Here is a 57,671-nt window from a genome sequence, read left to right on the forward strand (position 1 = left end):
GAACGGCTGGTGAATTATTACTATGGGAGGCATCGTTTCGACCAAATCAAGATCGAGATGTCACGCATTATGTGTTTAAGCTCCTCAAAGACGGACAACAATACTGGCTCGATGCACGAGGCGTACAAAAGCGTATTCCACCCAAAGAGTTCCACTTTAAGTTGAATGTAGAGCATCAACCACCAAGCTGGGTCCAAGAGCAAGTTTTCTATCAAATCTTTCCTGACCGTTTTTCTGCTAGTAAAAGTGAGTCTGATATTCGCCACGCTTATGCTCAGTATGATTCTGCATCGATCGTCAAGCCGTGGGGAGACGCGGTAGGCTCTCACCAAAATACCGGGGCGCGTGAATTCTTTGGCGGCGACCTCAAAGGTGTGGAGCAAAAGTTGGACTATCTTGAACAGCTCGGCGTTACTGCGCTTTATTTTAATCCGATCTTTTCTTCACCAAGTAATCATAAATACGACACCACTGATTACTTCACTGTTGACCCTATGTTCGGCACCAATGATCAGTTTGCTGAACTGTGTGAGAAAATCCGTGGTAAGAATATGAAGATTGTCTTAGACGCGGTGTTTAACCACACGTCAGTGCATCATCCTTGGTTTGATATCGAACAAAAAGGAGAAGGAGCGTATGGCAATCCGCAGTCAAAGTTCCGTGATTACTACTTTTTCGAAGGCGAAACCAATCACTACATGGGTTGGAAAGGCATTGGTAACTTACCGGTTCTGAACTTTGAAAATGAACAGGTGCGCGACTACATCTACCAAAGTGAAGAGTCTGTCATCAAGTATTGGCTGAAGCCACCGTACTTGGTTGATGGCTGGCGGTTTGATGTAATCCATATGCTTGGCGAAGGGGAAGGCGCGAAAAACAATGCTCATTATGTGGCAGCGTTTCGTCATGCAACTAAGTCAGTAAACCCGAATGCTTATGTGTTAGGTGAGCACTTTTTTGAAGCAACGCAGTGGTTGCAAGGTGATCAAGAGGATGGGGCGATGAACTACTACGGTTTTGCTCATCCAGTCCGAGCTTTTATCGCACGACAAGACATTATGTACGATCCAATCAACATTGATGGTTTGGAGTTTAAAGTATGGTTGGACGAAGCCAGAGCAAAAATCCCATTTTCGAATCAGCTATCGCAGCTGAATCAACTCGATAGTCACGATACTGCTCGGTTTATCACACTGGTTGATGGTGATAAGCGTAAAATGAACATCGCGCTAGCAATGCTTATGACTTACGTTGGCACGCCTTGTATTTACTACGGGAGTGAAGTCGGTCTAGAAGGAGGTCTAGACCCGGATAATCGTCGTTGTTTTCCTTGGAATGAAATCGAAAGTTCACAATGGCTATCGCTTTACCAACAATGGATCAAGATACGTAAACAATGTAAGCCTTTACAGTCGGGCTGTATTCAATGGCTGCATTGCACTAACAACCAGTTGGCGTACGCACGTGTACTGGGTCGTGAAGCAGTCGTTGTTATGATTAATCTCAGTGGTAATGAATGTTCAATCGATTTACCTATGTGGCAACTGGGCTTGGAGGTTAGCCAAGTTATATCGTTGTTAGATGACACAGAACAGGTTGATTATAAAGGTCATATCTCTGTCAATATGTCGGCACAGAGCTGCAAATTATGGCGACTAAAGTGACACCACACTCTATATTGATTAAACTCCTTTAATATATAAACGGTCTCAAACAGCGCGCACACATTTGTTTGGTCTCTTGTTATCTGGTGCTGCATTGCATGCGTCACCAGATAACGAGTATCAATTTAATAGCAGTCATAAGAGACTATTGACCTTTCATATGCATGGTACTCAATGGTAAACCAAAGGCGATTTAGCCTCTCATTTGTCATCTTTTTTCCTCTGGCGTTATTTGTAGTGGTTTTACTCGTGACAACGAAAAATTACTATGATGCGGTTAACCGCTATATCGATTCTGAGTATTCGCGTATCGAGCGTGCAATGTCTCGCGGTATCAAAGTGCTCACGGCTTTAGATTACAGCTTCACCAACTATACCAATTACGCTAACCCACTGTTTGAAGAACATAATTCTTTAGTCAAAGAAGGGCTTTGTTATCTTTGGCCTATAGATGTGTTATTACTCGAAAGTGTTTACAGTGAAGGGTTACCTGCGGTTGACCTTGATTATATGATCGTAGGGGACGAAAGCTTATGCCAGCAAGGTTCAACGATTAACCAGTTAGCTGAACAAAAGGCGGGTTTTGCGCCGTCCTTGTCATTTCTGCACGATATTGAATCGCACATTGTTGGAATCCATTACATTGACAAGCGCGGTTACGTTATCTCCTCACCCGATACCTACGCAAAAAATTTCACGAGAGAGCTTTTGTCAACGCTAAAAGCCCGACCTTTTTGGCAAAAAACCGCGCAAGATAAAGTGAACATTACCTTGGCTGGACCAGGGCCTGTGTTGGACTCGATGGAAGGTCAAGTCATTAGTATGACGGTACCCGTCTATGAGAAAGGAGAACATCAAGGTGTTTTATCTATTGATTTTGACATCAATACGCTTATGGCTTCGTCGCTAGGTCTTGTAGGTCAGTTTCATTTGGTTTCCAATTTACAATCCATTCCTTCAAACAGTACACGAATCAAACCAGTCGAATTAGAGCGATTGAGTGCGAATCACAGCATGTACTACGAGTACAACCTTTGGGATGAAGCTAAGAACCTAGCGGTTTTTGAAAAATACAGCCTTATTGTCGCACTATTTATTTACGTGTTGAGTACCGTCGTCTTGTTCTATGTGAATATGCATAGCGAGCGACGCTACTTTAAAGAACTGGCAGCAAGAGACCCAATGACCAGCTTATTGAATCGTCGAGGTATGCAAACCGTGTGGCGTAATAAGATGACAAAAAAACAGGTTGCTTTAGCAGTGTTCGATATTGATAACTTCAAGAAGATCAACGACACCTATGGTCATGATGTCGGTGATTCTGCAATTCAGCTTGTTGCAAAATGTATACGTGAAAATATTCGCCATACCGATGTTGCCTCAAGGTTTGGTGGCGAAGAGTTCGTTTTAGCGATTTATGACGAAGATTCAGAGGGCATTAAACTCATTTTAGACAGAGTAAAAAAGGCCATAGATGAGCGCTCGACACGCGTAACGAAAGAAGGCTTTACGATCTCTGGCGGTGTGGTGTTTAGTAAAGAGAGCCGAGTAGAAAACTTTGATGAATTGTTTAAAGCGGCGGATGAAAAGTTATATCAAGCCAAAAGTACCGGCAAAAATAAGATCTGTTACTAGGATTTAGGTACAAAAAAGGACGAGATATTCGTCCTTTTTTGTGTTCGGGAGTTATGCAACCTGAGAGTTTAAGTCATCGCGGTAGCGTTGAATATGCTCAACAATTGGTGCGGCTTTGTTGAACGTTCTGATTTCTTTAAATAGGTCTTTTGCTTCAGGATAAGCCTGACGTAAGTAAGAGAACCATTGTTTTACGCGGTTTGGGTAATACAAGCCTTTATCGCCTTTCATCTCAAACTTGGAGTAATAGATGAGCAACTCAACCACCTCGGGCCATGACATTGGCTGGTGGTTATGTTTTACCATATTGCCTAAGTTAGGGATATTGAAAGCGCCTCGGCACACCATCAAAGAGTTAACGCCAGTCGTTTCAATGCAACGTTGACCGTCTTCATAATTCCAAATTTCGCCATTCGCAATCAGTGGGATATCAAAACGTTCGCGAATTTGGTTGATGTAATCCCATTTTATCTCAGAAGCTTTATAACCACCTTGTTTAGTACGTGCGTGTACGGTCAGTTCATTTGCGCCAGCAGACTGAATGGCATCGACAATTTCAAAGCAATCTTCAGGGTTCTCCCAGCCAAGACGAATTTTTGCAGTTACGGGAATGGCTTCTGGAACGGCTTCTCGACAAGCTTTAACCACACGGTGAATGAGCTCTGGATGTTGGAGTAGCGCTGCTCCACCTTTACTTTTGTTGACCATTTTGGCTGGGCAACCAAAGTTTATATCAATACCTCTGGCGCCAAGATTTGCCGCTTTAATTGCGTTCTCAGCCATCCAGTTTGGTTCTTGTCCCAACAATTGCACATGTACTGGCACACCAGATGCAGTCTGAGAACCTTGCAACAGCTCCGGGCATAAACGGTGAAATACATGATCGGGTAATAGCTGGTCGATTACGCGAACAAACTCCGTAACACACAGGTCATAGTCGTTTATCTCGGTCAGGATTTGGCGCATCAAATGATCTAAAACGCCTTCCATTGGGCCTAGTACAACTCGCATAGCTTGCCTAATACAGTTTGGTGGTAAAAAGGAGGGCGATTGTAGCGATGTAAGTTAAGTTTGTCATTAAAAGAGTCGAAGCGCCCAATGCAGTCAAACACACAACGTTAGGTTACGTGCTTTTGAGCTCTGAGGTATAATGCCGCCAAATTTATGGGAAACCAGATGTCATGCAATACACATTGATTGAAAAAGGTGAAGTTCACGTCGATGAATCTTGCCTATTTATCGAAGGCGCAGTGTTAGCTGCGAATCTGACGACAAAACCACTCGCTCCTGAAAAGTGGTTAGAGCCGCTATTAGGTGAGGGATTCAAAGCGATTCAACCAGCTGTGGAAGAGCAAATTCACAAGCAGCATAACCGAATTCAACGAAACGAATATTCCGTGCTAGAGCTAACAGGCAAAGATCCCGAACAACTTGCTGATTTTGCCGAAGGCTTTATGTCTGTTTGGCCAATGATTGAAGAACAGTGGCAGGACGTTGAGCTCAATGATGGATTACAGCGTATGCTGCAAGCATTACTGACCACTTTGATGCTGGCTATCGATGAGCCAGCAACGCAGCAACAGATGCGCGACGCAGGTATTGAAACGCCACCGGCCCTGACAGATTTAGTCGACCAGCTTGATTTAATGGTCGGTGAAGTCGCGCTGGGCGCGGATGAGTTGATGGTAGGCAATAAAGCTCAAAGCCTAAACCCATTCAAAGGTATCGGGCGCAATGATCCCTGTCCTTGTGAGAGCGGAAAAAAATTCAAGCAGTGCTGTGGTCAATCACGCGGCTAAAGCGAATCGCCGCGCTATCCACTTAACAAAAAGCCGACCAGATGGTCGGCTTTTTGTTAATTTTTACGCGTCAGTAGGATTAACGAATTGGATTAACGCGTTTTGCAGGGAAGAATTGTGCAATTACAATTAATGCCAAAGCGATTAAATTGCCTGCAAAAATTACGACTAACCATTGTGGCATTGATAAATCAAGGAACTGCCACACAACCTTAGAGCAATCACCATATGCTTCAAACATCCAAGGAACCCACTGATTGAGCGGAGCCCAGCTAGGGAATGTGACGAATAAATCGCAAGTCGCGAATGGTGATGGATTAAACTGGTAGTCAACGTGCTGCATCGCAAGTAACAAACCCTTGTAAGCACTTAATCCCCAGCCTATCAAACCTAGCCAGCGGAAAATTGGGTTCTTGGGTGCCAATATACCAACCATTGCAGCGACGCCCACTCCCATCATCGCGACTCTTTCATAAATACACATGACACATGGTGCAAGCATCATGACGTGCTGAAAATAGAGGGCACATGCTTCAAAGAAAACGACGAATAGCAGAAGCAGTAGCCACGATAAACGTCCCTTTGAAAACTGGTTAAGTGAATTTAAAATAGTCACGTTTTTGTTCCTGTCTGAAATAGAAAAAGCTCTGAATACTCAGAGCTTTTTATCGTGGATAAGTTTCCTAATCAACTCAAATTTTAGTGACCACCGGATACTACGGGAGTCAGATCACCACTATGAGGTAAAATCCAACCAGCTTCGTAGAAAGAAGCGGTTGCAGGCTCTAGGAAGAACATGATTCCCATCAGACCGACAATCGCAAGAACGACGGTGTAAGGCAGCGCCATGATAACCATTCGACCGTAAGACAGGCGAATTAATGGAGCGAGAGCCGATGTGAGTAAGAATAGGAATGCCGCTTGACCGTTTGGCGTTGCAACAGAAGGCAGGTTAGTACCAGTATTGATTGCCACCGCCAGTAAGTCGAACTGATCACGAGTAATGAGGCCTTCAATGAGTGCAGTTTTTACTTCATTGATGTAAACCGTACCAACGAACACGTTATCCGACACCATAGATAATAAGCCATTCGCCACATAGAACAGAGCTAGCTGAGTACCTTTATCTTCAACGGCAAGCACCGCATCAATGACTGGTTTAAACAGCTCTTGGTCAATGATTACAGCAACGATCGAGAAAAATACTGCAAGCAGTGCAGTGAAGGGCAGGGCCTCTTCAAACGCTTTCCCCATGGAGTGCTCTTCAATGACACCAGTAAATGCGGTCGCTAAAATGATCACAGAAAGGCCAATTAAGCCGACAGCCGCTAAGTGCAAAGCGAGTGCAACGATCAACCAAACCGCAATAAGACCTTGAACCCATAGTTTTGCGACATCTTGATTTGTTCGCGTTTTACGCTCTTCACGGTCAAAATCGACGAGGATCTGACGAACGTTGTTAGGAAGCTTCGCGCCGTAGCCAAACACTTTAAGCTTTTCAACTAAAGCACAAGTGATGAGACCACAGAAAAATACAGGGAGTGTCACTGGAGACATACGGATTAGGAATTCACCAAACAACCAACCCGCTTGGTCTGCAATAATTAAGTTTTGAGGTTCACCAACCATCGTGGTTACGCCACCTAAGGCAGTACCTACACCAGCATGCATCAACAAAGAGCGCAAAAAGGCACGATAGTTTTCTAGGTCATCACGCGTTAGTTCAGTGATCGTGTCATCTTGTGTATGGTCATGGTCACCGATAGGGTTACCAGACGCCACTTTGTGATAGATAGAGTAAAAGCCGATCGCCACGCTGATAACAACGGCGATAACCGTCAAGGCATCCAAAAACGCAGACAAAAATGCCGCAGCAAAGCAGAACGCGAGTGATAGTAGGGTTTTAGAGCGAATGCCAAGTAAAATTTTGGTAAAAATGAACAGCAATAGCTGCTTCATGAAGTAGATGCCCGCAACCATAAATACCAGAAGTAGCAGTACTTCGATATTTGCTACTAATTCGTGCTTAACTTGCGCAGGGCTAGTCATGCCGATAGCAATGGCTTCAATAGCAAGTAAACCGCCAGGTTGTAATGGGTAGCATTTTAATGCCATTGCTAGCGTGAAAATAAATTCAGCGACCAACAACCATCCAGCTACAAATGGGTTTATTAGGAAGAATACAATCGGGTTAATTATTAAGAAGGCTATAATGGCAACTTTGTACCAATCAGGCGCTTTACCAAGGAAGTTCTTGATAAAAGCGTTTCCGAGCGATATCGGCATGATAATTCTCTTTATAACAAAATTATGAATAGACACTACAATAGTGCTTAAGTATCTGTTTGTTAGACTTATTAACTAGTCTTTAAAAACAATAACTTAGTAAAACAACAATCCTTTGTTTATTGTAGTCTTGCCAAGTTACTTCCCCTGAACTCAAGCACCGCTCACTTTCGACCGCAAACTCTACACTCAGGCATTTATTAGTCAATAACAAAACGTGATGCTACCGACTAAAATGACTTTTTAAATGTAATAACGCGATCAAAACGGCGTTACTATACCATGAAAGTCTTAAAAAAATCCTCTTGGATTTTAAATGACGGTCAGTGACGAGAAAAGGCAAATTAAGAAAGAATATTAACTGTGATATACAAAGTAATTTTTCATATTTTGAATATGAAAATGTGACACGGTTGTCTTTATTTCTCCGAGATTTGTGAGCTGTTTAATTAAATGAAAATTCATATTTTACTGCTTTCGCTCGCATGTTAGAGCCTCTTAAATTGACACAACATATAGAGTATTAACTCTATGTTATGGAGTCGTTTTCACTATTGATCGTAAATTTTCTCAAACCGCTAAGTAGTGGTATGATGAGTAGTATCGACCCTCAGAAATCAATATTGGATAAAAAGTAGAATGGTCATAAAGGCGAAAAGCCCTGCGGGATTCGCAGAAAAATATATTATCGAGAGCATTTGGAACGGCCGTTTTCCTCCAGGCTCAATTTTACCTGCTGAGCGCGAGCTGTCCGAACTGATTGGTGTTACTCGAACGACTTTAAGAGAGGTTCTTCAACGACTAGCCCGTGATGGATGGCTGACTATCCAGCACGGCAAACCTACGAAAGTTAACCAATTTATGGAGACCTCTGGTCTGCATATTTTGGATACTTTAATGACGCTAGACGTTGATAATGCGACAAACATTGTAGAAGATCTGCTTGCGGCACGTACTAACATCAGTCCTATCTTTATGCGCTATGCATTTAAAGCGAACAAAGAGAGCTCTGAGCGTACAATTAAGAACGTAATCGAATCTTGTGAAGCTTTAATGAATGCGGCTTCCTGGGACGAATTCATCGCTTCCTCGCCGTATGCCGAAAAAGTTCTGCAGAATGTGAAAGAAGATAACGAGAAAGATGAAGCGAAGCGTCAAGAAATCTTGATTGCTAAAACGTTCAACTTTTACGATTATATGCTTTTCCAGCGCCTAGCATTCCATTCAGGAAATCAAATTTACGGTTTGATCTTTAATGGTTTGAAGAAGCTCTACGATCGTGTCGGTAGCTACTACTTCTCAAATCCAGCTTCTCGTGAGCTAGCTCTGAAGTTTTACCATCAATTGCTCGAAACTTGTGAAAGTGGCCAGCGTGAGCAACTACCAGTAGTGATTCGTCATTATGGTATGGAAAGTGCGTTGATCTGGAACGAAATGAAAAAGCAATTACCAACGAACTTCACGGAAGACGACAGCTAAGCGCTGACAAGTTGAATAAACGAAAACCGCAGTGCCTTAGGCCTGCGGTTTTTTTGTTTTTATTTATAAGTCGGCGACGGACCTAGCACCAATAATAAGGTATGGAACGTTTATCCTGCTAGCGAGAGTCTGGGTAACGGTAGATATAATGACTCTACGACATCTGAAAGGACATGGTCGTAAGTATTGAAGATGGTCAATGACAAGTCCGATGTGACGCCATAAAGCTCTGCTTCTGTTAAGTCGACATGACTCCCTGTCACGTATTCATTTAGCGTCTGTATTGAGCGCGTGGAAGCAGGAGAGGTAATGCTAAGTGGAGCGATAACCGCTAGTTGGTTTAGCTTACGCATCATGACCGATGCATAGTTTTTGAAACGCTCATTTCCGCCTTGTTCTCCTAAATCTTGAATGCTGATTCGTAACTGAGTCAGGGTCTCCAAGCTATCCATAATGTTTTGCCAGTTCATGTGATACTCATTATGCAAGTCATCTCTTTGCTCAACCGCTAGCCATGCGATGGTTACTTCATCCATCAAGAACAAGCAATGACGAATCAACTTACCATGCTCCATCTGGTTTCTTGCAACACTAAGGTCATCCCATTGTTCAAGTAGTTTCCCTACTTTAATCTGTAATACGCGATACATGGGTTTGTTTTCAAACCGTGATGTTTCGACTAAAAGATGCAGCTTGTTAGTCAGAGCATCATGAAGAGCGTCCAATTTTTGTTGATCGTTTTGTTGGAATTGAAGCGAGTAGTGAGTAGCAGCTCGGTGGTGTCTCAGAAGGTGAACAACATCTCGCAACAATGTTAACAGCTGATATTTGCGCGCATGTTGCTGCTCTCGTTTAGAAGATAAGTGATATATTCCGGCTAAAATAGCGATGGACAATAGTGTGGAAATCAAAACAAACATAACCAACTCCTTGTTAGTGTTTGGACCTAACAAGGAAGATTGCAGTTTTGATGCCAAACAAAAACTCAATTTAAACAATTGGTTATATTGAATGTTCTTTTTGAATGGTCGTTGTTGGTGCATGGATTCACCAAATTTGTGAATATGGTTGATTATTCGGTGTCGATGCTTGGTGTACGCGTTATTCTTTGTGAGTTACATATTGATTACTTTTTGTAGTCTGATTCAAGTCACAATGTTTAGAAATTAAAATACTCGAACACTTCATATGATATAAGTTGTCTATTTTGTTGATTGTTCGAGGTAATTAATTTGTCTAATAAATTCGACCTATGCTTCAGTACTCACTCAAAGATAACGCTCCCTATCGATACAAATGATGAGGATAGGTACCTTCAGTTTCGTAAGGACAACCCACATATATTTGGTAGTTTTATTCCCGCAGGTACTCCTTTCATACTGAACGAAGGCTCTGTGAACAATATAGCTAAGTTGCGTAGCGAGAGACCTGATATAGCTTGTGCTCTTGATACTGTAAAAAGTTGGTCACAAGAAACCAAAAGAAATGTAGCCAATCTAACACGTGAGTTTGGCGATGAAAACTAACAAGCGGTAGCCCTCCTCTATGAAAAAGAGATTAAGCCTTTTTTAGATGCTACTAATCATACTATGGGGAGGGGGGAATCGATGAGTATACTGCAGTAGGTGCTGCCGCTACTGCTGTTAATGAAAAGCAAGTCAGATTGAGTAATTTCGGGAAAGCTTCGCTCAAATATCAAAACGCCTTACTAGATGTACGTACAGCCTCACGAAGTGGTGCGCAGAAAAAGGAGCTTGTGAAGCTTGGATATAGAGTTAAAGAAGCTCACAGTTCTTTGAATGCCAAATTTACAAAAGAGCTTGCCCATTATGCAGGACGAGTTAAAAGTAGCCGTGGAAACATTTGGAGCAACCCGAATAGGGCTGTCAATATCGCGCGAAGTGGCAGGGATATAACTAAGTTACATTTAACATCTATAGCTAACATCCGCTCAATTCGATTTCTTGAACAAAGCTCTAGTATTGTGGGTAAAAAGATCATCATGATTGATGCTGGTGTTCGCTTTAACAATGTTCGAAATGCCAAGAATAACGGAGAAAATTGGCAAAAAAGAGCAGCAATGGAAGTTGCAGGGTTTGGTGCGAGCAACGCTGCTGGCGTTTGGACTACATCCAAAGTGATTGTATCTGGAATGGGAGTCGCTTTGGCTGCTGGCCCATTTGGAGTAGTAGTATTAATAGGTGTTGGTTTAGGGGCTGGTTATGCGGCTGCAAAAATGGGTGATTGGTTTGGGCAAGGTTTAGCAGAAAAAACCTATGAAACTAGCTCTAAAGTAAATTGGTTTTAAAGGAGTAGTTGTGTTTTGTTTCGATCTTATAGTGATGATTGTTGGTTGGACATGGTTACTGAGCACATTGGTTTTTATTCGTGTATCAGCAAAGCGGATTGAGACAAAAATATTGCAGGATGGTCATGATCCAATTGGCTGGGACAGAAATGGGTGGGGTTTTAGATTTCCCATGTACGCCTCAGTGTTGATGCGAGGTAAACCTGCGAAAGTATCGCTGGTAGAAGACAAACTTATTCTAAAGTACGCGACGGTCTTTGACCGAGTGCTTGCGTATATTGTCACAATAAGCTTCGTGATGGCACTTGCTTTGGGAGCAGTAATGGGGTTGGGGCCTGAAGAGTACTGAGTGAAAACCAGTTAAGCGCAGGGCTCTGTAGAACGGTGAATACAAGCCTAGTTGAAAAGCCAAATCCTAGTAAAGGGAACAAAGTGTTTTATTTTAATATTGTAAACATTATTGTTGGATGCACTTGGCTAGTGAGTACCTTGTTTTTTATTCGTATATCGGTAAAGCGGATTGAGAAAAAGATGTCGAAGGATGGTCATGGCCCTGTCGGTTGGGATAGAGATACCTGGGGGGTTAGATTCCCAATGTATACTACAGTTTTAATGCGAGGCAAGCCTGCGAAAGTATCACTTGTAGATGATCAGTTAATACTAAAATACGCAACGACATTTGATCGAGTTCTCGCTTTTGTAGTCACGATCAGCTTTGTACTTTTCCTTGCATGTGGCGCGATTATTACTTGGGGTCCAGTAGAATTCTCTTTGTAGTACAATCAAGCTTAATCGATAAGCTTAACTGCGAGAAAAGGCTTAACTGATTTAGTTAAGCCTTTTCAATAAAGATACTTACATTACGCGCATACCAGGTTGAGCGCCTTCGTGTGGCTCAAGGATCCACAGGTCACTACCACCAGGGCCTGCCGCTAGGATCATACCTTCAGACATACCAAACTTCATCTTACGAGGTTTTAGGTTTGCAACCATTACCGTTAGTTTGCCTTCTAGCTCTTCAGGTTTGTAAGCTGACTTGATGCCAGAGAATACCTGACGAGTTTCACCACCGATGTCCAATTGGAACTTAAGCAGTTTGTTGGCTTTTGGTACTTCTTCACAAGAGATGATACGAGCGATACGCATATCTACTGCAGCAAAAGCATCGAACTCAATCTCTTCAGCGATTGGTTCTTTGTCTAGCTCGGTTTGGCTAGCCTTGTTCTTTTCCGCTTCAGCTTTCTCTTTCGCCGCCATTTCTGCCGCCGCATCTTCTTTAGACGCTTCGATCATCGCTTCAACATTCTTCGGATCGATACGGTTGAACAGTGCTTTGAACTTAGTGATCTCGTGGCCTGTTAGTGGAGCAGCGATGTTTTCCCAAGTTAGCTCTTGGTTTAGGAACGCTTCAGTACGCGCAGCTAGCGATGGCATTACTGGTTTCAGGTAAGTCATCAGTACGCGGAACAGGTTGATACCGACAGAACAGATGTCTTGTAGTTCCTGATCTTTGCCTTCTTCTTTTGCTACAACCCACGGTGCTTTTTCATCAACGTATTGGTTAGCTTTGTCTGCCAATGCCGTGATTTCACGGATTGCACGACCAAACTCACGCGTTTCGTAAAGCTCAGCGATACGGTCAGCAGCAGCAACAAATTCGTTGTAAAGTTCAGGCTCTGCAAAGTTGTCAGACAGTTTGCCTTCAAAACGTTTCGCGATGAAACCTGCGTTACGAGATGCCAGGTTAACGATCTTGTTAACAACGTCAGCGTTTACGCGCTGAGTGAAGTCTTCAAGGTTAAGATCTAGATCATCGATACGGCTGTTTAGCTTCGCAGCGTAGTAGTAACGTAGACACTCAGGGTCTAGGTGCTCTAGGTAAGTGCTTGCTTTTACGAACGTACCTTTAGACTTCGACATTTTCGCGCCGTTTACGGTTACGTAACCGTGTACGAATACGTTGTTAGGCTTGCGGAAGCCAGAACCTTCTAGCATTGCTGGCCAAAATAGGCTGTGGAAGTAAACGATGTCTTTACCGATGAAGTGGTACAGCTCTGCTGAGCTGTCTTTTTTCCAATACTCGTCGAAATCTAGGTCGTCGCGCTTGTCACATAGATTTTTGAAAGAGCCCATGTAGCCGATAGGCGCGTCTAGCCACACGTAGAAGAATTTGTTTTTCTCACCAGGGATCTCGAAGCCAAAGTATGGTGCGTCACGTGAGATATCCCATTGCTGCAAACCAGATTCGAACCATTCTTGCATTTTGTTCGCTGTTTCAGCTTGTAGCGAGCCAGAGCGAGTCCACTCTTTTAGCATGCTTTCAAACTGAGGCAGGTCGAAGAAGAAGTGCTCTGAATCTTTCATTACTGGCGTCGCACCAGAAACCGCAGATTTAGGATTGATCAGTTCTGTTGGGCTGTAAGTCTCACCACAGTTGTCACAGTTGTCACCGTACTGGTCTTCAGACTTACATTTTGGACATGTACCTTTTACGAAACGGTCCGGTAAGAACATCTCTTTTTCTGGATCGAACAGCTGAGAGATAGTGCGGCTAGAGATAAAGCCATTTTTCTTCAACTCAAGATAAATGTGTGACGCTAGCTCACGGTTCTCATCTGAGTGCGTGCTGTGGTAGTTATCAAAGCTGATATCAAATCCAGCGAAGTCTTTTTGGTGCTCTTCGCTAACTGCGGCAATCATTTCTTCAGGAGTAATACCCATCTGTTGCGCTTTAAGCATGATTGGCGTGCCGTGAGCATCGTCAGCACAGATGAAGTTTACAGTGTTGCCGCGTAGGCGTTGGTAACGAACCCAAATGTCCGCTTGGATATGCTCAAGCATATGACCAAGGTGGATCGAACCGTTAGCGTACGGAAGGGCACAAGTTACCAGCATTTTCCTTGACGGAAAGTTTTTTGGATCGTTTGCCATACTTAATATTCGCTTTTCTTGATAGGTATAAATAAATTTTGATGGATAATACTACCCCATGAACTGACTAACTCCAAGGTGTCAAACTGCGGAATGCCTTAGTTTTTTTGGGGTTCTGGTTGAGCCTGGACGGTGGTAGCATGACATCTAAAAGGAGGGCTTATGCATCAGTTCACTTCAAAACAAGATTTTTGTCACTGGTTTAACCAATTCCAACATCCACAGTTGGTGGAAAACTGGGCAGATATTCATGGCGCAATTTCGATTACGACACAGGGTTCTATTGATATAACGTTGCCATTCGCAAGTAATGAGCTTCAAACCGTACTGCATGACTGGATCAAACAGCAGCAAGCCTCGGGTAAAGTGGCTGAATTCCCATTTAATATTCGCCTTGGAGTTAAAGCTTTAGAAACTCAAGTGGCTCACTCGGTTAAGGGTGTTAAGAACATCGTTGCCGTCAGTTCTGCGAAAGGTGGCGTTGGTAAATCTACTACCGCAGTTAACTTAGCGTTGGCGATTGCTCAATCTGGGGCGAAAGTGGGATTGTTGGATGCAGATATCTATGGTCCGTCTGTACCTATGATGTTGGGGCAAGAAGATGCTAAACCAGAAGTTCGTGATGGCAAGTGGATGGAACCCATTTTTGCTCACGGCATCTATACTCATTCTATCGGTTATTTGGTGGATAAATCAGAAGCGGCGATATGGCGCGGTCCAATGGCTTCAAAAGCATTGTCGCAGTTATTAACTGAAACAGATTGGCCAGATTTGGATTATTTGGTGATTGATATGCCGCCCGGTACGGGGGATATTCAATTGACTCTGTCACAACAAATTCCGGTAACAGGTAGCGTGCTAGTCACAACACCGCAAGATTTAGCCCTTGCCGATGCAAGGAAGGGAGCGGCAATGTTTAACAAAGTCCATGTCCCGGTTATTGGTGTTGTGGAAAACATGAGTTATCACATTTGTAGTCAATGTGGCGCGAAAGAGCATATTTTTGGTATGGGCGGAGCTGAAAAAATGTCGCAAGAATTTGGCTTAGCATTGTTAGGACAAATTCCGCTTCATATCTCTATGCGAGAAGATATTGACGCTGGCGTGCCAACGGTAGCAAGACGCCCAGAAAGTGAGCATGCAGGGTATTATAAGCAACTTGCCGATCGCGTATGTAGCACGATGTTTTGGCAAGGCAAAGCAAAACCAGATGCGATTAGCTTTACAATGGTGAACTAAGTTTACTATGCCTGTTGGTTGATAATTGCACATTTTAACGTTTGCTCGGAGGTTAATCCTCTGAGCAGGCAGAAACTTATGACTAAACCCTAATTCCAACTAGTAACTATGGGGTGAACTCCCTATAATCAGGCAGTTTATCTTTTTATGTGACTAGAAATCATCATCGGGTGCAAACTAATGTCTGATAATAATCAATGCGTCATCGTAGGTATTGCTGGCGCTTCTGCTTCTGGAAAAAGTCTGATCGCGAGCACTATTTATAATGAGCTTCGCGCGAAAGTAGGCGATCATCAAATCGGTGTCATCACGGAAGATTGCTACTACAACGACCAAAGCCACCTAAGCATGGAAGAGCGAGTAAAGACGAACTACGATCACCCGAGTGCGTTGGACCACGACCTACTGTGTGAGCACCTAGAAAAATTGGTACGTGGTGAAGCAGTAGAAGTGCCTGAGTACAGCTACACTGAGCACACAAGAACAATTAACACCACCACAATGACACCTAAAAAGGTGATCATTCTAGAAGGTATCCTTCTTCTTACAGACCCTCGTCTTCGTGATTTGATGCATGCGACAGTATTTATGGACACACCGTTAGATATTTGCTTGCTTCGCCGTGTTAAGCGTGATGTGGAAGAACGAGGCCGAACTATGGAATCTGTTCTTAAGCAATACCAACAAACAGTACGTCCGATGTTCATGCAGTTTATCGAACCTTCTAAGCAATATGCGGACATTATTGTTCCTCGCGGTGGTAAAAACCGTATCGCAATTGATGTATTAAAAGCTCACATTGCAAGACTTTTGAAAGCTTAAGCCTATAGACGGCTATATCGCTTTATTTTTAGGAGAAGAAGTGGCACCTTAAGTGCCACTTCTTTTTTTGTTTTTAAATTAGTCAGTTGCAGGTTAAAACCAGACACTTTTCACGCTTTTGTGGAACTGTCAGCGGTAAATGGAGTCTGCGCTTATAATTGTAAAAACACTCGAGCAAGGAAAAACAAATGAAGAAACTGCTCTTAATTCTAGCAATACCGATTGTGGTCATTTTGGTCGCAATTTTAGCGTTAACCATCTTCGTCAATCCGAATCAGTTTAAACCCCTTATTGTTGAGCAAGCGCAAAAGCAAACGGGATTAGAGTTGGTGATTGAAGGGGATATCAGTTGGCAATTTTTCCCATCGATTGGCTTTGAGTTGGGACATACAGAATTGCGAAACCCGCAAGGCTTTAGTAAACCCAATTTATTCAAAGTTGATACCGTTGGTGTAGACATCTCTGTTATGCCACTTTTTAGTCAACAGCTTGAAATTGGAAACGTCACGCTTGATGGTGCTGAGTTCTACATTGAAACCAAGAAAGATGGCAGCAAGAATATTGATGCATTGACGAAAGCCCAAACACAACAAGCAGAACAAGAGAGCAATACTGCGCCTACGCAAAATGGTGAAACGCAAACTTCTGGTTCTGATTGGAGTATTAATCTTGCTGGCGTTACGGTTTCTAACGGTTCATTAGAAATGCAGGATAAGCAAGCCGGTAGTTACACCAAACTTTATGATATTTCATTAAACCTTTCCGAATTCGCTTTTGGCAACTGGACAACGGCTGATTTTGGCGTGAAGGGCGAAATGAACGACCAAAAGTTCACCGCGAAAGGTCAGGCAGACTTTAAGCTAGAAAAAGGTTTGGCAAACTACGCGCTAAAGAACATCAACTTTGATGCGACATACTCTGACCCTGCCAATAAAATTGAATCGGCAACGATCGGTTTAGACACGTTTGAATTCGATAAAGTAAATAACCTGACTTATGCCATTAAGGGTGACGCTGGTGGTATGAAGTTAGATATGCAGGGTGCTGGTCAACTTAGCGTGGACAAGGCTATCAGCAAAGTACAGTTGGATAAGTTAACTCTTAAATCGACTTTTGAGGGTGATGCTTTACCTCAGTCCCCAATGAAAGTCGACATGGTGTCTGATCTGTCTTTCGACCTAACGAAAAACCATCTGAGTTTTGTTCTAGAGAAGTTAACAGCGAATGCTATCGCCCTAGATGGTAAGGCAGATGTGACACTCGGTGATATTCCTAAAGTACGCTTTGCTCTCCATAGCCCCAATATCGATCTTGATGAGTTCTTAGGGTTAGATAAGCAAGCTGCCGAAGGTAATAAGCCTGCTTCTGGTGGCGAGAGTGCTCCTGCCGGACCTGAGGTTGAGCCTGATTTGTCTGCGTTGAAAGCGTTAGATGTAAAGGGTGACATTACTATCGACAAATTCAAAGCGGCAAATGCGAAGATGGAAGCGGTAAAAACGAGCTTCACTGTAAATCGTGGCGTGTTTGAGCTTACATCTTTTAGTTCGAAGTTGTACCAAGGCTCAATCTCAGCGACAGCGAAGTTAGATGCACGCCAATCACCAGCGACTTACAGTGTTAAAAAGTCAATCAAAGGCGTGAAAGTTCAACCGCTACTTATAGACGTTGCTGAAAACGACAAACTTGAAGGGACAGGTAACATTGATGTGAATGTTACAGGTAAGAGTCTCACGCCTACCGGTATCAAGAAGAATCTATCTGGTACGGTTGTTATCAATTTTGCTGACGGTGCGGTGAATGGCATCAACGTTGCTCAGTTGATTCGTGAAAACTATGCGAAATTTAAAGGGCAAAAAGTTGAAGGCACCAATGAAGCTAAGAAAACAGACTTCAGTGCGATGACGGCGACATTGAAACTCAACAAAGGTGTTGTATCAACGGATAATATGCAAGCTCAGTCTCCATTGTTACGTGTTCGTGGTAAAGGTACCGCAAACTACATCAATGAAACAGTCGACTTTACTATCAGCACGTCAGTTGTAGGTAGCCTAGAAGGCCAGGGCGGTAAAGATATAGATGAGCTGAAAGACATCACGATTCCAATCAATGTGTCTGGTAAGTGGGCAGAACCTAAATTCAAGCTCGTATTCGATGATGTTCTGAAGCAGAAAGCTCAGAAAGAAATCGATCGTGGCGTAGAGAAGCTAACGGACAAAATCAAAGACGAGAAAACCAAAGATGCGGTCGATGGTTTATTGAAGAATCTTTTCAACTAACCGTGCGTGAAAATCAAAAGGGTTGGCATTTTGCCAACCCTTTTTAAATTACTCTGCGAGTGTTACCAATCGACGCCTTTGAGGGCTTTTACGCCAGATTCAAATGCGTGCTTTACATTTTTCACTTCAGAAACGGTATCGGCCATTTCAATCAGGGTTCGATGTGCGCCACGCCCAGTAATAATAACCGACTGCATTTTAGGTCGGTTGCTCAGTGCTTCGACCACTTCGTCTAAGTCGATGTAGCCGTAGCTCACCATATAAGTTAGCTCGTCAAACAAGATGACATCGATAGAGTCGTCTTGCAGCATGCGTTTACATTCTTGCCATACGCCTTGCGCTGCTTCGGTATCAGCGGCTTTGTTTTGAGTTTCCCATGTAAAGCCGGTCGCCATTACTTGGAATTCAACGCCGAGTTTCTCAAGTAGGTTGCGCTCACCGTTGTCCCAAGTACCTTTAATAAACTGCGCGACAGCACAATTCAAACCATGACCCACTGCGCGTGCGATCGTACCGAATCCTGATGTCGATTTACCTTTACCATTTCCGGTAATGATCAGTAGCAGACCTTTTTCCTCTTGAGCAGCAGCGATTTTTGCGTCTACCTGTTCTTTGACTTTTTGTTGGCGAGCTTTATGGCGTGCTTCTTTATTTTCTTCGATAGACATAATACTTCCTTAATTCCTTTTCGTGCTGTGCCCAAGCTAATTTGGGTTCATTGATTTATCTCGCTATGATAGACCAACATATCGTGAAGAAAAACCACCGATAATTCAGGGAATAAAATGAAGAAAATACTTGTTGTTTGTATGGGAAACATTTGTCGGTCACCAACTGGAGAGGCAGTGTTAAGAGCGAAAGCTCAAAAGCTAGGCGTTGAAGTAGAGGTTGATTCGGCAGGTACAATTGGCTACCACGCAGGAAACCGACCGGATTCAAGAGCGATGGCAGCAGGAAAGCAGCGAGGTTATTCTTTTAAAGGAATGCAAGCGCGCCAAGTCACCATTGATGACTTTGAAAAGTTTGACCTTATATTAGCCGCAGATAAAGCAAATTTGGCCGATTTATTGGATATTTGTCCGTTGAAGTATCGACACAAAGTATCGTTATTTTTAAGTCATTCTGAGTCAGTTTACGACGAAGTCCCGGACCCATATTATGGTGGGGAAGATGGCTTTGAACTGGTGCTTGATTTAATCGAAGAGGCATCAGACGCAATTTTGAAGAAGCTATAATCACCGTACTTGAAGACAATAGAAAAAGGGATGAGCTCAGCTCATCCCTTTTTATTCGTGTTAACCCGCTAGTATGTCGGTTGCGACTTTGTAGCTTGGGTCTTCCTTCACGTTAATTTCAACCAAGCTGCCAGCTTTGTCCAAAAGTTTACGACAATCTGGGCTTAGGTGACGAAGGTGCAGCGTTTTACCTTGAGCATTGTAACGCTCAGCCAGTGTTTCAATGGCTTCAATTGCAGAGTGATCTGTCACGCGAGAGTCTGCAAAATCGACAATCACATCTTTTGGATCTTCAGGCGCGTTAAACAACTCCAGGAAGTTAGCCGCAGAGCCAAAGAAAATAGGGCCGTGAATCTTGTACTCTTTTGAACCTTCCTCGTTTAAGCACGTGTCGGCATAGATGTGCTTAGCGTGTTGCCATGCAAACATTAATGCAGAAACGATAACACCAACCGCTACGGCAACAGCAAGGTCAGTAAGAACAGTAACAACGGTCACAAGAACAATAACGAAGAAGTCTTGCTTCGGTACGCGGCGTGCTAGCTTAAATGTTGCCCATTCGAATGTACCAATGACAACCATGAACATCACACCAACCAGAGCAGCGAGTGGGATCATTTCAATTAGCGAAGAAGCGAATAAGATAAACATCAATAGAGCGATAGCCGCAACGATACCAGATAGACGGCCGCGACCACCTGAGTTTACGTTGATCATCGACTGACCAATCATCGCACAACCACCCATTGCGCCAAACACAGAACACGTCATGTTTGCCATACCTTGACCGATACATTCGCGGTTAGATTGACCACGAGTATTCGTCATCTCATCTAAAACTGTCAGTGTTAGTAGAGATTCAATTAGACCAATGGCCGCGAGAATGATCGCGTATGGAAGAATGATTTGTAGTGTCTCTAGTGTAAATGGTACCGCAGGAATAGAGAAGGTTGGTAGTGAACCTGCGAGTGTTGCAGCTTCATCACCAGACATTGTACGCAGGAAGTCAACAACAGTTCGAGTTTCCAGATCCAAGCCAACCACTAAAGCCGTCACCGTTACGATCGCAACAAGTGAAGAGGGTACAGCTGTTGTGATTTTTGGTAGAAAGTGAATGATTGCCATAGTCAGCGCAACCAAACCAAGCATTAGCAGCATCTGGTCTTGTGGTAGCCAAGTAAGCATGCCGTTGATGTCTGGCGCTTTAAACTGACCCAACTGAGCTAGGAAGATAACAATAGCCAGACCGTTCACAAAACCGATCATCACAGGGTGAGGTACGATACGGATGAACTTACCCAATTTAAACATACCAGCGGCAATTTGAAGAATACCAGCGAGCATGATGGCTGCGAATAGGTACTGGACACCGTGAGTCGCGACAAGCGAAACCATTACGACTGCCATGGCACCTGTTGCACCAGAGATCATGCCAGGACGACCACCGAAAATGGAAGTAATAAGACCAACGATGAATGCAGCGTAAAGACCGACCATCGGATCTACGCCTGCGACGAACGCAAATGCGACAGCTTCAGGAACCAATGCTAGCGCAACGGTTAAGCCTGATAGCACATCATTTTTTACGGAGTGCTTAGAAAATTGGGGAAATTCGAACATGTTTGTTTTTAAGTTCTCTTTGCAATGAGTTAAACCCGACACATATTCGTATTTGCACAAGCCACTGAGTGGTTGATTTTTAATCAAACATTGCAGTGTAAACCGTAGTATTAAAAGAGCAGCATCAGAATGGTGTCGAAAACTTGAGTCGGCGCATGCTACCGAAAAGTGTGATTAAGTTCAAGAATGATACTAATAATGGCGTACAAATGTGATCACGAATTGGTATTTATATGAACAATTTATTGGGCAAATATGAAGATAAAAAAGGCTACCAGATGGTAGCCTTTAATTTATTTATGCCGTTAAGCAGTTGAACGTAATGATTTAGCCTAGTTAAAGTTAGGCTTTGTCATCTCTGCCGATGCACGGTTTTTAGCCACTTGGCTACCAGCACCTTTAGCTTGGTAACGTTCGGTTTTGAACGGTGCTGCTGCAACCGTGATTTCGCGTAGCTCTTGAGGGCCAGGTGCTTTCGTCATCGGTGCGCTAGCGTTTAGCTTAGCCGCAACTTTAATGGCTTCGACTTTAGGCTCTGGTTTATCTACTGGCGCTTCGGCTGCAATCTCTTTTGCTGCTTCAACGATAGGCTCTACCGATGCTGTTTCTACTACTGCCGATTCAGCTTTTTCTGCGATTACTGTTTCAACAACAGGTGCTTCTACTACTGGAGCTTCCACTTTCGCTTCAACGGTTTCTTGAACCTTGTGTTCAACAACTGGCGCATCTGTTACGACAGGTTGCTCGCGACGAATAATCACTTTACCCATTGCCATTTCTGGACACGCAAAGCCACCTTGGATTGTAGGTACTGCTGCTACAGCTTCTTCCTTAACTCGCTCTTCCTTCTTAGGTGCTGGTTTCGGAATGTAACGTGGCATTACTTTACCCATAGCCATTTCAGGAGAAGCGACACCTCCCTTACGTAGGCGGAACGGGTTAGGGCGGCGATCACGGCCACGGCGACGACGCTGGCCGCTTGCACGCAGGTGACGTGGCGAACGACGGTTACGACGTTGCTTAGACTCTGCTTGCTTGTTGTCTTGTTGTGCTTCTACCGCTGCTTCTGTTGGCTTCTCAACTTTGGTTTCAACCGTTTCTTGAGTCTTAACCGCTGTTTCTTCGGCTTTCTTCTCAATAGCTTCTTGGTCCTTAACGCGTACAGACTTGTTCAATTTGCGACGTTGGCGGCGCTCTTTCACTTTTTCTGCTTTCGCATTTTGCTGCTTCGGTTTGCTCTCTTCTGGTTTTGTTTCAGTACGAGCTTCCGCTGCTAGCTGCAGACCTTTTTCCGCTACTTTTGCGTTTGCTTTCTGCTCTTGGGCTTTATCTGCCTGTTGAGCTTTAGGTTTACGCTTTTGGTTACGGTTTTGCGGTTTATTTGTTTGTTGTTGAGCTTCGTTTTGCTCATTAGCCTGCTCATCACGAGGCTTACGACGACGTCGGTTATCGCGATTGTCGCGGTTATCACGATTATCGCGCTGGTTGTTATTGCGACGACGATCGTTACGATCACGTTTGTTACGTCGATTATCGCGATTTGGTTTTTTCTCTTCCTGAGGTTTCTGTTCTTCTTTTGTTTCTTCAGAACCACCGAATAGGAAGCTACCAAGTGCTTTAAACAGACGGCTGAACAATCCAGGTTTCTCTTCTTGTTCAACGTTTTGTTCTTTCTTCTTCGCCTCAGGAGCTGGTTTAGCTGCTGGTGCAGGTGCGGTTTGAGACGGAGCCGCAAAGCCTTTAAGAACTGGCTCTTCAATTCGTTTTGGTTTTACGTCAACTTCCGCTGGCTCTTTACCTTCCGCTTCTTTCATTGCTTCCAGTTTTTTAGGAAGTAGGTAAGAAATCAGATCGAACTCTTCACCTTCACGAACACGGATAACTTCGAAGTGCGGCGTTTCCATGTCAGAGTTTGGAACAACCGTAATCTTCACTTCTTGAATGCGTTCGATATGGTTAACTGAACGACGTTTTTCGTTCAACAAGTAAGAAGCGATTGGCACAGGTACAACTGCGAGAACTTGCGCTGTATTGTCTTTCAGTGCTTCCTCTTCGATTAAACGAAGTACAGAAAGTGCTAGAGATTCGTTGTCGCGAACGACTCCAGTACCGCTACAGCGAGGACAGATGTGGTGGCTTGCTTCTGCTAGAGAAGGGCTTAAACGTTGACGTGACATCTCCAACAAACCAAAGCGAGAAATACGACCGATTTGTACACGAGCGCGATCAAGACGAACGGCTTCACGTAGACGGTTTTCTACTTCTCGTTGGTGGCGAACAGGTGTCATATCGATAAAGTCGATAACCACTAAGCCACCCAAGTCACGTAGACGTAACTGGCGAGCAATTTCGTCGGCTGCTTCTAGGTTCGTGTTTAGGGCTGTTTCTTCAATATCACCGCCCTTGGTTGCACGAGCAGAGTTGATATCGATAGACGTTAGTGCCTCAGTCGGGTCAATAACAATAGAACCGCCAGATGGCAGACGCACTTCACGTTGGAAAGCCGATTCAATTTGGCTTTCGATTTGGTAGTGGCTGAATAGTGGAACTTCGCCTTCATATTTCTTAACGCGGTTAAGGAAATCAGGGCGCACCAATTGAATGTGCTCTTTTGCACGTTCGTAGATGGTGTTGCTATCAATTAAGATTTCGCCAATATCACGACGCAAATAGTCACGGATTGCACGAACGATAACGTTACTTTCTTGGTGGATTAAGAATGGAGCAGGGTTAGAGTCCGCTGCACCTTTGATTGCACCCCAGTGGTTAAGTAGTACATTCAAATCCCACTCAAGTTCTTCAGCACTCTTGCCAACGCCAGCAGTACGTACGATTAGGCCCATGCCCTGAGGCAGTTCCAAAGTACTTAATGCGGCTTTTAGTTGAGTACGCTCGTCACCTTCGATTCGACGAGAAATACCGCCAGCACGAGGGTTGTTAGGCATCAGAACAAGGTAACTACCAGCAAGAGAAATGAAAGTAGTAAGAGCTGCGCCCTTGCTTCCACGTTCTTCTTTTTCCACTTGAACGATAACTTCTTGGCCTTCCGTTAGCACTTCTTTGATGCTTGGACGACCTTGGTAGGTGTAACCTTCAGGGAAATATTCGCGGGCAATTTCTTTGAGAGGGAGGAAACCGTGACGCTCGGCGCCGTAATCAACAAATGCGGCTTCTAAGCTTGGTTCGATACGTGTGATACGTCCTTTGTAGATATTCGCTTTTTTAGATTCATGACCTGGACTCTCGATATCAAGATCGAAAAGTCGCTGGCCATCAACCAGAGCGACACGCAACTCTTCTTTTTGAGTTGCGTTAATTAACATTCTTTTCATTGAAAATTCTCGTTGTCTTTTCTTTTATATCTTTCTTGTCGACTTGCCACTGTTTTTTCGCTCTTTCACGGTGCCTGATCCCATGGCTTGTATTTTGCAGCCTCCCGGCTGGAAGGGGATGCTCTCGGGCACTTCAGTCATCACAAGCCTCTTGTGGTTTCTGTTGGAAACGTAGACTTGTGACCCGCTATTTGGGCGGTAGGTACTCAACGTGAATATGCGAGGAGTAGGGTGGCAAGAGTGTTGAATTCGATGTGTCTCACGCCAATGCTGCACTCGACCTTCAACGATCTACTCACATTGCTTGAGGATAAATGATTGGTAATGAATAAAATGTAACCAAACCTTCCTTAGCAGCTGTGAACTATAGCAGTGCGCGTGGCTATCAGCAATCTGCTTTCACGCAAACGATAGAAAATTTGCCGCTAAACTCAAAATTTCTAATTTATAACTGGCTGTTTCATAAGCAATTGAGATGTGCAAACTGTTCAGGACAGAAAACAAATTGAGAACTTGATTGAGAGTTTTAATAATTTAAACAAAAGCTTGGCGAAATTTAGACCAGTATGTGCCATCGAGTGTTTCTTTTACGACAAGAATAATGTGAAGTCGCACGAAATTGAGTTTACAATACCGCCCATGAACGAAATAAGAACAAAAGTCCAGTTCGTCGATATCGACGAAGATATGGCAGGTCAGCGCATTGATAATTTTTTGCGCAACCAATTAAAAGACATTCCTAAAAGCATGATTTACCGAATTGTGCGTAAGGGCGAAGTGCGCGTAAATAAAAAGCGTATAAAAGCAGAGTACAAGTTAAAAGCAGGCGATCTCGTTCGTATTCCACCGGTGACCGTCGAGAAAAAAGATGACGATGTCGCACCAAGTACGAAACTTAACAAAGTCGCTGAGTTGGAAAATATGATTATCTTCGAAGATGATCATATGTTGATTCTAAACAAACCATCTGGCACCGCTGTGCATGGTGGCAGTGGTTTAAAGTTTGGTGCGATTGAAGCGCTTAGGGCTCTGCGTCCTCAAGCTCGCTTTCTTGAACTTGTGCATCGTATTGACCGTGATACTTCAGGGATTTTGCTGGTTGCTAAGAAGCGTTCTGCACTTCGTCACTTGCAAGCCCAGTTTCGTGAAAAGACAGTAAAGAAGTTTTACTTAGCTCTTGTCATGGGGCAATGGAAAAGCAGTTGTAAGGTTGTGAACGCGCCACTGCTCAAAAACGAAGTGAACAGTATTGTTCGTGTTAACCCTAATGGTAAGCCGTCAGAAACGCGTTTTAAGATTTTGGAAAAGTTCGAACAAGCTACATTGATTCAGGCGAGTCCGATTACTGGTCGAACTCACCAAATACGAGTTCATACGCAATACACTGGTCACCCAATCGCTTGGGATGATCGCTACGGTGATCGTCGCTTTGACGCTTACACAGGTCAAGTTGGTTTAGATCGTTTGTTCCTACACGCGGCAAACATCAAGTTCCAACACCCATCAAATGATGAGTGGATGGAAATCAACGCACCGATGGAACCGAAACTAGAAAAAGTGTTGGCGGGTTTAAGAAACGCGTAACCATGTTTTCCTCGCGGATGCAAAAGGGAGCCTGTGGCTCCCTTTTATCGTATTTGGGTTAAAGGACATCGAGTCCTTGAACATGCAACATATCAATCAAATCAATCAATGGTAGTCCGACAAGTGTGTTCGGGTCTTTACCAACTAATTTCGTAAACAAACAAATTCCCATGCCTTCGCTTTTAAAGCTGCCTGCGCAGTAAAAAGGTTCTTCCCTGTCGACGTAGCGTTCGATTTGTTCAAGCGTTAAATCTCTAAAGTGCACCTCGAAAGAATCAAAGCCGACTTCTGTATGGTTTGTCACGGTGTTATGTACCGCAAGACCAGTATAGAAAGTGATGACTTTTCCACTTTGAGCCAAAAGTTGATTTATCGCGTTATCTCTATTTAAAGGCTTGCCAACGATTTCACCATTAATGACACAAACTTGGTCACTGCCGATAACTAAACTTGCTTTATCCGTCTGGCAAGATATTGCTTTCTCTTGGGCCAGTCTCTGCACAAGTTCAGTTGGCGTTTCTTGGTCAAAAGGTGTTTCATCGCAATCAGGTGATAAACAAACGAATGGTAGTGAGAGCTTTTCAAGCAGTTGTTTACGAAAAGGGGAGGTTGAGGCTAAAACCAGTTGGTAATTTTTCATTTTGAATTACAATTCGTGGGAGCATTTCCAATAGGATAATAGATCAAAAATGATTCTGGCTAATGCTCTGTATGTTAAGCGTAAAAAAGTACAACTTTTTTGCCTTTTTCTTTGACTAATTTTGATTTGGAAGATAATATTCGCGCCCTATGCAAAAGGTAAAAATACCGCGAACGGTTGACCCAGCTAAAGCTGCACAGAAACGATTGGATTACGATGGCATCATCCAAGCTAGTCTTTTCAAGCGCTTAGTGGAAACAACTGAAGGCGTAAAACGCGACGCAGAAGTCTCATTGTCATTTGGGATGGATGAACAGCGACTCGTTGTTATCTCTGGTAAAGCTAACATCGAAGTCGATTTAGAGTGTCAGCGTTGTAATGAGGTATTCGCACATGAGTGCGAAGTTGAATTCCTTTCTACTCCTTACTACGGTGAGAAAACAGAACAGGAAGCACCAGAAATTTATGATTTGGTAGATCTAAATGAATATGGTGAATTAGACCTCATACAACTTGTTGAAGACGAGTTCATCTTAGCATTACCTCAAATTGCGATGCACGATGAAGCGGATTGTAGCGTTGATTCAAATAACATGGTTTTTGGTGAGATTCCTGAAGAAATTGAGGAAGAAAAACCGAATCCATTCGACGTTTTGAAAAGTCTGAAAAAGTAATAGGTGTGGTAGCCGATTCTTCTTCAGGTTTTTAACCCAATAGTATAGGAGTAGGGTCAATGGCCGTACAGAAAAACCGTAAAACTCGTTCTAAGCGCGGTATGCGTCGTTCACACGATGCGCTAACTACAGCTGCTCTATCTGTAGACGCGACTTCTGGTGAAACTCACCTACGCCACAACGTAACTGCTGAAGGTTACTACCGTGGTCAAAAGGTTATCAACAAGTAAGGTTGAACCTTTGCAAAGTATTACCGTTGCACTTGATGCAATGGGCGGGGATTTCGGTCCACGCGTAACAGTGCCTGCCGCCGTGCAGGCACTGTCTCATTTCCCAGAGCTAAAAGTGATTCTTATTGGTGATCAATCTCTGATCACGTCTCAATTATCTCAACTCGGTACCTCGACCAGTTCCCGCTTGACTATTCTTCACAGCGAGAAAGTTATCTCGAACTCAGAAAAACCTTCATTGGCGTTACGTAATAGCCAAAATAGTTCTATGCGTATGGCTATCGATTTGGTTTCTGAGCAGAAAGCGGATGCTTGTGTTAGTGGTGGCAACACCGGTGCATTAATGGCACTATCGCGTTTCATTCTTAAGTTACTTCCTGGCATTGAACGTCCTGCTTTAGTTTCCGCTTTACCGACGATTACCGGAAAGCGTACTTGGATGCTGGATCTGGGGGCGAATGTATCGTGCGATGCTGATAGCTTGTTCCAATTTGCTGTAATGGGCAGTGCATTAGCTGAAGAACACTTGGGTCGTCCTCCTCGCGTTGCTGTACTCAATATTGGCGCAGAAGAGATTAAAGGTAACGATTTAGTCAAACGTTGCGCAGAAATGCTTTCTCAGACCGATGCGATTAACTTTGTCGGTTATATTGAAGGTAATCAAATTTTGCATGATGTTGCGGACGTCATTGTTTGTGATGGATTTGTCGGCAACGTATGCTTAAAAGCCAGTGAGGGAACAGCTCAACTTTTTATCGAAAAAATTAAAACCAGCATAATGGCATCAACGATAAAGGGTTGGATAGCTAGAAAGTTGTTTTCTAGGCTGTTTAATGAACTAAAAACACTGAACCCCGACCAGTATAACGGCGCAAGTTTGCTAGGATTGCGCGGCATTGTCATAAAAAGCCATGGAAGTGCGGATGTATCTGCGATTGTCAATGCACTTGGCGAGGCAGTACACGAGGTCAAACGACAAGTACCAAGCCGTATTAGCGATCGTTTGGAAGCGGTTTTACTCGAGAGGCATTATTAGTCTTCATGTATAGCAAAATTTTAGGTACTGGCAGCTACCTGCCATCTCAGGTGCGTACAAACGCAGATCTAGAGAAAATGGTAGATACAAGTGATGAGTGGATCGTTGCTCGCACGGGTATTAAAGAGCGTCGAATTGCTGCAGAAAACGAAACTGTAGCAGACATGGCATTCTACGCAGCTGAAAACGCTATCGATATGGCGGGTATTGATAAAAACGATATCGACCTGATTATCGTAGCCACAACGAGCAGTAGCCATACTTTCCCTTCATCTGCGTGTCAGGTGCAGGCAAAGCTTGGCATTAAAGGTTGTCCAGCTTTTGACTTAGCCGCTGCTTGTTCTGGTTTTGTGTACGCATTATCTGTTGCAGACCAACATATCAAATCTGGTATGTGCAAAAACGTACTTGTGATTGGTTCAGATGCTTTGTCTAAAACGTGTGATCCGACAGACCGTTCAACCATTATCCTATTTGGTGATGGTGCCGGAGCCGTTGTCGTAGGCGCTAGCCAAGAGCCTGGCATTATCTCTACCCACATATACTCGGATGGTCAATTCGGAGAGCTTCTAAGCCTACCTGTACCTGTGCGGGGGCAAGATGCGGATAAATGGCTTCATATGGCTGGGAACGAAGTATTCAAAGTCGCTGTAACTCAGCTATCGAAACTAGTAAAAGATACGCTTGAAGCCAACAACATGCATAAGTCTGAACTAGACTGGCTAGTGCCGCACCAAGCGAACTACCGCATTATTTCAGCGACAGCGAAGAAACTTTCGATGTCACTAGACCAAGTCGTGATTACACTTGATAAACACGGCAACACATCAGCTGCGACGGTGCCAACAGCACTAGATGAAGCGGTACGTGATGGTCGTATTAAACGCGGTCAAACTCTGCTTCTTGAAGCGTTTGGCGGCGGATTCACTTGGGGCTCGGCCCTTGTGAAGTTCTAAGTTTCACAAGAATTCAAAATTTAAGGTGCACTTGGTGCATCTTATTTCTTTTTACTTTGCTTAAAGGAAAACAACATGAGCAAGTTTGCTATCGTATTTCCAGGTCAAGGTTCTCAAGCTGTAGGTATGCTTGCAGAACTAGGCGAACAATATGACGTAGTAAAACAAACATTTGCAGAAGCATCTGACGCACTAGGTTACGATCTATGGGCGCTTGTTCAAAATGGACCTGCAGAAGATTTAAACGAGACTTTCCGTACTCAACCAGCTTTGCTAGCTTCATCTGTTGCAATCTGGCGTGTATGGCAGGAACTTGGCTTAGAGCAACCAGCAAACCTAGCCGGTCACAGCCTAGGTGAGTACTCAGCACTTGTATGTGCGGGTGTTATCGACTTTAAAGAAGCCATCAAGCTGGTTGAATTACGTGGTCAACTTATGCAAGAAGCAGTACCAGCTGGTACTGGCGCAATGTACGCGATTATCGGTTTGGCTGATGATGCGATTGCAAAAGCGTGTGAAGACGCAGCGCAAGGCGAAGTGGTCTCTCCAGTAAACTTTAACTCGCCTGGTCAAGTCGTTATCGCTGGTAGCAAAGACGCAGTAGAGCGAGCTGGTGCGCTATGTAAAGAAGCTGGTGCGAAGCGTGCGCTTCCTCTTCCTGTTTCAGTACCTTCACACTGTGCACTTATGAAGCCAGCAGCGGAAAAACTTGCTGTAGCTCTTGAGTCTATCGAATTTAACTCACCACAGCTGCCAGTTATCAACAACGTTGATGTGGTTGCTGAGACAGATCCTGCAAAAATCAAAGATGCGCTTGTTCGTCAGCTACATAGCCCAGTTCGTTGGACTGAAACAGTTGAACTGATGCACGAACAAGGCGTAGAAAATCTTCTTGAGCTTGGTCCTGGTAAAGTTTTAACAGGTCTAACAAAACGTATCGTGAAAACGCTAACTGCAGCAGCAGTGAATGATATCGCATCGCTAGACGCTGCGAAGTAATCCATCAAGCGATAAATTTGCGATAAGAAAAGGAAACACAACATGATGAATCTAGAAGGTAAGATCGCGCTAGTTACCGGCGCAAGCCGTGGTATTGGCCGCGCGATCGCGGAACTTCTTGTCGAGCGAGGTGCTACGGTTATCGGTACTGCTACTTCTGAAAGTGGTGCGGCTGCTATCAGCGAGTATCTTGGTGATAACGGTAAAGGCTTAGCGCTTAACGTGACTGATGTCGAGTCTATCGAAGCGACATTAAAAACGATCAACGAAGAATTTGGTGTGATCGATATTCTGGTGAATAACGCTGGTATTACTCGTGACAACCTATTGATGCGCATGAAAGATGATGAGTGGAACGACATCATCGATACCAACCTAACGCCTATCTACCGCATGTCTAAAGCGGTTTTACGCGGTATGATGAAAAAACGTGCGGGTCGTATCATCAACGTAGGCTCTGTTGTTGGTACCATGGGTAATGCTGGTCAAACTAACTACGCAGCAGCGAAAGCGGGCGTGATTGGTTTTACTAAATCAATGGCTCGTGAAGTTGCGTCTCGTGGTGTAACAGTGAACACTGTTGCTCCTGGTTTCATCGAAACTGACATGACTAAGGCGCTAAGTGATGACCAACGTGCGGCAACTTTGTCGAACGTGCCAGCAGGTCGTTTAGGTGACCCACGTGAAATTGCATCAGCAGTAGTTTTCCTTGCTTCTCCTGAAGCAGCGTACATTACTGGTGAAACTTTGCATGTAAATGGTGGCATGTACATGGTTTAATGCGACAGTTTATGCAAAATAAGCTATTTTACATTGTGAAAAATAGCCTATAGTTGCAGTTAACTGTCATGAACTTGTCATGCTTATGCGCAAGATTTGTGCATGATTTAAGTCAAAAATGTATTGAAATTCGGTTAAATTCGCTAATTTTGTGGTTTGACCAGCAAGGACCCCCTTGCAACTTTCAATAGTTCGAATAAACTACGGAATCATCGCATTAGGCGAAATCTGTAAAGGAAAAGAAAAATGAGCAACATCGAAGAACGCGTAAAGAAAATCATTGTTGAACAGCTAGGTGTAGACGAAGCAGAAGTTAAAAACGAAGCTTCTTTCGTTGATGATCTAGGTGCTGATTCTCTAGACACTGTAGAACTAGTTATGGCTCTAGAAGAGGAATTCGACACTGAGATTCCTGACGAAGAAGCTGAGAAGATCACTACTGTTCAAGCTGCAATCGACTACGTAAACAGCGCTCAGTAATTAGCTCTCCCAGGCGGTCTCCTAGACCGCCTGTGTTCTTTCTAACTTCTTCTATCCTCTCATAGAAATATTCAATTCCCGGAGAATTATATCGTGTCCAAGCGTCGTGTAGTTGTCACTGGCATGGGTATGTTGTCACCGGTAGGCAACACAGTAGAATCATCTTGGAAAGCCCTGCTAGAAGGTCAAAGTGGTATCGTAAATATCGAGCACTTTGATACTACGAACTTCTCAACTCGTTTTGCAGGTCTTGTTAAAGATTTCGATTGCACAGAGTACATGTCTAAAAAAGATGCTCGTAAGATGGACCTTTTCATCCAGTACGGCATTGCAGCGGGTATTCAAGCTCTTGATAACTCTGGCTTACAAATTACCGAAGAAAATGCGGCTCGAGTTGGTGTTGCTATCGGCTCAGGCATTGGCGGTCTTGACCTTATCGAAACTGGCCATACTGCATTAGTAGACAAAGGCCCTCGCAAAGTTAGCCCATTTTTTGTTCCTTCGACCATTGTAAACATGGTTGCAGGTAACCTATCTATCATGCGTGGTCTCCGTGGTCCAAATATCGCGATTTCTACCGCATGTACTACTGGCCTGCATAATATCGGCCATGCAGCACGTATGATTGCCTACGGCGATGCAGATGCGATGGTTGCTGGTGGTGCAGAAAAAGCTTCTACGCCTCTTGGCATGGCTGGCTTCGGTGCAGCTAAAGCACTATCTACTCGTAATGAAGAGCCTCAAAAAGCGTCTCGCCCATGGGATAAAGGCCGTGATGGTTTTGTTCTAGGTGATGGTGCTGGCATGATGGTGCTTGAAGAGTACGAACACGCAAAAGCACGTGGCGCGAAGATTTACGCAGAACTGGTTGGTTTTGGTATGTCTGGTGATGCTTACCACATGACTTCTCCAAGCGAAGATGGCTCTGGTGGTGCACTTGCGATGGAAGCGGCAATGCGTGACGCGAACATCACAGGTACCCAAGTAGGTTATGTGAATGCTCACGGTACATCTACTCCTGCTGGCGACGTTGCAGAAATCAAGGGCGTGAAACGTGCTCTTGGTGAAGAAGGTGCGAAGCAAGTACTTGTATCATCAACTAAGTCTATGACTGGTCACCTATTAGGTGCAGCAGGCTCTGTTGAAGCAATTATCACGGTTATGTCTTTGGTTGACCAAATCGTTCCACCAACGATTAACCTTGATGATCCAGAAGAAGGTCTAGACATCGACCTTGTGCCGCACACTGCGCGCAAAGTTGAAGGTATGGAATACGCTATCTGTAACTCGTTTGGCTTTGGTGGTACAAACGGTTCTTTGATCTTCAAAAAGTTCGCTGAGTAACACTATCTAACCTTATTTAGATAAGCGAAACTTGTATTCTAACGGCTCGATGCTTAGCATTGAGCCGTTTTGTTTTATTTGTTGTCTGCTAATTTGAAGGTACGTGAATGTTTTGGGTAAATGGAGTTCCGCAAACGCATGTAGAGCTAGGTGATCGCTCATTCCAATACGGTGATGGAGGCTTTACCACCATCCTGACCCAAAATGGAGAGTTGGTTTACTGGCAGGAGCATACTGAGCGCATGAGTGCTTGCCTTGACGCTTTGAAGATCTCTTCACCTGACTGGAAAGTTGTGCATGGTTGGGCAAGCAAAGCGGTTTTATCTGACGCACGAGCGGGGGTGAAGATTCACGTTAGCCGCGGTATTGGCGGGCGAGGGTATAGCCCTAATGGGATTAAAGGCCCTATCGTGACGATTTCCAATTTTGCATTTCCTTCTCATTATTCATCTTGGCAAGAACAAGGTGTGGACTTGGGCGTTTGTAATACTCGTCTAGGGATTCAACCTTTACTTGCGGGACATAAGCACAACAACCGTTTAGAGCAGATTCTCGCCAAGGCTGAAATCGACAATACAGAGTTTGCAGATGCAATAACGTTAAATGTGCAAAACCATGTCATTGAAACTACAATGGCCAACCTTTTTTGGGTTAAAGGTAATAAAGTATTTACGCCGGAGCTGACCTTATCAGGCGTTACGGGCGTAATGCGTCGTAAGGTGCTTGAGTTACTTAAAGTAAGTCATATTGAAGTCATCGAGGGGCGTTTTATACTTCCAGATTTGCTGAGTGCTGACGAGGCTTTCATGTGTAACTCAATATTAGGTGTCGCACCTATTCGCAGCATAGTGACATCGAACTCTAAGACTATATTTCCGATAGGAAAATTGACTCAACGACTGCAAGGGAATTTAACTACGTGATTAAAAAACTGTTGGCTTTTGTTGTGCTGATCGCAGTGATAGGCGCAGCAGCTGTTTTTTATATAATTTCACAGGCTAAACAATACGTTGAAAAGCCTATTCTATTGGAACAACCTCAGCTGTTTACTGTAGAAAGTGGTACAAGCTTTCATCATGTCATGCGCGCCTTAGTTGAAGGTGAGGTGATTGAAACATCGGAGTACATCCGTTTAATTCCTCACTTATATCCAGAATTGTTGCAAGTGCGAGCGGGTACTTACCAACTTGAGCCTGGTATGTCACTTTCGCAAACATTGGAGCATCTGAATACTGGAAAAGAATACCAGTTTGCGATCACTTTTGTTGAAGGCAGCCGCTTTTCTGAATGGGTAGATCAACTAAAAAGTGCTCCTTATTTAAAGCATGATTTAACCGATCTTTCAGAAAAAGAAATGGCTGCGAAGCTCGGAATTGAGAGAGAAAAGCTAGAAGGGTTGTTTTTAGCAGAAACCTACCATTACACAGCGGGTGCGAGTGAAAGCCAGTTATTAAAACGAGCGCATCGAAAACTCAATAAAATACTGGATGCTAACTGGGAAGCGCGTCAAGAAAAGCTGCCATTACAGGACAAATATGAAGCCTTGATTCTCGCGTCTATCATCGAGAAAGAGACGGCTATTGATTCTGAGCGTGAGCGCGTCGCTTCTGTGTTTATCAACCGATTGAACAAACGCATGCGGTTACAAACTGATCCGACAGTTATTTATGGTATGGGTGACGCCTACGATGGCAACATTCGTAAGAAAGATTTGCGTACGCCGACACCATATAACACCTATACCATCAATGGATTGCCACCAACACCGATTGCGATGGCTGGTGAAGCTTCCATTGAAGCGGCTTTGAATCCAGAAAGCAGCAACTATTTATATTTTGTAGCAAGTGGAAAGGGCGGACATGTATTCTCGAAATCCCTTGCTGAGCACAACCGTGCTGTTCGTGCCTATTTAAGAGAACTAAGAAAGAACAAATGATGAAAGCAAACTTTATTGTCGTTGAAGGCCTAGAAGGCGCGGGTAAAAGCACTGCGATTAAAACCGTTTTAGATACGCTAAAAGCGGCCGGTATTGAGGATATCGTAAATACCCGTGAGCCAGGAGGCACACCGCTAGCAGAAAAAATGCGCGCTCTGGTGAAAGAAGAGCACGAAGGTGAAGAACTTAAGGACATGACGGAGTTGCTTCTTCTGTACGCTGCACGTGTTCAGTTGGTTGAGAACGTGATCAAACCAGCTTTGGAAAACGGTCAGTGGGTGGTTGGTGACCGACACGATATGTCGTCGCAAGCTTATCAAGGTGGTGGCCGTCAGATTGACGCATCGTTAATGAAAAATCTCCGGGATACAACGCTTGGTGATTTTAAACCTGCTCTCACTCTCTATATGGATATTGACCCTCGTGTTGGGCTTGAGCGTGCACGTGGGCGTGGTGAGTTAGATCGTATAGAGAAGATGGATATTAGTTTCTTCGAGCGTACACGTGAGCGTTATTTGGAGATTGCTCATGCCGATCCTTCCATCGTTATCATTAACGCAGAACAGGCGATTGAAGGCGTGTCGCGTGATATTCGGGACGCTCTAAACGAGTGGCTAGCTCGTCAATAAGTGAAACGTAAATTTAGGTGACTCATGTTAAATGATTATCCATGGCTACAGCCAATATGGGATAACCTCAAAGTAGGGTTAGAGTCGGACAGAATACCAGGTGCGCTTTTATTACAAAGCGAGCAGGGCTTGGGCATCGAAAAACTTATCGAGTTTTTTAGCCAAGCACTTCTTTGCCAAAATTACGCGAGTGAAGCATGCGGTTTTTGTCATAGCTGCCAGCTAAATCAATCTCAAAACCACCCTGATTTACACTGGATCAAGCCAGAGAAAGAAGGAAAGGCGATAACGGTGGACCAAATTCGCGCTTGTAACCGTCTAGCTCAGGAATCATCTCAGCTTAATGGTTACCGCCTATTTGTAATAGAACCGGCGGACTCTATGAACGAGTCGGCATCGAATGCGCTGTTAAAGACGCTAGAAGAGCCTGGGGCAAAGTGCTTGTTTTTGCTCGTTACCCACAATCAGGAGCGTCTGCTCCCAACGATTCGTAGCCGTTGCCAACACTGGGTTGTTGCGCCTCCGTCAGCGGAACAAGCGATGCAATGGATGCACGAACAAGGGGCGAAGCAAGTTCCTGCTTATGCCTTAAAACTGAATATGGGCTCTCCAATAAAAACATTGGATGCGTTAAATAATGGTGAGCTCGAAGCTTACTTGGCTTTTGAACGCAGTTTTATTAAGGCAATGTCTTCGCCTGTTTCAGACGTTTCTGAGTGTGCTTCTTTAATCGCTAAACACTCAGAGCAATCACTAGACTGGGCATGGTATTTACTGACAGATGCTCAGAAAGCGCAGTTTGGTGTATCAGAAGCTCAAATGCTTCCGGGCGCGACAAAGTTCCAACCGGACAACTATAACGGTTTGTACTCATCAGCGAAGGCGCTGATGAACCTGAAAGCTCAGGTGCAAGCCTTTCCTGGCCTGAACCTTGAGCTACTATCAATGAATTGGTTAATTGAATCACGAGAGGCATTATGTTCGTAGATTCTCATTGTCATTTAGACAAATTGAATTACGACGATCTCCACATCAATGTGGAAGACGTTATTAACAAAGCTAAACAAGCAAACGTAACTGAGCTACTTTCTGTTGGAGTAACGCTGGATTCTTTCCCGAAAATGATGGAAATGATCGAGCCTTATGACAATGTTTATGCTTCGTGCGGTGTGCACCCACTTGATGTTGAAAGCGACTTTTCGATGGACGTATTGCGCCACCATGCGTCGAATGCAAAAGTCGTCGCTATTGGCGAAACGGGTTTAGATTATCATTACAAGCCCGAAACGGCCGCGTTACAGAAAGAGCGCTTGGAGCAACACGTTGATCTTGCAGTGGAGCTCAACAAACCTTTAATTATCCATACCAGAAACGCACGTGCGGATACTCTAGATATTTTGCGTAAGGGTGGGGCAGAGAAATGTGGTGGTGTTATCCATTGTTTTACAGAAGATCTTCCATTTGCTGAAGCTGCACTGGAGCTGGGGTTTTATATTTCTATCTCGGGGATTGTTACTTTCCGTCAAGCTACAGAGTTAAAAGAAGTGGTGAAGACTCTACCTTTAGAGAAGCTTCTTATTGAGACAGATTCTCCTTACTTGGCTCCTGTCCCTCATCGTGGCAAAGAGAATCAACCCGCTTATGTTGTCGAAGTCGCTTCTTATATTGCGCAACTCAAATCGTGCTCTCTTTCTGAAGTGGCACAAAAAACCACCGAAAACTTCCGAAATCTTTTTTTGCGATGAAAAAATAATAAGAGCATAAAAAAGGAGCTTAGGCTCCTTTTTTGTTGATAAAAACAACAGATACGCTCACGAGTTTAATGTTTACTAAAAATGTTGATTTAATAACATTCAAAAATCACAAATGTAATTTTGTTACTAAAAATAACATTGGGGCGTATTTTATTTACGCCTTAAAATTAATTATATAAATAATTAATTCTTTATAAAACAGTAATATAAGTGCAATGCAAACCTTTTCATCGGCTGTTTTTGGGTGTGATCCAAGACTTGTTTTGAAACTAAATTTCGTAACTGTGTGGAAAGTTTGAGGGTCATCAATATATATTTAGAGCCGGAAAATATAATGCAGTTGTGGTTACATTTTCATTGGGTGCTAACCTTTAGGCTACGGGGGTGTGCCGTTAGTGCCCAAATAATACTTATAAATTTATCAGGAGCATAAACATGTTTAAGAACCTTTTTGCTAACCTGCAAAAAGTTGGTAAGGCTCTGATGCTTCCAGTATCAGTTTTACCAGTTGCAGGTATTTTATTAGGTGTGGGTGCTGCCCATCTAAGCTTTATTCCAGAGATCGTTTCTAATCTTATGGAACAAGCTGGTGGTTCAGTATTCGGCCAAATGGCACTTCTATTTGCAGTAGGTGTAGCTCTAGGCTTCACTAACAACGACGGTGTTGCAGGTCTTGCAGCTATCGTTGGTTACGGCATCATGACGGCAACGCTAGGTGTAATGGCGGGCGTTATGGGTGTTGAGAAAATCGATACAGGTGTACTAGGTGGTATCCTTGTCGGTGGTGTGGCTGCTTGGGCATTCAACCGTTTCTTCAAAATCCAACTTCCAGAGTACCTTGGCTTCTTCGCTGGTAAGCGCGCAGTGCCAATCATCACTGGTTTTGCTGCGATCATCCTAGGTGTTATCCTTTCTGTTATCTGGCCACCAATTGGCGGTGCAATTTCTGCATTCTCTGATTGGGCTGCACACCAAAACCCACAGCTAGCATTCGGTATCTACGGTGTTGTTGAGCGTTCTCTAATCCCATTCGGTCTACACCACGTATGGAACGTACCGTTCTTCTTCGAAGCAGGTTCTTGTGTTAACGCTGCCGGTGAAGCTCAAAATGGTGTACTAACTTGTTACCTAGTTGCTGATGAAGCATCTCGTGCTGCTGGTAATGGCTTCGGTCAGCTAGCGGGTGGTTACATGTTCAAGATGTTCGGTCTACCAGCTGCAGCAATCGCAATTGCTCATTGTGCTAAACCAGAAAACCGTGCAAAAGTAATGGGTATCATGGCGTCAGCTGCACTGACTTCATTCCTAACTGGTATTACTGAGCCAATCGAATTCTCATTCCTATTCGTTGCTCCACTACTATACGGTATCCACGCTCTACTAGCTGGTTCTGCATACATCGTTTCGAACACTCTAGGCTTTGTACACGGTACTTCTTTCTCTCACGGTCTGATCGACTTCCTAGTTCTATCTGGTAACGCTCAGAAGATGGTGCTAATGATTGCCGTTGGTCTAGTTTACGCAGTAATTTACTACGTAGTGTTCCGTGGTGTAATCACAGCGCTTGACCTAAAAACACCTGGCCGTGAAGATGAAACGGAAAGTGCAGCTGTAACTTCTGGCTCTGATATGGGCGGTGAACTGGTTGCAGCGTTTGGCGGTAAAGCTAACATTACTGGTCTAGATGCATGTATCACACGTCTACGTGTAGCAGTTGCAGATACAGCAGCTGTTGACCAAGACAAGCTAAAACAACTAGGCGCTGCTGGTGTTGTAGTTGTAGCTGGTGGTGTACAGGCTATCTTCGGTACTAAGTCAGATAACCTAAAAACTGAAATGGATGAGTGGATTCGTAACCACGGTTAATCGCAGTCATTCATAGTAATGCATAAAAGGAGGCATCGGCCTCCTTTTTTAGTTCCTATTTTATTAACTGACAGTTCCTTTTTTAGTGTGATCCTAAACTCATCTTTACTTTTGTCAGCTTTTTCATACATCGAGCTTACCCATCGTTGACATATTGATATGCCATTATGTTTGAATAGCGAATAATGTTTTTTTGAATAATTGATAACGTGTATGAAGAACAAATTCATTTTAGTTTTGGGACTAGTTTCTAGTACGGCAATGGCGGCAAGCGAACCAACGGATCTATCAGTTGGTATGGCTGTCGATCAACAATTAAGTGTTGTTGTAGAGTTAGATAACAAATATCGTGGCATTATCGGAAACGATGGTATGGCGTTTGATTACATCGCTAAGCGTGGAACATTCGATCAAAACATGCCTGTGACTTGGTATGTCGGCGTTGGTGGCTGGTATGAATGGGATGACGAGTTTGGTGTGAGAGTACCGCTTGGTGTGAACTGGGATTTATCACGCGGCTGGGACCTTTATGGTCAAATACACCCAGAGCTAGATCTTTACAAAGGTGCTGACTTGCAGCTTGGCGGCGCCGTTGGCATCAAATACAGTTTCTAGAATAAAAGAAACATAAAAAACGCCGGTAAATACCGGCGTTTTTTGTTTGGAATGCAATATTGCTATTGTTTATCCATGGCTCGCTTGATGCAAACGGCAGCTCCGCCCCAAGTGATACCTAAACCAATAACCATCATAATAATTGCGCTGATTGTCATTTTGCTGTCTCCTTGCGGTTCACTGCGTTGATCACTAGACCAAAGATAAAGAGTGCGGCGATAAGTGCCCAGCCTAAAGTTAGATCATAGCCACCGTAGCCTTCAGTAATTAGGGCGTATAGCTTGGTCGCTAAGATAATGGCGAGCATGATTGGTGTAACGAAGCGTAAGCAGATCTCGAACCATTGACCAACAGAGAAATCAGAGCGCTCGTTAACGTAATTACGTACTTCTGGCACGCGCTTCAATAGCCACGCCATCAAGACAATCTCAACCAGACCACCAACCATGATGCCAACGTTGTTTGCAAAGTGGTCTACTAGATCGAGTAGCAGCAGACCGCCATTGGTAGCAAACGCCATAGAGACAACGAAGCCAATACCAATCACAACATTTGCAGCTTTTTTACGGCTCCACTTCAGCTTGTCGATAATGGCTGAAGTTACGGCTTCCATAATTGAAATATGCGAACTTAGACCAGCAACCACCAGTGCAAAGAAGAACAGTGGACCAAGAATATATGGGGCAGGTAGTAGGTTAATTGCCGCAGGTAAAGTAACAAAAGCCAAGCCAACGCCTGCAGATACCACCTCTGTTAACGGCTTACCTTGCTCTTGAGCCATGTAACCCAATACTGAGAAGATCATGATGCCGGCTAGGATCGAGAAGCCACAGTTGATCAACACGGTCATAAACGCGTTATTCGTTATGTCTGACTTTTCTGGTAGGTAGCTAGAGTAAGCTAGCATGATGGCGAAGCCGATACTTAGCGTAAAGAAGATCTGACCATATGCCGCTGCCCATACTTTCACATCCCAAATTTTGCTGAAATCGGGTTCGAACATGTAGTTCACGCCATCTAGAGCTCCTGGCAAGAAAATCATACGTCCGATTAAGAAAATCACCATCAAGAATAGGATTGGCATCATAATTTTAGATGCTCGTTCAATTCCTGATTTCACGCCTTTGGCAATGGCGGTGTAAGTAATTGCCCAAGCAATTACCATGGATAAAGCAATCTTCCATTGAATACTGCCTAAGTCTGTTGGTGAGTTGTCACCTAGCTTTAGGTATTCACTAAAGAAAAATGCGTTGGTATCGGTTCCCCAACCTTGAGTGAACGACAACCCAAAGTAAGAAATCGACCAACCGATAACAGCCACATAGTAAACGGCAATAACTGCAGCCACACCAACTTGGAACCAGCCAAGCCATTCAAATTTAGAATGAATTTTCGCAAGTGTTTTTGGTGCCGAGCCTCGGTATTTTTGTCCCATACTGAACTCAAGGATCATAAATGGAATACCGGCAGTGATCATGGCAAAAATGTAAGGAATAAAAAATGCGCCGCCACCGTTTTCATAGGCCATGTATGGGAAACGCCAAATGTTTCCCAAACCGATAGCAGACCCAACTGCTGCTAAGATGAATCCCGCCCGGGATCCCCATTGTTCTCGCTTCATATTTGACTCCTATAAGACTCCCTGAGGAATGAAGCTCTCTACGTAACACAGTAATAATTGCGCAAACAGTTGGAAGAAAGGACCGCTGTTATCCATCAGCTTTTCTATCCTTAATTCTAACTTCTTATAATTTTATAGAGCTATATTCTGGCTACTGTAAGAGAAAGTAGATTATTAATCTTAAAATTTTGATGTGTGTTTGATAAAACTGAAATATTTATCTGTTTTCACTGATCAGACTAACTTCTAATAATACTTAGCGCAATAGAATCTAAATGTTAATTCAGATGCGTTGTCTGGTTTTAATCTTGTTAAATTTGAGTTTGATTGTGGTTTTGTGTGGGTGGTTGGTTGTTTGTCTGGAATAAATGACTGGGATCTAATAATTGCTTTGGTGTTTAAGACTATTTTTATGAATTAGGGCGTACGGCTATCTTTTGTGCACCTATCTAGATGATGCTTCGTTACTTTGCCAAACAATGGTGTTTAGACGATGTCCTTTATCGGCTCTGTGCAGGACTCGTTCAGCGTTCTTTGTGACGAGTCCTGCAAAGGAACATGCATAAAAATTAGAAGCGGAAACTAAAACCGACATTTGATTGGAATTGGTTCATCCAATCAGTATCGAACTTAATGATACAGTTTGAGCCGTCATTAGGTAGATTACAGGCGCCAGATGTATCGTTATCAACGACCGTTCCTAACCATCTCAGTTGGGCTGTTAATGCAAAGTTCTTTGAAAATTCATATTCCAGCCCTGCAAAAGCGCTAGCCGAAAATCCGTATTTTTTGTCTACCCAATCCACATCGGCATAAGAAGCGCCCAAACCTACACCGATATAGGTTTGCCAATTTTCTGCGACAGGATAGTACATGCTGCTTTGGAAGTGCAGATAATGGATATCTGCTGAGTTGGACAGCTTTTCAAGTTCCGTCGATTGATTGGAGTAAAACAATCCGATCCTTCCTTTTTCTAAGGGAGTCTCGACTGAAAGAGCGTAGTTCACTGCGGGGTCGAGATCGTATGTATTACCACTTTCATCCTCTACTTGGCCGCCTCCTGTATAGCCTATGTATGGTGTAACGATGATATTCGCTTGTGCATTGATAGCAGTACTCATCATCATGATTCCTACTAGCCAGCTGAGTTTTTGGTTCATGCCCTATCTCCTTATTATGACTAAGCTAATTGTGATGGGTTAGTCAAAATTGCGCGACTAAATTAAGCAAATCTTGAACATATTTCACACCGGTGTTATTAATTTGTTACATATTAAGGAGGTGTTTATGGAACACGATCTAAAATCCGCATTAATCATTGTGGTGACTGTTTTTGCAGTGCTTTTGTCATTTGGCATCATTGCTATTACAACAGCTTAAGATAACCACTTTTACCAAACGTTTTAACAAAATGGCGTGAGCCTATGATACGTAACAGCGGTATAATCACAGAAAGCCATGCAGAGCTTGATGTAAAAGTTTATGAGCACTTTAGGCATGGTAAAACTGCTTTAGTCACGCAAGGTGGAGGGCAGAGAGGGATTTTTACCGCTGGCGTTTTAGACGCCTTTTTACTTTCCAACTTCGATCCTTTCGATGAATTCTATGGCACCTCTGCCGGAGCACTTAACTTATGTTCTTACTTGTGTCGTCAACATGGCATGGGCAAAGCTTTTATTACCGAGCTGACAACGTCTCCTGAATTTTTTAATCTGTTTCGCTATATCCGAAAGCAGCAGTACTTAGGTTTAGAGTGGGCATTAGAACGGATTCAAGATTTCCCATACAAGCTTGACCTTGATTTAGGTCGTAGTGCATTGGGAAAACGAGGAGCGTTTGCTGCGGTAACGAATATAGAGACGCTATCAGATCAATATCTACCAATCTTGGATGACTCGTGGTTTAACACTATGCTAGCGACATGTGCGATTCCCAAGTTGTACCACGGACCTGTCGACGTAAATGACAATAAGTTTGTTGATGGCGGCGTGTCTGCCTCTATCCCTGTTCAAGAAGCGTGGCGTCAGAATGCTCGCAACATTATTGTCATTCGCACAGAGCCGTTTTCAGAGATTGAAGCGAGAGCCCAAAGTGAAGTGGGGGATGTGCCTGTCGAATGGTATCGAGAGTCTATCAACTCAGTACAGCAATCATGGCAGCAAAAAGTGAATCAGTGGAAGCTGGATTGGGCGTCGTTCTTCCAACAAAAAATTAATGCAGCACATCAATCGAAGCTTGCAGGGAAAATGCTGTTAAATGGAGGCCGTTGGTTGTTCGGTGCCGATAACTTGTATCGTTTAAGTCATCTGATTGGTGAGAATTTTGATTCAGGTTTAGCCGACATGCTGATGATTCATTATCAAACATTTGAGCTCACTCAGGCCTTTATATCTGCTCCACCTGACGACACTTTTATTTTACAAGTTGCGCCTAAAGAGGGACTTCGTTCTTCTTCTTTGTTAAGTGACCAAGAGTCACTAGAGCATGACTATCAACTTGGGCTTCAAGCTGGGTTTAACCTAGTTCAACTCTATGACCAGCTGGATGTTGAAATTGATGGTAGAGAGAGTGCATAAACCTTCTTACGTTCACGATGTGCGCAATATACAAAGCATATAAATAAGGCTCCATTTTCGGAGCCTTATTTGCGGGTTCTTGTGGTTAACTCCGGTTAGGTATAACGACTACGCTTGTAGAATGCGCATGCAGTTGGTTGAGCCAACAACATCCATTACATCGCCTTGAGTAATAATGACTAAATCACCTTTGTGCAAGAACCCTTGCTCTTTAAGGCTAGTAATCGCTGCTTGAGCCGTTGGTAAACCCGCATCACTTTTTGACTCGAAATATACAGGTGTCACGCCTCGGTATAATGCTGCTCGATTTAGTGTCGATTCATTCCGTGATAAGGCAAATATTGGCAAGCCAGAGCTTAAGCGAGACATCATCAACGCAGTCCTGCCGGACTCAGTTAACGAGATCATCGCTTTAATTCCTTCCATGTGATTCGCAGAGTACATGGTTGCCATTGCGATGGTTTCTTCAGCGGTTTCGAAGGTTCTATCTAAGCGATAGGTTGATAGACTTGCCTCCGACATTTTTTCTGCCCCCACACATACTTCGGCCATGGATTTGACCGTTTCTACAGGATATTTACCTGCAGCGGTCTCTCCAGAAAGCATCACCGCGTCAGTGCCGTCTAGAACCGCATTGGCCACATCCATCACTTCAGCACGCGTTGGCATTGGGCTAGTAATCATGGACTCCATCATTTGTGTCGCAGTAATCACGATACGGTTTAAACTGCGTGCGCGGCGAATCAGTTTTTTCTGGACACCAATGAGCTCAGGGTCACCGATTTCTACACCAAGGTCACCACGTGCAACCATCACCACATCGGATGCGAGAATAATGTCGTCAATAGACTCATTGGTCGCGACGGTTTCTGCTCGTTCGACTTTAGCCACTAACATGGCTTCAAGGCCTGCATCTCTAGCTAAGCGTCGAGCGTAATGCATGTCTTCGCCGTTACGTGGGAATGAAATAGCAAGGTAATCTACTTGAATTGCTGCAGCGGTAAGAATGTCGGCTTTATCTTTCTCTGTGAGCGCATCTGCTGACAATCCGCCGCCTTTTTTGTTGATCCCTTTATTGTTGGACAATGGACCACCGACAATCACACGGGTATGAACTTTATTACCCTCTACTGTAGTAACTTGCAGCTGAACGCGTCCATCATCGAGTAATAAAATGTCATTTGGTGAAACATCTTGCGGTAGTTCTTTATAATCTAACCCTACAGATTCTTGATTGCCTTCACCTTTTGGTAAATCACTATCTAATGTGAATTTATCGCCCACATTCAAAATGACTTGGCCGTCTTTAAACGTTGATACACGGATTTTAGGGCCTTGTAAGTCACCAAGAATTGCAACCTGACGCCCAAGTCTTGCTGCAATGGTACGGACTTTGTTCGCACGTTGAATGTGGTCTTCACTGGTTCCATGTGAAAAATTCATACGGACAACGTTTGCACCGGCTTTGATGATCTCCTCAAGTATATTGTCCTTATCCGTTGAAGGACCCAGCGTAGTGACAATTTTTGTTCGTCTTAATTTGGAAGTCATAGATTCTCCGATGAATGTGTGTGTAAAGGTAACTTGAACTCTATCCTTACTTTACGCAATCGCTCTCAAGGTTAGCCTCGTTGCTGAGCCCACACCTTAAAGCTACTTGAATATAAGTATATGCACAGAATGTTTACATTAAGAGTAACCCCGGTAAAACAGACAGATATTCGACAGGCAATGGCCTTATTGATAAAAATGCGCTGCTTTAAAGGCACTACTTCATAATTTAGTGAATAAAAATAAGTTATTTTTCAAACAATTTAACAGGAGTAGATTCTTCGTTATTTGATTGAATACACAAACAAACAGGTTTATACGTGATGCTTGTCACGGGGATTTATTAATTCACTTCACAATTAGTTCGCAAAGTAAAAAAATTGTCCCGTTATAGAATTTCGGAGTGCAAGATGTACATGGCTCAACCGGGCCATATTGATCATATCAAACAGGTCAATGCTGGTCGTGTATATAAACTAATTGACCTAAAAGGTCCTATTTCTCGAATTGATTTGTCCAAGCAGAGTGAGCTTGCTCCTGCTAGTATCACCAAAATCACTCGAGAATTAATTGAAGCGCACTTGATTCATGAAACGACAGTACAAGAAGCGACGAGTCGTGGTCGACCTGCTGTCGGTTTGCAGGTTAATAATGAAGGCTGGCAATTTTTGTCAATGCGTTTGGGGCGAGGTTATTTAACCATTGCTTTGCATGAGTTAGGCGGTGATGTACTAATCGATACTAAAATCGAGATACACGAGCTTGATCAAGACGATGTGCTTGAGCGCCTGCTTTACGAAATTGATGAATTTTTTCAGACTTACGCGGATCAACTTGATCGGGTTACCAGTATTGCCCTTACGCTGCCTGGTCTCGTGAACTCAGAGCAAGGTGTCGTTTTGCAGATGCCTCATTACAATGTCGAAAATCTTGCTCTTGGACCAGAGATATACAAAGCAACAGGCTTGCCAGTTTTCATTGCCAATGACACGCGAGCTTGGGCATTAGCAGAAAAGCTTTTTGGTCATTCTCAAGATAATGACAACTCCGTTCTTATCTCTATCCACCACGGTTTAGGTGCGGGCATCATTCTGGATGGGCGCGTTTTGCAAGGCCGTCACGGTAACATTGGTGAACTCGGGCATATTCAAATTGACCCAAATGGAAAACGTTGTCATTGCGGCAATATTGGCTGTTTGGAAACCGTTGCCAGTTCTCAAGCAATTCGTGAAGAAGTCGTAAGACGAATCGCTGATGGCGAAGACTCTATTCTTGCTAAACAAGAAGAAATGAGTATTGAGAGCATTTGTGAAGCCGCTGCAAACGGTGATCCTTTGGCCGTCGATGTGATTGAAAAACTTGGACGCTACTTAGGCTCTGCAATTGCTATTGTGATCAACTTATTTAACCCTGAGAAAATCTTGATCGGTGGTGTGATTAACCAAGCAAAAGATGTGCTTTATCCTGCGGTTCGTCGCTGTATCGAAGAGCAGAGTTTACCTGTTTATCACCAAGATCTTGAGCTGGTGGAGTCTCGTTTCTATAAGCAAGCCACAATGCCTGGTGCCGCGTTGATTAAGCAAGCGTTGTACGATGGTCAACTATTGATGAAGGTTGTGGAAGGTTAAGTACTTTTTAACATGATGATGTGCCTGGCTGTTGAGACTACATTTGTAGGTGATTTAGGGTGAGACTTAACGGCTCACCCTTTTTGATCGCCTATTACTAGAATGGGAATTTGAGTTATGTTGCATTGCTATATCTGCGCCATTCATGTAATTTCCTAAAAAGCTCAAGTAAATAAACAAAATGGCTTTCAATGTGCTGCGTGACTTTGCGTCTGATGCAAAGAGAAGTAATACGCTAAAACTGTTGTACTTTAAAGCTGTGCTCGAAAAGCCAAATATTTTAAGGTTATTTGGTTATATAACCTTGCTGTGTCTGTACTGATTTCGAGTAAAATAAGAATTATCCATAATTTAGGTAGTAGTATGTCCGGAGTGTTAAATACGGTTGACCAGCGTACAAACTTGGTTGGTGAAAATCGACTAGAGCTTCTGCTGTTCACTTTAAATAGTCGCCAATTATTTGCGATTAATGTGTTCAAAGTGAAAGAGGTCATCAAGCTTCCACCGTTAACCAAGCTCCCTGGATCGCACTACAATATTCGTGGGGTTGCTTCTCTACGAGGTGAAGCGGTACCAGTGATTGATTTACGAGGCGCAATTGGTTTTCCTGCTTTACGTGGTGAAGCGGAAGAAGAAAATTTGATCGTGACAGAGTACAACCGCACGGTGCAGGGCTTCTTAGTCGGTCCGGTTAAAAACATTATTAATACGGCATGGACTGAAATTCAGCCGCCTCCTTCCACGTCTGGTCGCTCGAATTACCTCACGGCTATCACGCAAATCAAAGAGGGGGATGCCTCTCAAATTGTCGAAATTATTGACGTTGAAAAAGTTTTAGCAGAGATCGTACATTACGACGTGACTATCTCGGAGGACATTCTCGATCAAGAATTGGCCCAAGCAATGGTCGGGCGTAATGTTCTGATTGTGGATGATTCCTCTACAGCTCGTAATCAAGTTCGCGATACGCTTTCTCAATTGGGTATGAATATCATCGAGTGCCGTGACGGGCTAGAAGCGTTAACGGTTTTAAAACGTTGGTGTGATGAAGGTAAAGATGTAGAAAAAGAGCTGTTGATGATGATTACGGATGCTGAAATGCCTGAAATGGACGGTTATAAACTGACCCATGAAGTGCGCCAAGATCCACGTATGTCTAAGTTGTTTATCACATTGAACACTTCTCTGAGCGGTAGTTTTAATGAAGCCATGGTACAAAAAGTAGGCTGTGATCGCTTTATATCTAAATTCCAACCGGATCTGCTGGTTGAAGTTGCTCAAGACCGATTACGCCAGATGCTTTCTAAAAGTGCATGATTAGATCTAGTGAAATCAGAGGGAGCGCACCTCTCTCTGATTTTTAACATTTCTCTCCTTAATTCCTCTGTACTAATGGAAATCCCGAGATTTACTTTGTAGATTGTTCAAGTAGTGCGTGCAATCCATCAACTTGCCAGCAATAACGTGTGTGACTTCTCCCTCTTTTTCAAGAATGCCTTTCACCATTAATACTTTAGCGCCTAAATACGCTTGCTTTTGGGCTCGTGCTGTCGCTTGCCAAACGACCACATTAATGTTGCCCGTGTCATCTTCTAACGTAAAAAATGTCACGCCAGCGGCGGTGCCTGGAGATTGTCTTCCTGTTACCACACCTACCACTGTGACCAGTGACTTATGCGGTTTCTCTGTCAGTTGCCTCATGCGGGTAAAGTGAGGGAGTTTGCCCGTTTCTTCTAATAATTTAATTGGATGGCGGCTAAGAGATAGTCCCGTGCTTGCGTAATCCTCAATTAAATTTTCATATTCAGAGGGTTGAGTCTGGTAGCTAACATTGGGTTCTTCGACCTTGTGAAACAATGGTAGGTCAGATAAGGAATCCATTGCTGCCCAGCGAGCGTTATAACGATTTCCCGATAAGGCCTGAAATGCATTGGCTGAAGCCAATAATTCAATGTCACTTCGGCTTCTTAATATCTGCTTTACTTCTTGAATCGATCGGTAACCATTAAGTGGTTTGCGCTCAATAAGCCTTTGTGCGCTTTCTGCGTTAAAGCCTTTCACCAAGCGAAAACCAAGTTGCACGCCGAGCCTGCCATTCGGACGTGAGACGAGATGATGTTGATATTTTGAATGATTGACGCACACCGGCAATACTTCGACGCCATGTCGGCGAGCATCTTGTACTAATTGCGATGGGCTATAAAATCCCATTGGTTGGCTGTTCAATAATGCAGTGTAAAATTCGGCTGGGTAATAATATTTTAACCATGCAGAACAATATGCCAGCACTGCGAAAGACGCTGAATGACTTTCAGGGAAGCCGTACTCACCAAAGCCGCAAATCTGATCGAAAATGCGCTCAGCAAACGCTAAGTCATAACCTCTCTCTTGCATACCATTGATCAGTTTTGGTCTGAATTTAGCGAGATCGCCATTCTTTTTCCATGATGCCATCGCTCGACGGAGTTGATCGGCCTCGCCGCCGCTAAACCCTGCGGCTACCATGGCTAGCTTGATGACTTGCTCTTGGAAAATAGGGACGCCCATAGTCCGCTCCAGAACGCTTTTTACTTCTTCCGATGGATAACTGACAGGCTCTTTGTGATCTCGTCGTTTTAAAAAAGGATGCACCATATCACCCTGAATAGGGCCTGGACGAACAATTGCAATTTGAATCACTAAGTCGTAATAACAAGCAGGCTTTAGGCGAGGAAGCATGCTCATTTGTGCACGAGATTCAATTTGGAATACGCCTATCGTGTCAGCTTTTTGGATCATGCGGTACACGTGTGGATCATCTTGTCGGCGAGTGATCTCGGAAATCGAGAGGGATCGCTGGTGATGTTTCTCGACCAGTTGAAAGCACTTTTTGATGGCGTTTAACATGCCGAGTGCGAGTACATCGACTTTTAGTAGCTTCAAGCTTTCTAAATCGTCTTTATCCCATTGAATGATAGTGCGATCTTCCATCGAGGCATTTTCAACAGGTACCAACTCATATAAAGGGCCAGATGAAATTACAAAGCCACCTACGTGCTGAGATAAATGGCGTGGGAAGCCAATGATCTCGTTGACCAATTGGATAAACTGCTGCCCTTTGAGAGATTCTGGTTGTAAGCCAAGTTCAATAATTTGAGCTTGCCAGCCTTGGCTGCGATCTCGGCGATTAACGTTCTTAATGAAAAAATCTAATTGGGTCTCTTCAATCCCTAGTGCTTTACCGACTTCACGCACGGCACTTTTAAAGCGATAGCTGATCACTGTTGCAGCAAGTGCTGCACGCTCACGACCATATTTTTTGTAAATATACTGGATAACTTCTTCACGGCGCTCGTGTTCAAAGTCCACATCAATATCCGGCGGTTCCTTACGTTCTTTACTGATAAATCGTTCGAATAAGACAGCGATTTGTCGAGGATCGACGGCGGTAATTTCCAGGCAATAACACACTACAGAGTTTGCAGCGGAACCTCGCCCTTGGTAAAGAATACCTTGCTGTTTCGCAAACATTACGATGTCGTGAATAGTAAGGAAGTAGTAGTGGTATTTAAGCTCTTGAATAAGCGCCAGTTCATTCTCGATGGTTTGATTGACTTCTGCTGGCACGCCTTCAGGAAAACGCAGCTTTTTACCACGTTCGACCAACATACGTAAGTAAGAGTCGGGTGTATAACCATCTGGGATCAGCTCGGTAGGATATTCGTATTTTAAATCGGAGAGCTTAAACTCGCATAAATCGGCGATGTAAGTACTTTCTTCCAGCCATTCTGGTTTGTAAATCCGAATCAACTTTTTAAAAGGACGAAGCGCTCGCTCAGTATTCGAAATACGGTCAAAACCGAGTTTATCGACGCTACACCCATGTTTTATAGCAGTAAGTACATGCTGTAATGGCAAGCGTTCAACGTCATGCATGAGAACGCCTCCGCAGGCAGTTATAGGTAATTGAAATTCATGTGCTAACTGCTCGCAGTGCGCAATGTACTCAGTATCGTTGTTACTCAAATGGCGCTGAATCGCTACCCACAAACGATTAGCGTGGTGTTGATTGAGCCAGCGCCCCCAATAGTGATCACTCTCTTGATGTGTGGGCAGCCACAATACCAAACAATGTCGAACCGACATCAAATCCCATTCGAACAGTTGATAGTTGCCTTTTTCACTGCGTCTTCTTGCGTTTGTGATGATACGACACAACTCGGCATAAGCCTTGCGACAAGGGCAAAGCAGTACGATTTGGCATTCATCATTTAACCAAAACATACTTCCAACGATTTGTTTGATATCGAGTTTATGTTGTTCGATGGTCGCATGGGCTTTGACAACGCCCGCGACTGAACATTCATCCGTTATAGCTAGAGCTTGATAGCGATAGAAAGCAGCTTGGAGTACCAGCTCTTCTGCTTGAGAAGCTCCAGTCAAAAAAGAGAAGTTAGACTGACAAAATAGTTCCGCGTAACTCATAATGACCCAACAAAAATAACTGTCGATTTAACAAAAATAGCCATGAAGAAACCAGTGCTTGTGCTGATCACGAAATATCCATAACCAGCGGCCTTGCTTGGTGTGTGCAATGTAGTAATCACGCATGATCTCATCACCATCCCACCACCCAGAAACTATTCGCTCAGGTCCGTGGACCAAAGAAACTTGCTCTTGCAATACAATGGGAGTCGGTAATTGCATTGCTGGGCGTAGTATGGATGGTATGGCGTGCCCCTTTTCATCCGTAGCATCAGCAGGGCGATACTGACTGGCCTTTTCTGGTCTAGGATCGCAAGCAATATTGGGTTTTAAAACGGCACTTTTTCCCAATTTAGCTTGCAGTAAAGAAAGCAACTCTAAAGCATTCATGTTTCCTTTCTGCCCAGCAAAGAGATCGCGTGATGCACTAAGAGGCTCACCTTGACGGATGACTTTTAACGTTAGCCCTGTGACTGGGCCATTAAGCGAGAGTGACTCTAAGCTCAAACTCGCTAACTGTTGCCAACGCTGACATAGGTAATCACCTTGCGCAGAAGTGAGTTGAAGGTGTTGCTCTTGTTTCTCACGCTGGTGGAGTGTTAAACACAGTTCAAAAGCGACCTTATCTCTTAATTTAAGAAAGATTTCGAGTTGACGAAGTAATTTGGCCAACGGCTTTTCAATCCACTGAACGTTTTCGATCTCAAACAACAGCTCTAAATAAACTTGGAAGGATTCGGTAGGGTGATAAAAGTCGACAGGGTGTTTAAACTGCCCAGTCAGTCGACCAACGTAGTTCACCAAATCGATATCAAAGCGTCGTGCGATGTCTTGCAATGGCAGTTCAAGCAGGTTTTGCAATGTGGTGACACCTACACGTTGTAACTTCTCTACGGTAGCGTTTGATAAATCTGTCAGTGTTAACGGTATTGGTGATAAGGCTTTTTGTATGGCAGATTTGTCTTCGCTGATGACGTTCGCTCCTGATAATGCCATCAATTTGGCAGCAAAAGGCGAAAAACCACATCCGAATTGAAAACTCAGTTTCAGCTCCGATAAGTGAGCTCTGACTTTGTTCCAATAGTTTTCAAACCCTTCATACAGAGCGAGCATTGGAGTAGCACGCAGCAAAATACCTTGGTTTGGCATCAACACAACGTCAGATGTGATCAAATACAGCCATTGAGCAATTTCTTGTAACTTGCTCCATTCGGTGTGCGGATGATAAGGATGCACTTGTAAATCTCGACACAAGGACGCAGCACTGCCTAGGCCCATACCTGGCTTAATGCCTTGTTGTTCGGCAATCTCGTTGTATTGAATAATCTGGCAACGTTGGCTTTCGACAATCACCACGGGTTGTTCTTGGTTATCACCAAAGAGTGCGTCTAGCTGCAGGCGAGGGAAGTGCAAGTAAATCCACAGAGCCATATCACTAACCTTGGTTCGCCAGTGGGAAATTGACCACAGTCGAGTGCACAGTTTCAGATGATGGTTTCACCAGTTGCGGGTAATGGTGTTGGAATCCGATACTAACGCTACCTCTATTCCAGCCTCCTTTCCTTTTCAGCACTTCAACATGAATCCCTTGCTCGTCGCCTTTCAGTTTTAAACTGAGTGACACAGGCAAAGACAAGCGGTTGATAGTATCTGTTTTAAGCATAAAGAGAGGGCAAGTACCTTGTTCACTCGCTACCTGTAAGCGTTTCACTTGATGTATTTCAAGCTCTTCTTGCCATAACAAAACATTACTGCATACCCCACTTTTCAGACATTGCTCTGCAGCCCAAAGAGCATCTTTGGGATGAGCTGGATTAACGACCCACACTTGGTTTATATCCAAACCGATGTAGTGTAAGAACAGAGAATTCACTAACGCGGGAGGTTGAATAAATGCGGTCACACCATTGGTCTGGGTGGCTTTTAAATAAGGAGCGAGCAAACGCAATTCACCAATACTACCAATAGATTCCATCTCCACTACGCCATGAGGTGGAAAGCCTCCGCCGAGCAAATCATCTAATTCAGAAAAACCGGAACTAGTCTGCAACTGCTGAGGATCTGCTTTCGTTAAATTTGCTTGCCAAACAAGGTGTTGGCTTTTTAAGTTCTGAATAATATCTTGCATAATAAATACCTGTATATACATACAGTATATTTCTGTGGGAGAAAGTCGCAAGATTTTTATGAAGAGAGAAATGAAAAAAGGCAGCGTTTGCTGCCTTTTCAATCGATTATGTGAGGTAACCTGAATGAGTTATTTACGCTTCGGTTGAGCGTCGATGCACTGACCGTTCACATCGGTAACCGCAGGATCCATTAAGTGCAAATATAGCGGCATGATATCCAGTGGCGTTTTGAGAGTATTCGCATCTTCACCCGGATATGCTTTTTCACGCATGCGAGTACGAGTGGCACCAGGGTTAATTGCGTTAACGCGGATCGGTGTATCACTCAGCTCGTCAGCTAAAACTTGCATCATGCCTTCTACGGCAAATTTAGAGATAGCGTATGGCCCCCAGAATGCGCGGCCAGAGTGGCCGACGGTTGAAGAGGTAAAGATAATACGCCCAGCTTCTGATTTACGCATCACAGGCAGTAATGCTTGAGTCATTAGCACTTCGGCTTTCACGTTGATCTGCATGATATCGTCGAAGTCTTCCTCTTTGATTTGATCAAATGGACACAGCGAACTCAAGACACCTGCGTTGTGTAATAGACCATCCAAGCGACCAAACTGTCCTTCGATTGTCTCTGCCATATCAATGTAATTCTGCTGAGTTGCACCCTTGAGATCCAATGGAATGATAGCAGCTTGTGGATAGCCAGCAGCTTCAATCTCATCATAGATAGATTCAAGGTTTTGCACATTTCTACCCAAGAGAATAACAGTTGCACCGTGCTCGGCATAAGAAAGCGCGGCTTGACGGCCGATGCCATTACCAGCGCCAGTAACAAGAATGACTTTACCTTTTAGAGCATCAGCTGAAACGGAGTAGTTCACGGCGATAAATCCTTATTATTGTAAGAGGGTCCATGATAGTTAATTGACGCTAAAAAACGCCTGTTTCTCAATGGAAAATCTTGGTAATCGTGACAAGATGGTTACAATACACCAATTCATGTGTTATACCAATTCCAGAACTTTCGTTAGGTATGCTATCAATCAGAACAAGTGGTTACAAACCGCGCTGCCTTCTCGCTGATGTTTCTGCGTAACATACTAACGTCATCTGAAATGAGATAAAGGAGCTCTCGTTGGAATTTTTATTAGATTATGGTCTGTTTCTGGCCAAAATTATCACGGTGGTTGCTGCGATAATTGTTCTGCTCATTATTGCAAAATCGGCTGGTGGCAAATCGGGTGCGGCGAAAGGGGAGTTAGAGATTACCAACCTTTCAGAGCAACACAAACAATCTGTTGAGCAGTTAGAGCATCATTTGCATGACGATGCTTTCATCAAGGCTCGAGATAAAGCCGTCAAGAAAGAAGAAAAAGAGAAGAACAAATCTCGCGAGAAAGAAATCAAACAAGCGAGCAAAGACGGTTCATTAGATAGCAAGCGTGAACCACACCTATTTGTTCTTGATTTCAACGGTAGCATAGACGCAAAAGAAGTCGCGTCTCTACGTGAAGAAATCACCGCTATTTTGGCTGTCGCACGTGAAGGTGATGAAGTGTTACTTCGCTTAGAGTCTGGCGGTGGTATGGTTCATGGTTACGGCCTTGCCTCTTCTCAACTGGACCGAATCAAAGCTGCGGGTCTTCCTCTGACCATCTCTGTTGACAAAGTTGCGGCAAGTGGCGGTTACATGATGGCATGTGTAGCAGATAAAATTGTTTCTGCACCATTTGCAATTGTGGGTTCTATTGGCGTTATCGCACAGATTCCTAACTTCAACAAACTGTTGAAGAAACATGACATTGAGTACGAACAACTAACAGCGGGTGAATATAAACGCACGCTAACGATGTTCGGTGAGAATACCGATAAAGCGCGCGATAAGTTTAAGCAAGAACTTGAAGAAACACATGTCTTGTTTAAAGACTTCATCCGTGAGCGTCGTCCTAGTTTGGACCTAGACAAAGTAGCCACTGGTGAGCACTGGTTCGGCACACAAGCGAAAGAGCTTGGTTTGGTGGATGACATTAGTACATCTGATGATATCGTTGTTGCGGCATGCAAAGATAAAACTGTACTTTCTGTGCATTATGTACAAAAGAAAAAACTGGCCGACAAGCTAGCAGGTGTGGCGGGTAAAGTCGCTGATAGTGTGATTTTAAAGTTAGCTGAGCGTGGTCAAAAGCCGATTGTTTAATCGAGCTTAAGTTCATGACATTTAAAACGGCGAGGGCGGAAGCTCTCGCCGTTTTTGTTGAACTTTATGTTTATTGATGAATCCAATTACGCATTAGGTGTAATGCTTTACACGACATTTTTCCTCGCTCCAAAGACTGATTACCCGTATAATGTGCGCCTCGAAAACCGAGCAAATTGCTGAAAAGAAACTATTGGTGGAGAAGAACATGTCCTCTCAAACTCCGGTTGTAACCGTAGATGGACCTAGTGGTGCAGGTAAAGGCACTTTATGTATGTTGCTGGCGAAAAAGTTGGGTTTCCAACTCTTAGATTCTGGCGCAATTTATCGTGTACTTGCACTCGCTGCGATTCACCACGGTGTCGACACCGAGTCAGAAGATGCTCTTGTCCCACTAGCAACACACCTAGACGTTCAATTTATCGCGGAAGGTGACTTAGTTAAGGTCATTCTAGAAGGCGAAGATGTGTCAGGGGAGCTTCGTAAAGAAGAAACGGGTATGGCAGCATCTAAAGTTGCGGCTTTGCCACGTGTTCGTGAAGCATTACTACGTCGTCAGCGTGCATTTGAGACCGCTCCGGGTCTGGTTGCTGATGGTCGTGATATGGGCACAATTGTATTCCCGAGTGCGCAAGCAAAAATCTTCCTTGATGCGAGTGCTGAAGAGCGTGCAAATCGACGCCTTAAACAGTTGCAAGAGAAAGGGTTAGATGTTAGATTTGCTGACCTTTTAAGCGAGATCCAAGAGCGTGACGACCGAGATCGTAACCGCCCAGTGGCGCCATTACGCCCTGCTGAGGATGCGCTTGTGCTAGATTCTACGTCGATGACTATCGACGAAGTAGTAGAAAAGGCACTACAATATATCGAATCGAAGCTAGCTGAGTAATAATACTCGACTAGGCTAAGAGCGTTGGTCGCAAGGATGATGACTGGCGAATTTAATAACCCCATGCGGTAGGATACCCGTGGAAGTTTAATTTATTGAAGATTAATTAAATGACTGAATCTTTTGCTCAACTCTTTGAAGAGTTTCTAAACGAAACAGAATTCCAACAAGGCAGCATCGTTAAAGGTACTGTAGTAGCTATCGAGAACGGTTTCGTTCTTGTTGACGCTGGTCTTAAGTCTGAATCTGCTATCCCTGCTGAACAGTTCAAGAACGCTGCTGGCGAACTTGAAGTTGAAGTTGGCGCTGAAGTAGACGTAGCTCTAGACGCTGTTGAAGATGGTTTCGGTGAAACTCAACTTTCTCGTGAGAAAGCTAAGCGTCACGAAGCTTGGATCGTACTTGAGAAAGCTTACGAAGAAGCTGAAACTGTTGTTGGTATCATCAACGGTAAAGTTAAAGGCGGTTTCACT

General features: G+C 43.8%; 51 protein-coding genes (2 of these 51 only partly in view). 34 read left to right on the plus strand and 17 right to left on the minus strand.

Features of this window, described 5'->3' with window-relative positions:
• On the plus strand, positions 1-1,664 hold the 3' portion of the coding sequence (gene malZ / locus R8N46_RS10740; protein WP_025767213.1) for a maltodextrin glucosidase. The gene continues 163 nt to the left of window position 1, outside the view; only the last 1,664 of its 1,827 coding nucleotides appear in the window; the start codon falls outside the window, past its left edge; it ends in the stop codon at positions 1,662-1,664.
• Between the two features lie 174 nt (positions 1,665-1,838).
• A complete protein-coding gene (locus tag R8N46_RS10745) occupies positions 1,839-3,299 on the plus strand; it encodes a sensor domain-containing diguanylate cyclase (RefSeq protein WP_005380815.1) in 1,461 nt (486 codons plus the stop codon).
• Positions 3,300-3,350: 51 nt separating this feature from the next.
• Here R8N46_RS10745 and dusC read toward each other — a convergent pair whose 3' ends face one another.
• Positions 3,351-4,310 (minus strand): tRNA dihydrouridine(16) synthase DusC, encoded by a 960-nt coding sequence (gene dusC, locus R8N46_RS10750; RefSeq protein WP_213972421.1) that lies wholly within the window; start codon positions 4,308-4,310, stop codon positions 3,351-3,353.
• A 170-nt stretch (positions 4,311-4,480) separates the two neighbouring features.
• Between dusC and R8N46_RS10755 the strand changes: the two genes are divergently transcribed.
• The gene (locus tag R8N46_RS10755; RefSeq protein ID WP_017633855.1) at positions 4,481-5,098 is read left to right on the plus strand and encodes a YecA family protein; all 618 of its coding nucleotides are present in this window, start codon (positions 4,481-4,483) and stop codon (positions 5,096-5,098) included.
• A gap of 79 nt (positions 5,099-5,177) precedes the next feature.
• On the opposite strand, the gene dsbB is transcribed toward R8N46_RS10755, so the two are convergent.
• Both dsbB and nhaB read right to left on the minus strand, forming a co-directional pair.
• Positions 5,178-5,714 (minus strand): disulfide bond formation protein DsbB, encoded by a 537-nt coding sequence (gene dsbB, locus R8N46_RS10760; RefSeq protein ID WP_017821379.1) that lies wholly within the window; start codon positions 5,712-5,714, stop codon positions 5,178-5,180.
• A gap of 83 nt (positions 5,715-5,797) precedes the next feature.
• On the minus strand, positions 5,798-7,384 hold the full coding sequence (gene nhaB / locus R8N46_RS10765) for a Na(+)/H(+) antiporter NhaB (RefSeq protein ID WP_005380822.1): 1,587 nt from the start codon (positions 7,382-7,384) through the stop codon (positions 5,798-5,800).
• 639 nt (positions 7,385-8,023) lie between these two features.
• On the opposite strand from nhaB, the gene fadR reads away from it, so the two are divergent.
• On the plus strand, positions 8,024-8,863 hold the full coding sequence (gene fadR / locus R8N46_RS10770; protein ID WP_005380824.1) for a fatty acid metabolism transcriptional regulator FadR: 840 nt from the start codon (positions 8,024-8,026) through the stop codon (positions 8,861-8,863).
• A 110-nt stretch (positions 8,864-8,973) separates the two neighbouring features.
• Here fadR and R8N46_RS10775 read toward each other — a convergent pair whose 3' ends face one another.
• The gene (locus tag R8N46_RS10775; protein ID WP_115386434.1) at positions 8,974-9,783 is read right to left on the minus strand and encodes a hypothetical protein; all 810 of its coding nucleotides are present in this window, start codon (positions 9,781-9,783) and stop codon (positions 8,974-8,976) included.
• Positions 9,784-10,526: 743 nt separating this feature from the next.
• Here R8N46_RS10775 and R8N46_RS10780 point away from each other — a divergent pair.
• The 3 genes from R8N46_RS10780 (at position 10,527) to R8N46_RS10790 (ending at position 11,948) form a co-directional block, all read left to right on the plus strand.
• Positions 10,527-11,171, plus strand: a complete 645-nt coding sequence (locus R8N46_RS10780) for a hypothetical protein (protein WP_225452447.1) — start codon at positions 10,527-10,529, stop codon at positions 11,169-11,171.
• Positions 11,172-11,181: 10 nt separating this feature from the next.
• A complete protein-coding gene (locus tag R8N46_RS10785) occupies positions 11,182-11,520 on the plus strand; it encodes a hypothetical protein (RefSeq protein WP_062730501.1) in 339 nt (112 codons plus the stop codon).
• 182 nt (positions 11,521-11,702) lie between these two features.
• Positions 11,703-11,948, plus strand: coding sequence for a hypothetical protein (locus tag R8N46_RS10790; RefSeq protein ID WP_242412952.1), 246 nt, complete (start codon positions 11,703-11,705; stop codon positions 11,946-11,948).
• 78 nt (positions 11,949-12,026) lie between these two features.
• Here R8N46_RS10790 and metG read toward each other — a convergent pair whose 3' ends face one another.
• Entirely contained in the window at positions 12,027-14,102 is a 2,076-nt protein-coding gene (gene metG / locus R8N46_RS10795; protein WP_005387290.1) for a methionine--tRNA ligase, read from the minus strand.
• 162 nt (positions 14,103-14,264) lie between these two features.
• Here metG and apbC point away from each other — a divergent pair, with 162 nt between their 5' ends.
• The 3 genes from apbC to R8N46_RS10810 all read left to right on the plus strand — a co-directional run bounded on the left by apbC (position 14,265) and on the right by R8N46_RS10810 (position 18,439).
• On the plus strand, positions 14,265-15,341 hold the full coding sequence (gene apbC / locus R8N46_RS10800) for an iron-sulfur cluster carrier protein ApbC (protein WP_104975494.1): 1,077 nt from the start codon (positions 14,265-14,267) through the stop codon (positions 15,339-15,341).
• A gap of 180 nt (positions 15,342-15,521) precedes the next feature.
• Positions 15,522-16,163, plus strand: coding sequence for a uridine kinase (gene udk / locus R8N46_RS10805; protein WP_005380833.1), 642 nt, complete (start codon positions 15,522-15,524; stop codon positions 16,161-16,163).
• A 188-nt stretch (positions 16,164-16,351) separates the two neighbouring features.
• Positions 16,352-18,439: an AsmA family protein gene (locus R8N46_RS10810; RefSeq protein WP_115386195.1), complete on the plus strand. Its 2,088-nt coding sequence runs from the start codon at positions 16,352-16,354 to the stop codon at positions 18,437-18,439.
• A 62-nt stretch (positions 18,440-18,501) separates the two neighbouring features.
• Here the strand turns inward: R8N46_RS10810 and cobO are convergent, their stop codons facing one another.
• Positions 18,502-19,107 (minus strand): cob(I)yrinic acid a,c-diamide adenosyltransferase, encoded by a 606-nt coding sequence (gene cobO / locus R8N46_RS10815; protein WP_005380837.1) that lies wholly within the window; start codon positions 19,105-19,107, stop codon positions 18,502-18,504.
• Positions 19,108-19,224: 117 nt separating this feature from the next.
• On the opposite strand from cobO, the gene R8N46_RS10820 reads away from it, so the two are divergent.
• Positions 19,225-19,674 carry a low molecular weight protein-tyrosine-phosphatase gene (locus tag R8N46_RS10820; protein WP_053304232.1) on the plus strand — a complete coding sequence of 150 codons (450 nt, stop codon included), beginning with the start codon at positions 19,225-19,227 and terminating at the stop codon, positions 19,672-19,674.
• 60 nt (positions 19,675-19,734) lie between these two features.
• Here the strand turns inward: R8N46_RS10820 and R8N46_RS10825 are convergent, their stop codons facing one another.
• Positions 19,735-21,294, minus strand: a complete 1,560-nt coding sequence (locus R8N46_RS10825) for a SulP family inorganic anion transporter (protein WP_005380840.1) — start codon at positions 21,292-21,294, stop codon at positions 19,735-19,737.
• A gap of 332 nt (positions 21,295-21,626) precedes the next feature.
• Positions 21,627-24,626, minus strand: coding sequence for a ribonuclease E (rne, locus tag R8N46_RS10830; RefSeq protein ID WP_115386194.1), 3,000 nt, complete (start codon positions 24,624-24,626; stop codon positions 21,627-21,629).
• A 639-nt stretch (positions 24,627-25,265) separates the two neighbouring features.
• Between rne and rluC the strand changes: the two genes are divergently transcribed.
• Positions 25,266-26,210 carry a 23S rRNA pseudouridine(955/2504/2580) synthase RluC gene (gene rluC, locus R8N46_RS10835; protein ID WP_021033985.1) on the plus strand — a complete coding sequence of 315 codons (945 nt, stop codon included), beginning with the start codon at positions 25,266-25,268 and terminating at the stop codon, positions 26,208-26,210.
• Between the two features lie 58 nt (positions 26,211-26,268).
• Here rluC and R8N46_RS10840 read toward each other — a convergent pair whose 3' ends face one another.
• The gene (locus R8N46_RS10840; RefSeq protein WP_005380845.1) at positions 26,269-26,850 is read right to left on the minus strand and encodes a Maf family protein; all 582 of its coding nucleotides are present in this window, start codon (positions 26,848-26,850) and stop codon (positions 26,269-26,271) included.
• Between the two features lie 149 nt (positions 26,851-26,999).
• On the opposite strand from R8N46_RS10840, the gene yceD reads away from it, so the two are divergent.
• From yceD to R8N46_RS10915, 15 genes are all read left to right on the plus strand, one after another.
• Positions 27,000-27,524: a 23S rRNA accumulation protein YceD gene (gene yceD / locus R8N46_RS10845; RefSeq protein ID WP_005387307.1), complete on the plus strand. Its 525-nt coding sequence runs from the start codon at positions 27,000-27,002 to the stop codon at positions 27,522-27,524.
• A gap of 59 nt (positions 27,525-27,583) precedes the next feature.
• Positions 27,584-27,754: a 50S ribosomal protein L32 gene (gene rpmF, locus R8N46_RS10850; RefSeq protein WP_005396978.1), complete on the plus strand. Its 171-nt coding sequence runs from the start codon at positions 27,584-27,586 to the stop codon at positions 27,752-27,754.
• Between the two features lie 10 nt (positions 27,755-27,764).
• Positions 27,765-28,790 carry a phosphate acyltransferase PlsX gene (gene plsX / locus R8N46_RS10855; RefSeq protein WP_017633846.1) on the plus strand — a complete coding sequence of 342 codons (1,026 nt, stop codon included), beginning with the start codon at positions 27,765-27,767 and terminating at the stop codon, positions 28,788-28,790.
• A gap of 5 nt (positions 28,791-28,795) precedes the next feature.
• A complete protein-coding gene (locus tag R8N46_RS10860; protein ID WP_017821385.1) occupies positions 28,796-29,746 on the plus strand; it encodes a beta-ketoacyl-ACP synthase III in 951 nt (316 codons plus the stop codon).
• Positions 29,747-29,821: 75 nt separating this feature from the next.
• Positions 29,822-30,745, plus strand: a complete 924-nt coding sequence (gene fabD, locus R8N46_RS10865) for an ACP S-malonyltransferase (RefSeq protein ID WP_005387313.1) — start codon at positions 29,822-29,824, stop codon at positions 30,743-30,745.
• A gap of 45 nt (positions 30,746-30,790) precedes the next feature.
• Positions 30,791-31,525 (plus strand): 3-oxoacyl-ACP reductase FabG, encoded by a 735-nt coding sequence (gene fabG, locus R8N46_RS10870; protein WP_025767222.1) that lies wholly within the window; start codon positions 30,791-30,793, stop codon positions 31,523-31,525.
• A gap of 246 nt (positions 31,526-31,771) precedes the next feature.
• On the plus strand, positions 31,772-32,005 hold the full coding sequence (gene acpP, locus R8N46_RS10875) for an acyl carrier protein (RefSeq protein ID WP_004406112.1): 234 nt from the start codon (positions 31,772-31,774) through the stop codon (positions 32,003-32,005).
• 93 nt (positions 32,006-32,098) lie between these two features.
• Entirely contained in the window at positions 32,099-33,349 is a 1,251-nt protein-coding gene (gene fabF, locus R8N46_RS10880) for a beta-ketoacyl-ACP synthase II (RefSeq protein ID WP_005372948.1), read from the plus strand.
• Between the two features lie 107 nt (positions 33,350-33,456).
• The gene (gene pabC, locus R8N46_RS10885; protein WP_042523095.1) at positions 33,457-34,272 is read left to right on the plus strand and encodes an aminodeoxychorismate lyase; all 816 of its coding nucleotides are present in this window, start codon (positions 33,457-33,459) and stop codon (positions 34,270-34,272) included.
• The gene (mltG, locus tag R8N46_RS10890) at positions 34,269-35,285 is read left to right on the plus strand and encodes an endolytic transglycosylase MltG (protein WP_042523092.1); all 1,017 of its coding nucleotides are present in this window, start codon (positions 34,269-34,271) and stop codon (positions 35,283-35,285) included. Before pabC ends, mltG begins: the two co-directional genes overlap by 4 nt.
• Positions 35,282-35,914: a dTMP kinase gene (gene tmk / locus R8N46_RS10895; protein WP_044129475.1), complete on the plus strand. Its 633-nt coding sequence runs from the start codon at positions 35,282-35,284 to the stop codon at positions 35,912-35,914. The genes mltG and tmk overlap by 4 nt, the downstream gene beginning before the upstream one ends.
• Before the next feature lie 24 nt (positions 35,915-35,938).
• Positions 35,939-36,901, plus strand: a complete 963-nt coding sequence (locus tag R8N46_RS10900; protein WP_054729226.1) for a DNA polymerase III subunit delta' — start codon at positions 35,939-35,941, stop codon at positions 36,899-36,901.
• Positions 36,892-37,659, plus strand: a complete 768-nt coding sequence (locus R8N46_RS10905) for a TatD family hydrolase (protein ID WP_318098455.1) — start codon at positions 36,892-36,894, stop codon at positions 37,657-37,659. Before R8N46_RS10900 ends, R8N46_RS10905 begins: the two co-directional genes overlap by 10 nt.
• A 444-nt stretch (positions 37,660-38,103) precedes the next feature.
• Positions 38,104-39,534, plus strand: a complete 1,431-nt coding sequence (gene ptsG / locus R8N46_RS10910; protein ID WP_005372959.1) for a PTS glucose transporter subunit IIBC — start codon at positions 38,104-38,106, stop codon at positions 39,532-39,534.
• 213 nt (positions 39,535-39,747) lie between these two features.
• Complete coding sequence (locus R8N46_RS10915; RefSeq protein WP_005372960.1) at positions 39,748-40,149, plus strand: hypothetical protein; 402 nt, start codon at positions 39,748-39,750, stop codon at positions 40,147-40,149.
• 62 nt (positions 40,150-40,211) lie between these two features.
• Here R8N46_RS10915 and R8N46_RS10920 read toward each other — a convergent pair whose 3' ends face one another.
• From R8N46_RS10920 to R8N46_RS10930, 3 genes are all read right to left on the minus strand, one after another.
• On the minus strand, positions 40,212-40,307 hold the full coding sequence (locus tag R8N46_RS10920; RefSeq protein ID WP_005372963.1) for a MetS family NSS transporter small subunit: 96 nt from the start codon (positions 40,305-40,307) through the stop codon (positions 40,212-40,214).
• Positions 40,304-41,770: a sodium-dependent transporter gene (locus R8N46_RS10925; RefSeq protein ID WP_005372966.1), complete on the minus strand. Its 1,467-nt coding sequence runs from the start codon at positions 41,768-41,770 to the stop codon at positions 40,304-40,306. The genes R8N46_RS10920 and R8N46_RS10925 overlap by 4 nt, the downstream gene beginning before the upstream one ends.
• A gap of 569 nt (positions 41,771-42,339) precedes the next feature.
• Positions 42,340-42,930 carry an outer membrane protein gene (locus R8N46_RS10930; RefSeq protein ID WP_047103413.1) on the minus strand — a complete coding sequence of 197 codons (591 nt, stop codon included), beginning with the start codon at positions 42,928-42,930 and terminating at the stop codon, positions 42,340-42,342.
• A 127-nt stretch (positions 42,931-43,057) separates the two neighbouring features.
• Between R8N46_RS10930 and R8N46_RS10935 the strand changes: the two genes are divergently transcribed.
• Together R8N46_RS10935 and R8N46_RS10940 are read left to right on the plus strand one after the other, a co-directional pair.
• Positions 43,058-43,150: a YnhF family membrane protein gene (locus tag R8N46_RS10935; RefSeq protein WP_005372970.1), complete on the plus strand. Its 93-nt coding sequence runs from the start codon at positions 43,058-43,060 to the stop codon at positions 43,148-43,150.
• 44 nt (positions 43,151-43,194) lie between these two features.
• Positions 43,195-44,346 (plus strand): patatin family protein, encoded by a 1,152-nt coding sequence (locus R8N46_RS10940; RefSeq protein WP_318098454.1) that lies wholly within the window; start codon positions 43,195-43,197, stop codon positions 44,344-44,346.
• A 108-nt stretch (positions 44,347-44,454) separates the two neighbouring features.
• On the opposite strand, the gene pyk is transcribed toward R8N46_RS10940, so the two are convergent.
• Positions 44,455-45,897: a pyruvate kinase gene (gene pyk, locus R8N46_RS10945; protein WP_025767228.1), complete on the minus strand. Its 1,443-nt coding sequence runs from the start codon at positions 45,895-45,897 to the stop codon at positions 44,455-44,457.
• 410 nt (positions 45,898-46,307) lie between these two features.
• Between pyk and R8N46_RS10950 the strand changes: the two genes are divergently transcribed.
• Together R8N46_RS10950 and R8N46_RS10955 are read left to right on the plus strand one after the other, a co-directional pair.
• Complete coding sequence (locus R8N46_RS10950) at positions 46,308-47,525, plus strand: ROK family protein (RefSeq protein ID WP_005385828.1); 1,218 nt, start codon at positions 46,308-46,310, stop codon at positions 47,523-47,525.
• Between the two features lie 363 nt (positions 47,526-47,888).
• Positions 47,889-48,842 carry a chemotaxis protein CheV gene (locus R8N46_RS10955; protein ID WP_005372976.1) on the plus strand — a complete coding sequence of 318 codons (954 nt, stop codon included), beginning with the start codon at positions 47,889-47,891 and terminating at the stop codon, positions 48,840-48,842.
• Positions 48,843-48,914: 72 nt separating this feature from the next.
• Here R8N46_RS10955 and R8N46_RS10960 read toward each other — a convergent pair whose 3' ends face one another.
• From R8N46_RS10960 to R8N46_RS10975, 4 genes are all read right to left on the minus strand, one after another.
• A complete protein-coding gene (locus R8N46_RS10960; protein WP_115386190.1) occupies positions 48,915-51,989 on the minus strand; it encodes an error-prone DNA polymerase in 3,075 nt (1,024 codons plus the stop codon).
• A gap of 27 nt (positions 51,990-52,016) precedes the next feature.
• Entirely contained in the window at positions 52,017-53,420 is a 1,404-nt protein-coding gene (locus tag R8N46_RS10965; protein ID WP_054574790.1) for a Y-family DNA polymerase, read from the minus strand.
• A gap of 4 nt (positions 53,421-53,424) precedes the next feature.
• Positions 53,425-54,117: a translesion DNA synthesis-associated protein ImuA gene (imuA, locus tag R8N46_RS10970; RefSeq protein WP_017633866.1), complete on the minus strand. Its 693-nt coding sequence runs from the start codon at positions 54,115-54,117 to the stop codon at positions 53,425-53,427.
• Between the two features lie 129 nt (positions 54,118-54,246).
• Complete coding sequence (locus R8N46_RS10975; RefSeq protein WP_005372980.1) at positions 54,247-54,993, minus strand: YciK family oxidoreductase; 747 nt, start codon at positions 54,991-54,993, stop codon at positions 54,247-54,249.
• Between the two features lie 254 nt (positions 54,994-55,247).
• Here R8N46_RS10975 and sohB point away from each other — a divergent pair, with 254 nt between their 5' ends.
• From sohB to rpsA, 3 genes are all read left to right on the plus strand, one after another.
• Positions 55,248-56,309, plus strand: coding sequence for a protease SohB (sohB, locus tag R8N46_RS10980; protein ID WP_005385819.1), 1,062 nt, complete (start codon positions 55,248-55,250; stop codon positions 56,307-56,309).
• Between the two features lie 208 nt (positions 56,310-56,517).
• Positions 56,518-57,198, plus strand: a complete 681-nt coding sequence (gene cmk / locus R8N46_RS10985; RefSeq protein ID WP_021033981.1) for a (d)CMP kinase — start codon at positions 56,518-56,520, stop codon at positions 57,196-57,198.
• A 110-nt stretch (positions 57,199-57,308) separates the two neighbouring features.
• A protein-coding gene (rpsA, locus tag R8N46_RS10990; RefSeq protein ID WP_005385817.1) for a 30S ribosomal protein S1 crosses the window boundary here: on the plus strand, positions 57,309-57,671 show its 5' portion. Its footprint extends 1,308 nt past the window's final position; only the first 363 of its 1,671 coding nucleotides appear in the window; it begins with the start codon at positions 57,309-57,311; the stop codon falls past the right edge of the window.

Source organism: Vibrio sp. 1874, assembly GCF_033344395.1.
GTDB lineage: Bacteria > Pseudomonadota > Gammaproteobacteria > Enterobacterales > Vibrionaceae > Vibrio > Vibrio alginolyticus.

Excerpts from the sequence above, each read along its gene's own strand:
- R8N46_RS10745 (WP_005380815.1), top strand. The coding sequence starts at position 1,839 with ATGGTAAACCAAAGGCGATTTAGCCTCTCATTTGTCATCTTTTTTCCT.
- dusC (WP_213972421.1), bottom strand. The coding sequence starts at position 4,310 with ATGCGAGTTGTACTAGGCCCAATGGAAGGCGTTTTAGATCATTTGATG.
- R8N46_RS10755 (WP_017633855.1), top strand. The coding sequence starts at position 4,481 with ATGCAATACACATTGATTGAAAAAGGTGAAGTTCACGTCGATGAATCT.
- nhaB (WP_005380822.1), bottom strand. The coding sequence starts at position 7,384 with ATGCCGATATCGCTCGGAAACGCTTTTATCAAGAACTTCCTTGGTAAA.
- fadR (WP_005380824.1), top strand. The coding sequence starts at position 8,024 with ATGGTCATAAAGGCGAAAAGCCCTGCGGGATTCGCAGAAAAATATATT.
- R8N46_RS10775 (WP_115386434.1), bottom strand. The coding sequence starts at position 9,783 with ATGTTTGTTTTGATTTCCACACTATTGTCCATCGCTATTTTAGCCGGA.
- R8N46_RS10790 (WP_242412952.1), top strand. The coding sequence starts at position 11,703 with ATGTCGAAGGATGGTCATGGCCCTGTCGGTTGGGATAGAGATACCTGG.
- metG (WP_005387290.1), bottom strand. The coding sequence starts at position 14,102 with ATGGCAAACGATCCAAAAAACTTTCCGTCAAGGAAAATGCTGGTAACT.
- apbC (WP_104975494.1), top strand. The coding sequence starts at position 14,265 with ATGCATCAGTTCACTTCAAAACAAGATTTTTGTCACTGGTTTAACCAA.
- udk (WP_005380833.1), top strand. The coding sequence starts at position 15,522 with ATGTCTGATAATAATCAATGCGTCATCGTAGGTATTGCTGGCGCTTCT.
- R8N46_RS10810 (WP_115386195.1), top strand. The coding sequence starts at position 16,352 with ATGAAGAAACTGCTCTTAATTCTAGCAATACCGATTGTGGTCATTTTG.
- cobO (WP_005380837.1), bottom strand. The coding sequence starts at position 19,107 with ATGTCTATCGAAGAAAATAAAGAAGCACGCCATAAAGCTCGCCAACAA.
- R8N46_RS10820 (WP_053304232.1), top strand. The coding sequence starts at position 19,225 with ATGAAGAAAATACTTGTTGTTTGTATGGGAAACATTTGTCGGTCACCA.
- R8N46_RS10825 (WP_005380840.1), bottom strand. The coding sequence starts at position 21,294 with ATGTTCGAATTTCCCCAATTTTCTAAGCACTCCGTAAAAAATGATGTG.
- rne (WP_115386194.1), bottom strand. The coding sequence starts at position 24,626 with ATGAAAAGAATGTTAATTAACGCAACTCAAAAAGAAGAGTTGCGTGTC.
- rluC (WP_021033985.1), top strand. The coding sequence starts at position 25,266 with ATGAACGAAATAAGAACAAAAGTCCAGTTCGTCGATATCGACGAAGAT.
- R8N46_RS10840 (WP_005380845.1), bottom strand. The coding sequence starts at position 26,850 with ATGAAAAATTACCAACTGGTTTTAGCCTCAACCTCCCCTTTTCGTAAA.
- yceD (WP_005387307.1), top strand. The coding sequence starts at position 27,000 with ATGCAAAAGGTAAAAATACCGCGAACGGTTGACCCAGCTAAAGCTGCA.
- rpmF (WP_005396978.1), top strand. The coding sequence starts at position 27,584 with ATGGCCGTACAGAAAAACCGTAAAACTCGTTCTAAGCGCGGTATGCGT.
- R8N46_RS10860 (WP_017821385.1), top strand. The coding sequence starts at position 28,796 with ATGTATAGCAAAATTTTAGGTACTGGCAGCTACCTGCCATCTCAGGTG.
- fabD (WP_005387313.1), top strand. The coding sequence starts at position 29,822 with ATGAGCAAGTTTGCTATCGTATTTCCAGGTCAAGGTTCTCAAGCTGTA.
- fabG (WP_025767222.1), top strand. The coding sequence starts at position 30,791 with ATGAATCTAGAAGGTAAGATCGCGCTAGTTACCGGCGCAAGCCGTGGT.
- acpP (WP_004406112.1), top strand. The coding sequence starts at position 31,772 with ATGAGCAACATCGAAGAACGCGTAAAGAAAATCATTGTTGAACAGCTA.
- pabC (WP_042523095.1), top strand. The coding sequence starts at position 33,457 with ATGTTTTGGGTAAATGGAGTTCCGCAAACGCATGTAGAGCTAGGTGAT.
- tmk (WP_044129475.1), top strand. The coding sequence starts at position 35,282 with ATGATGAAAGCAAACTTTATTGTCGTTGAAGGCCTAGAAGGCGCGGGT.
- R8N46_RS10900 (WP_054729226.1), top strand. The coding sequence starts at position 35,939 with ATGTTAAATGATTATCCATGGCTACAGCCAATATGGGATAACCTCAAA.
- R8N46_RS10905 (WP_318098455.1), top strand. The coding sequence starts at position 36,892 with ATGTTCGTAGATTCTCATTGTCATTTAGACAAATTGAATTACGACGAT.
- ptsG (WP_005372959.1), top strand. The coding sequence starts at position 38,104 with ATGTTTAAGAACCTTTTTGCTAACCTGCAAAAAGTTGGTAAGGCTCTG.
- R8N46_RS10915 (WP_005372960.1), top strand. The coding sequence starts at position 39,748 with ATGAAGAACAAATTCATTTTAGTTTTGGGACTAGTTTCTAGTACGGCA.
- R8N46_RS10920 (WP_005372963.1), bottom strand. The coding sequence starts at position 40,307 with ATGACAATCAGCGCAATTATTATGATGGTTATTGGTTTAGGTATCACT.
- R8N46_RS10925 (WP_005372966.1), bottom strand. The coding sequence starts at position 41,770 with ATGAAGCGAGAACAATGGGGATCCCGGGCGGGATTCATCTTAGCAGCA.
- R8N46_RS10930 (WP_047103413.1), bottom strand. The coding sequence starts at position 42,930 with ATGAACCAAAAACTCAGCTGGCTAGTAGGAATCATGATGATGAGTACT.
- R8N46_RS10935 (WP_005372970.1), top strand. The coding sequence starts at position 43,058 with ATGGAACACGATCTAAAATCCGCATTAATCATTGTGGTGACTGTTTTT.
- R8N46_RS10940 (WP_318098454.1), top strand. The coding sequence starts at position 43,195 with ATGATACGTAACAGCGGTATAATCACAGAAAGCCATGCAGAGCTTGAT.
- pyk (WP_025767228.1), bottom strand. The coding sequence starts at position 45,897 with ATGACTTCCAAATTAAGACGAACAAAAATTGTCACTACGCTGGGTCCT.
- R8N46_RS10950 (WP_005385828.1), top strand. The coding sequence starts at position 46,308 with ATGTACATGGCTCAACCGGGCCATATTGATCATATCAAACAGGTCAAT.
- R8N46_RS10955 (WP_005372976.1), top strand. The coding sequence starts at position 47,889 with ATGTCCGGAGTGTTAAATACGGTTGACCAGCGTACAAACTTGGTTGGT.
- R8N46_RS10960 (WP_115386190.1), bottom strand. The coding sequence starts at position 51,989 with ATGAGTTACGCGGAACTATTTTGTCAGTCTAACTTCTCTTTTTTGACT.
- R8N46_RS10965 (WP_054574790.1), bottom strand. The coding sequence starts at position 53,420 with ATGGCTCTGTGGATTTACTTGCACTTCCCTCGCCTGCAGCTAGACGCA.
- imuA (WP_017633866.1), bottom strand. The coding sequence starts at position 54,117 with ATGCAAGATATTATTCAGAACTTAAAAAGCCAACACCTTGTTTGGCAA.
- cmk (WP_021033981.1), top strand. The coding sequence starts at position 56,518 with ATGTCCTCTCAAACTCCGGTTGTAACCGTAGATGGACCTAGTGGTGCA.